Genomic DNA, 57,671 nt, shown 5'->3' on the forward strand with positions numbered 1-57,671 from the left:
GGTCCGGGACGGCCCGCCACGCCGGGTGGGTCAGGCGGGCAGGTCGCCCGTGCCGGACTGGTTGGACGCCCCGGCGGTGTCGCCCGGGCCCTGGTCGCCGCGGGCGGCCGCGAGCGACTCGTGCGCGGCGGCCACGACGGCCTCCGACGTCAGCCCGAACTCCCGGTAGAGCGTCTGGTAGTCCGCCGAGGCGCCGTAGTGCTCGAGCGAGACGCTGCGGCCGGCGTCGCCGACGATCTTGTGCCACGAGAGCGCGATGCCCGCCTCGACCGAGACGCGTGCGCGCACGCCGGACGGCAGCACCGACTCGCGGTACTCCTCGTCCTGCTCGGCGAACCACTCGAGGCAGGGCGCCGAGACGACGCGCGTGGCGACGCCGGCCTCCTCGAGGGTGGTGCGCGCCTCGACGGCGAGCTGCACCTCGGAGCCGGTCGCGATCAGCACCACGTCGGGCGTGCCGCTCGAGGCCTCGAGGAGCACGTACGCGCCGCGGGCCACGCCGTCGGCCGACGCGAAGCCCTCCTCGCCGCGCGGGAACGTCGGCACGTTCTGCCGCGTGAGCACGAGCGCGACGGGGCCGTCGGTGCGCTCGAGCGACGCCTTCCACGCCTGCGCGGTCTCGTTGGCGTCCGCGGGGCGGACGACGGCGAGGCCGGGGATGGCGCGGACGGCGGTGAGGTGCTCGACCGGCTGGTGCGTCGGGCCGTCCTCGCCGAGGCCGATGGAGTCGTGCGTCCACACGTAGGTGACGTTCACGCCCATGAGCGCCGCGAGGCGCACGGACCCGCGCATGTAGTCGGAGAACGTGAAGAACGTGCCGCCGTACGGACGCGTGAGGCCGTGCAGGCGGATGCCCGACAGGATGGCGCCCATCGCGTGCTCGCGGATGCCGAAGTGCAGCGTGCGGCCGTACTGGTCGCCGGCGAACTCGTGCGTCGAGCGCTTGGCCGGGATGAAGGACGGCTCGCCCTTCATCGTCGTGTTGTTCGAGCCGGCGAGGTCGGCGGAGCCGCCCCACAGCTCGGGCAGCACGGGGGCGAGGGCCGCGAGGACCTCGCCCGAGGCGGCACGCGTCGCGACGGCCTTGCCGGCCGGGAACGTCGGCAGGGCGTCGGCCCAGCCCTCGGGCAGCTCGTCGGCGCGGAGGCGGTCGAGGAGGGCCTTGCGCTCGGGGTTCGCCGCGGCCCACGCGTCGAACGTCTCCTGCCAGCCGGCGCGCTCCTGCTTCGCCCGGTCGGCGAGCGCGCGCGTGTGGGCGATGACCTCGGCGTCGACGTCGAACGACTTCTCGGGGTCGAAGCCGAGCAGCTCCTTGAGGCCGCGCACGGCGTCGCCGCCGAGCTTGGAGCCGTGCGAGGAGTGGTCGTCCGTCTTGCCCGGCGTCGGCCACGCGATGAGCGTGCGGACGCGGATGAACGACGGCTTGTCGGTGACGGCCTTCGCCGCCTCGATCGCCGCGTGCAGCGCGTCGACGTCCTCGCGGTACTCGCCGCCCGCGGTCCAGTCGACCGACTGCACGTGCCAGCCGTACGCCTCGTAGCGCGCGACGACGTCCTCGGTGAACGCGATCTCGGTGTCGCCCTCGATGGAGATGTGGTTGTCGTCCCACAGCACCACGAGGTTGCCGAGCTCCTGCGTGCCGGCGAGCGAGCTCGCCTCGCTCGTCACGCCCTCCTGCAGGTCGCCGTCGGAGGCGATGACGTACACGTGGTGGTCGAACGGGCTCTGGCCCGGCGCCGCGTCGGGGTCGAGCAGGCCGCGCTCGCGACGGGCCGCCATGGCGAGGCCGACGGCCGACGCCAGGCCCTGCCCGAGGGGCCCCGTGGTGATCTCGACGCCCGCCGTGTGGCGGTACTCGGGGTGGCCCGGTGTCTTCGAGCCCCACGTGCGCAGCGCCGCGAGGTCCTCGAGCTCGAGGCCGAAGCCGCCGAGGTAGAGCTGGATGTACTGCGTCAGGCTGGAGTGCCCGGCGGACAGGACGAACCTGTCCCGGCCCAGCCAGTGGGGGTCGGTCGGGTCGTGCCGCAGGACGTCGTGGTAGAGCAGGTACGCCACGGGGGCGAGGCTGATCGCCGTGCCCGGGTGGCCGTTGCCGACCTTCTCCACCGCGTCGGCGGCGAGGACACGCACGGTGTCCACCGCACGCAGGTCCAGATCCGACCAGCCCACGGTCGAGGCCAGGGGAGCCTTCGCGTTCACCACACCTCATTCCCGCCCCGCGCGAGCGGGACGTCGCTGTCGAGCGTCACCCGGGCGCCGGCCAGGGGGGCCGCGTCCCGGGGTGCGGCCCGTCACGTCGTCGGACGGGCTCGTGCTCGTCGAGCCTATAGCGGACCGCGCGGGCCGCGCGCTGAGGGTCCATCTCGTGGGAAAGCGCTTGCCCGCACGCCCGGGTCCCGTGTGCGACGCATCTCACGCCCGGCCCGGGGGACCCGTTCGTGGCCGGTCGCCCGTCGCGAGGCGGCGGGGCCGTAGCATGACGGTGACCGTGCCCGCCCGCTCATGAACGGACACCCCTGCGCGTGCGCCCCTCCAGCCCGTCCCTCGACGCGATCCCCGTCGTCGCCCCCGCCGGGCACGCCGGAGCCGCCGAGCGGGTGCCGGCCGGGGCCGAGCCGGGAGCGGTGTCCCTGCACGAGCGGGTGGCGCCGGACGCGGCGGGCCACGACGCACCGCGCACGGTCGGCGGGCCGCCGCCGCGCGGCGTGCTCGCCCGGCTCCGCTGGACGGTCGGGCCGTACGTCGCGCTGACGAAGCCGCGCGTCATCGAGCTGCTGCTCGTCACGACGATCCCCACGATGTTCCTCGCCGCGGGCGGCTTCCCGCCCCTGGGCCTCGTCGTGGCGACGCTCGTGGGCGGGGCCGGCGCGGCGGGCGCCGCCAACACCCTGAACCAGTACCTCGACCGCGACATCGACGCGGTGATGAACCGCACCCGCCGGCGCCCGATCGTCACGGGGCGCGTGACGCCCCGGGCCGCGCTCGTCTTCGGCGCCGTGCTCGGCGTCGTGTCGCTCGCGTGGCTGTGGCTCGCCGTCAACCCGGCGTCCGCCCTCTTCACGGGCGCGGCCATCGCGATCTACGTGGTCGGCTACACGATGATCCTCAAGCGCCGCACGCCGCAGAACATCGTGTGGGGCGGCGCCGCCGGTTGCATGCCCGTCGTCATCGGCTGGTCGGCCGTCACCGGCGGCGTCTCGTGGTCGGCGCTGCTGCTGTTCGGCGTCGTCTTCTTCTGGACGCCCCCGCACTACTGGCCGCTGTCGATGAAGTTCCGCCGCGACTACGCCGCCGCGGGCGTCCCGATGCTCCCCGTCGTCGCCGCCGACACCCGCGTGGCGTGGGAGATGATCGCGTACACCGTCGCGATGATCGCCTGCTCGCTGCTCCTCGTGCCGGTCGCCGGCATGACGTGGGTGTACGCCGTGGTCGCCGCCGCGCTGGGCGCGTGGTTCCTGTGGTCCTGCGTCTCGCTGCTGCGGCGCGCGCAGGACCCGCAGCGCGGTCCGCTCAAGGCGATGTCGGTGTTTCACGGCTCGATCACGTACCTGACGCTGCTGTCGGTCGCGATCGCCGTGGACGTCTTCCTCCCGCTGTGATCGACGGGCCGTGGCCGGCGACGACGCGCTGACCGCCGCCCTCGAGGGCTACCTGGCGCACCTGACCGTGGAGCGCGGGCTGGCGCCACACACCCTCGCGGCGTACCGGCGCGACCTCACGCGGTACGTCGAGCACCTGCGCGCGACCGGCCGCACGGCGCCCGGCGACGTCACCGAGCGGGACGTCGAGGACTACGTGCTCGTCCTGCGCTCGGGGTCCGACGGGCGTGCCGCGCTGTCGCCCGCGTCGGCGGCGCGCAGCGTCGTCGCGCTGCGTGGCTGGCACCGCTTCCTCGCGCTCGACGGTCTCGCCGCGACGGACGCCGCCGCCCAGGTGCGCCCGCCGGCGCAGCCGAAGCGGCTGCCCAAGGCCATCTCCGTCGAGGCCGTGGGGCGGCTCATCGACGCGGCCGGCCTGGGCGACGGGCCCGTCCCGCTGCGCGACCGCGCCCTGCTCGAGCTCGTGTACTCCACCGGTGCGCGCATCTCCGAGGCGGTCGGGCTCGACGTCGACGACCTCGACCTCACGCCCGACCGTGCGTCGGTGCGGCTGCTCGGCAAGGGGTCGAAGGAGCGCGTCGTCCCGGTCGGCTCGTTCGCCGCCGAGGCGGTCGAGGCGTACCTGGTGCGGGCGCGGCCGGCGCTCGCCGCGGGCGGGCACGGCACGGCCGCGGTCTTCCTCAACACGCGGGGCGCCCGGCTGAGCCGGCAGTCCGCGTGGGCGGTCCTGCGCACGGCGGCGGAGCGGGCCGGGCTGGAGGGCGCCGACCACGTGTCGCCGCACACCCTGCGGCACTCGTTCGCGACGCACCTGCTCGCGGGCGGCGCCGACGTCCGCGTGGTCCAGGAGCTGCTCGGGCACGCGTCGGTGACGACGACGCAGGTCTACACGCTCGTCACGCCCGACACGCTGCGGGAGGTCTACGCGGCCAGCCACCCGCGGGCGCGGTGACGTCCGCCACGCGCCCGCGCGTGCACGGAGGGTCGTCGCGGCGGGTGCACGCCGCTCCGGTAGGTTGTCCCGCGAGGTGAGCCCGGACCGGGCCCGGGGAGCGAGGTGCGCCGATGAGCCAGGAGACGACCGAGCAGCAGCTCGACGCCGTGGGGCGTCCGCTGCCCGACTTCCCCGTCCCGGCGCCGCTCGCGTCGCACGGGCCGGCGCGCGTCATCGCCATGTGCAACCAGAAGGGCGGCGTCGGCAAGACGACGACGACCATCAACCTGGCCGCGGCGCTCGCCGAGTACGGCCGCCGGGTCCTCATCGTCGACTTCGACCCGCAGGGCGCCGCGTCCGTCGGGCTCGGCATCAGCCCCCACGAGCTCGACCGGACCGTCTACAACCTGCTCATGGAGCGGGACGCCGACATCCACGCGATGATCCGGCCGACGTCCGTCGACGGGCTCGACCTGCTGCCGGCCAACATCGACCTGTCGGCGGCCGAGGTGCAGCTGGTGGGCGAGGTGGCGCGCGAGTCGGTCCTGAGCCGGGTCCTGCGGCCGGTGCTCGACGACTACGACGTCGTCCTCGTCGACTGCCAGCCGTCGCTGGGCCTGCTGACGGTCAACGCGCTCACCGCCGCGCACGGCGTCCTCATCCCGCTCGAGTGCGAGTTCTTCGCGCTCCGCGGCGTCGCGCTGCTCGTCGAGACGATCGAGAAGGTGCGCGACCGGCTGAACCCGCGGCTCGAGGTCGACGGCATCCTCGCGACGATGTACGACGCGCGGACGCTGCACGCGCGCGAGGTCGTCGCCCGCGTCCACGAGGCGTTCGGCGGCACGCTGCTGCACACGGTCATCGGCCGGACGGTGAAGTTCCCCGACGCGACGGTCGCCGCCGAGCCGATCACGGTCTACGCGCCGACGCACGCGGGTGCGACGGCGTACCGCCAGCTCGCGCGCGAGCTCGTGGCGCGTGGCGACGCCGCCTGACGGCGCGGCCGTCACGGACCAACGGGCGCCGGCCGGCGCGGTGACCGCCGACGCCCAGGTCGCCGCGTCGCCCGCGGGGACGCACGGCTTCGAGGTGCACCTCGACGTCTTCAGCGGCCCGTTCGACCTGCTGCTGGGGCTCATCGCCAAGCACAAGCTCGACATCACCGAGATCGCGCTCGCGCAGGTCACCGACGAGTTCATCGCGCACATCCGCACGGCGCAGCGGGCCGCCGACGCGGGCGGGCGCGGCTGGGACCTGTCGCAGGCCAGCGAGTTCCTCGTCGTCGCCGCGACGCTGCTCGACCTCAAGGCCGCGCGGCTGCTGCCGTCGGCCCAGGTCGAGGACGCGGAGGACCTCGAGCTGCTCGAGGCGCGGGACCTGCTGTTCGCGCGGTTGCTGCAGTACCGCGCCTACAAGGTCGTCGCCGCCGACCTGGGCACCCGGCTCGAGGCCGAGGCGCGCCGGTTCGGACGCTCCGTGCAGCTCGAGCCGCAGTTCGCGGCGCTCCTGCCCGAGCTCGTGTGGCAGATGGGCCCGGACCGGCTGGCCGAGCTGGCGGCGCGCGCGCTCGCGCCGAAGCCGCCCCCGCCCGCCGTCGACATCAGCCACCTGCACGCGCCGGCCGTGAGCGTGCGGGAGCAGGCCGCCGTGCTCGTCGACCGCCTGCGGCACCAGGGCGCGACGACGTTCCGCACGCTCACCGCGGACGCGGACGAGCCGGTCGTCGTGGTCGTGCGGTTCCTGGCGCTGCTCGAGCTGTTCCGCGAGGGCGCGGTGGCGTTCGACCAGGTCGCGCCGCTGGGCGAGCTGACGGTGCGCTGGACGGGCAGCGCCGAGGGTGACGTCGAGGTCTCCGACGACTTCGACCGGGCGGCGGGCGAGGTGCCCGACGAGGCACCCGCGGCCGCGGTGACCGAGCAGGACGTGGTGGCGCTGGGGGGCGCGGTGCCCGCCGACGGAGCGCCCGCCGACGGGGCGCCCGCCGACGGGGCGCCCGCCGACGAAGCGACCGCCGACGAGGAGGACGAGGGATGAGCGAGGACGACACGGCGCCCGTCGAGGGGCCCATCGGGACGCCCGTCGCGGCGCCCGGCGGCGTCGCCGACCCGCCGGTGGCGGGGGCCGACGACCCCGAGGCGCTGGCGTTCGACGTCGACGCGCTGCCCGGCGGCGCGCTCGCCGCGCTCGAGGCCGTGCTCATGGTCGCGGACGAGCCGATCCCCGCGGTGCGGCTCGCGACGGCGCTCGCGCTGCCGACGGACCGCGTCGAGGCGCTGCTCGCGGAGCTGGCGGCGGAGTACCGCGGCGAGCACGGCGGGCGGGTGCGCGGGTTCGAGCTGCGGCACGCCGGCGCGGGGTGGCGGATCTACTCGGCGGCGGCGTACGGCGACGTCGTCGGCCGCTTCGTCGTCGACGGCCAGACGGCGCGGCTGACGCAGGCGGCGCTCGAGACGCTCGCGGTCGTCGCGTACCGGCAGCCGGTGACGCGCGGCCAGGTCTCGGCGGTGCGCGGCGTCAACGTGGACGGCGTCATGCGGACCCTCACGGCCCGCGGGCTGGTCGCCGAGGTGGGCACCGAGCCGACGAGCGGTGCGGTGCTCTACGGGACCACGGGATACTTCTTGGAGCGGATGGGCCTGTCGGACCTCGACGAGCTGCCCCCGCTGGCGCCGTACCTGCCCGACATCGAGGGGCTGGACGGCGTCGACACGGCTGAGCTGAGGGAGAGCACACGATGAGTGGCGGAGGTCGCGGGCACCGCGGACGCGCAGGAGCGCCTGCGGGCGCGGGCGGAGGCGGCGCGCGGGGCGGCCGCGGCGGACAGGGCGGCGGGCGTCCCGGCGGCGGCCGCGGCGGTGCGGCCGGCGGCGGTCCGCGGCGCCCGCAGCGGCGCCCGGCACCGGACCCGGTCGACGTGCACGACCCGGAGGGCGTGCGCCTGCAGAAGGTGCTCGCGTCGGCCGGCCTGGGCTCGCGCCGCGCGTGCGAGGAGCTGATCGCCGCCGGGCGCGTGACCGTGGACGACCAGGTCGTCGTCGAGCTCGGGGTGCGCGTGGACCCGGAGAAGGCGGTGATCCACGTCGACGGCATGCGCGTCCAGCTGGACACGAGCCGGGTGACGCTCGCGCTGAACAAGCCGCAGGGCGTCGTCTCGACGATGCACGACCCGGAGGGGCGGCCGACCGTCGCGCAGTTCATCCAGAACCGCGAGGAGCGGCTGTTCCACGTCGGCCGGCTCGACGCGGACAGCGAGGGGCTGCTGCTGCTGACCAACGACGGCGAGCTGGCGAACCGGCTGTCGCACCCGTCGCACGGCGTGCTGAAGACGTACCTGGTCGACGTCGAGGGCCGCGTGCCGGCGTCCCTCGAGCGGAGGCTGCGGGCGGGCGTCGAGCTGGAGGACGGCACGGTGTCGGTCGACGGGTTCAAGATCGTCCAGACGACGCCGCAGGCCAGCCTCGTGGAGGTCGTCCTGCACGAGGGCCGCAACCGCGTCGTGCGACGGCTGTTCGACGAGGTGGGGCACCCGGTGACCCGGCTCGTGCGCACGCGCATCGGCCCCATCCGCCTCGGCGACCTGCGCCCGGGCCGCACCCGCGTGCTCTCGCGCACGGAGGTGGGGTCGCTCATGACGTCGGTGGGCATGTGAGCGTCGCCACGACCGGCCCGGTGCGCGTCGTCGGCACGGGCCTGCTCGGCACGTCGGTCGGGCTCGCGCTGACGCGGCACGGGGTGCCGGTGCAGCTCGCCGACCCGTCCCGCACCGCGCTCGCGCTCGCGCGGGACGTGGGCGCGGGGCAGCCGGCGGCCGCCGACGACCCCGAGCCTGCGCTCGTCGTCGTCGCGGCGCCGCCCGACGTGACGGCCGACGCCGTGCGGGACGCGCTGGCCGCGCACCCGGACGCCGTCGTGACGGACGTCGCGAGCGTCAAGGGCTACGTCCTGACGGAGCTGCGCGCCGCCGGTGCGGACCTCACGCGCTACGTCGGGTCGCACCCGATGGCGGGGCGCGAGCGGTCGGGGCCGTCGGCGGCGGTGCCGGACCTCTTCCTCGGGCGGCCGTGGGTGATCGCCGACTCGGGCGCGTCGTCGGACGCGGCCCTGCTCGCGGTGCGGCACCTCGCGGTCGACCTCGGCGCCGTGCCGGTGGGCATGGACGCGCACGCGCACGACGCGGCCGTGGCCGCCGTCTCGCACGTGCCGCAGATCGCCTCGAGCCTCGTCGCCGCGCGCCTGCGCGGGCTCGACGACGCGGCGCTCGGGCTCGCCGGGCAGGGCCTGCGGGACGTCACGCGCCTCGCCGCGTCCGACCCGGCGCTGTGGACGTCGATCCTCGCGGCCAACGCGGACGCGGTCCGCGACGTGCTCGTCGGGCTGCGCGAGGACCTCGACGTGCTGCTCGGGGCGCTCGAGCTCGCGGCCCGCGCGGACGGTCCGGAGCACGTCGAGCTCGGCGCGCTGGCGGCGATCGCCCGCGCCGTCGCCGACGGCAACGCGGGCGTGGCGCGCGTGCCGGGCAAGCACGGCGGCGCGACCAAGCAGTACGCCGAGGTCACCGTGCTGGTGCCGGACCGGCCCGGCGAGCTGGCCCGGCTCATGGGCGACGTCGGCGCGGCGGGCGTGAACATCGAGGACCTGCGCCTCGAGCACGCGGCCGGTCGGCCGGTGGGCATGACGGCGATCGCGGTGCTGCCCGCGCGCGCCGAGCACCTGGAGACCGAGCTGACCGCTCGGGGTTGGAGGCTGGTGAGGTGAGCACCGTCGTGGCGGTGGACGGGCCCTCGGGGTCCGGCAAGTCGAGCGTGTCCAAGGAGGTGGCGCGCCGCCTCGGCCTCGCGTACCTCGACACGGGCGCGATGTACCGCGCGGCGACGTGGTGGTGCCTCGACCGGGAGGTGCCGCTCACGGACGGCGCCGCGGTCGCGGACGCGGTGCGCGGGCTGCCGCTCGACATGGGCGTCGACCCGGACGACCCGACGGTGCGGGTGGGCGGGACCGACGTCACGTCGGCGATCCGCGAGACGCGCATCTCGGCGGCGGTGAGCGCGGTCGCGACGAACCTCGACGCGCGCGCCGAGCTCGGGCGGCGCCAGCGCGCAGCCATCGACGACGAGCGCACGGGCGGCTGGTCGGCGGGGCGCGGCGTCGTCGCCGAGGGGCGGGACATCACGACCGTCGTCGCCCCGGACGCGGACGTGCGCGTGCTGCTGACCGCCAGCGAGGAGGCCCGCCTGGCCCGGCGCGCCCGTGAGGTCCACGGCACGGACGACGCCGCAGCGGTCGCCGCGACGCGCGACCAGGTGGTGCGCCGCGACGCCGACGACTCGACCGTGGTGCAGTTCCAGGTCGCCGCCGACGGGGTCGTCACCGTGGACTCCTCGCACCTCGACCTGCCGGGAACCGTGCAGGCGGTGCTCGACGTCGTCGAGCGCACGCTCGCCGCGCGCCCGTGACGGGCGCGCGCGACGTCGCCGGGGCGCCGACCGGCGTGCCCGGGTGGGCGCTGGCCATCGGCCGGACGCTCGCCCACGGCGTGTGGGACACGGACGTCGTGGGCGCGGACCGCGTGCCCGCCGACGGCGCGGTGCTGATCGCCGCGAACCACGTCTCGGTCGTCGACGGGCCGCTGCTCGTCGGCGCCGCGCCCCGGCCGCTGCACGTCCTGGTGAAGCAGGAGATGTTCCGCGGGCCGGTGGGGCGCGTGCTGCGCGGCGCCGGGCAGATCCCGGTCGACCGCGAGATGGGCCGTCCGGCGCTGCAGAGCGGCCTGGCCGTGCTGCGCCGCGGCGGTGCCGTCGGGATCTTCCCCGAGGGCAACCGCGGGCGCGGGTCCGTCGAGGACGCCCGCGCGGGCATCGCGTGGCTCTCGGTGCACGCGGGTGCGCCGGTCGTGCCGGCGGCGATCCTCGGCACGCGCCGGACGGGGGAGTCGCTCGGGCACCTGCCCGGGCTGCGGCGCCGGTTCGTCGTCGAGTTCGGCGAGCCGCTCGACCTCACGGCCGACGGCGGCAGCCGCCGGGAGGCGATCGCGCTCGGCGCGCAGCGTGTGCGGACCGCGCTGGCGGCGCTCGTGGCGGGCGCGTCGGCACGCACGGGCGTCCCGCTGCCCGACGACGACCCGCGGCGGCCGACGGCCTGAGGCGCGTCGGACCCGCGGCGACGCGGCGCCCGGCCGTCGTGTCGGTGCGCACGGCCCGGACGGGGGAGAATGGGCGCATGACCCAGCCGGACCCTGCCCTGCCCGCGCCCGCCGCCGAGCCCGACGACGCCGCGACCGCGGACGAGCTCGCCGGTGCCGGCCTCGAGGAGACCGAGGACGAGGCGGCGCGCGAGCGCGCGCTGCGCGCCGGCCTCGAGGAGTACGACCTCGCCGACGAGGACCTCGCGCTCCTCGAGGGCGGCGACGAGGGCGACCTGGACGACGGCGCACCGGCGGCCCTGCCCGTGCTCGCCGTCGTCGGCCGCCCGAACGTCGGCAAGTCGACGCTCGTCAACCGCATCCTGGGCCGCCGCGAGGCCGTCGTCGAGGACAACCCCGGCGTGACGCGCGACCGCGTGAGCTACCCGGCCGAGTGGTCGGGCCGGCGGTTCACGCTCGTGGACACCGGTGGCTGGGAGGTCGACGTCGCGGGCATCGACGCGCGCGTCGCGCAGCAGGCCGAGGTCGCCATCGAGCTCGCCGACGCCGTCCTGTTCGTCGTCGACGCCACGGTCGGCTCCACGGACACCGACGAGCAGGTCGTCCGGCTGCTGCGCCGGTCCGGCAAGCCGGTGGTCCTCGTCGCGAACAAGGTCGACGGCCCGGCGGTCGAGGCGGACGCCGCGACCCTGTGGAGCCTGGGGCTCGGCGAGCCGCACCCGATCTCCGCGCTGCACGGCCGTGGCACGGGCGACCTGCTCGACGCCGCGATGGACGCACTGCCGACCGAGTCGGCGCACGGCGTCGCGCTGCCCGACGGCCCGCGCCGCGTGGCGCTCGTCGGCCGGCCCAACGTCGGCAAGTCGTCGCTGCTCAACAAGGTCGTCGGCTCGGAGCGTGTCGTCGTCGACGACACCGCCGGCACGACCCGCGACCCGGTCGACGAGCTCGTGGCGCTCGGCGGCAAGCCGTGGGTCTTCGTCGACACCGCCGGCATCCGGCGCCGCGTGCACCAGACGTCCGGCGCGGACTTCTACGCGTCGCTGCGCACCCAGGCCGCGATCGAGAAGGCCGAGGTCGCCGTCGTGCTCGTCGACGCGTCCGCGCCGATGACCGAGCAGGACATCCGCATCGTCCAGCAGGTCATCGACGCCGGCCGCGCGCTCGTCGTCGCGTACAACAAGTGGGACCTCATGGACGAGGACCGCCGCCCGTACCTCGAGCGCGAGATCGAGCAGCAGCTCGTGCAGGTGCAGTGGGCGCCGCGCGTCAACGTCTCGGCCCGCACCGGCTGGCACACCGACCGCCTCGTGCCGGCGCTCGAGCGGTCGCTCGACTCGTGGGACACCCGCATCCCGACCGGGCGGCTCAACGCGTTCCTCGGCGAGCTCGTCGCCGCGCACCCGCACCCGCTGCGCGGCGGCAAGCAGCCGCGCATCCTGTTCGCGACGCAGGCGTCCACGCGCCCGCCGCGGTTCGTCATCTTCGCCACCGGGTTCCTCGAGCCGCCCTACCGCCGGTTCATCGAGCGGCGCCTGCGCGAGACGTTCGGCTTCGAGGGCTCGCCGATCTCGATCTCGGTGCGCGTGCGGGAGAAGCGGCGGCGATGAGCGTGCGCGACGGCGGGTCGACCGCGCGGGAGGCGACGGTCCACCTCCTGCTGCGGCTCGGCCTGCCGCGCGACCCGCGCGCGACCCGGCACCTCGGCACGTTCCTCGCCGTCACGGCGACGACCGTGCTGGTCACCCGGGCGCTGCTCGCCGCGACGGGCTACCCGCAGCTGGGCGGCGACGGCCTGCACGTCGCGCACGTGCTCTGGGGCGGCCTGCTGATGGCGGTCGCGTTCCTCCTGCTCCTGTCGTTCCTCGGGCCCGTGCTGCGGCCGATCGGCGCGGTCGTCGGCGGCATCGGGTTCGGGTTGTTCGTGGACGAGGTCGGCAAGTTCGTCACCGACGACAACGACTACTTCTACGAGCCGACCGCGGCGATCATCTACGCCACCGTCGTCGCGCTGGGGCTCGTGGTCGAGGCGCTCCACGGACGTCGGCCGCGGGACCCGCGCGAGGCGCTCGCCGGGGCCCTCGACGACGCGGTCGCCGGCGTGGCCGGCGGGTTCACGCCCGACGCGCGCGGCCGCGCGTGGCGACGGCTCGAGGAGGCCGGGGACGTCCCGGGCGCCGCCGAGACGGCCGCCCTGCTCCGAGCGGTGCCGGAGGACCACGAGGAGCTGCCCGACCCCGTCGCCGCGGTCGCCCGGGGGGCGGTCCGAGCGCTGCACGTGCTCGTGCGCGCGCGGTTCGTGCCGTGGGTGGCCGTCGTGCTGCTCGTCGGCACGGCCGTCGTCACGGTCACGCGCGGGCTGCTCGGCTGGGGCGAGCTCGGCGGGCTGTGGTGGGTCGCGGCCGGTGCCGTGCTGAGCGGAGCCATCGGCGTCACGTTCGCCGTCGTGGGGCTGCTGCGGGTCGGGCGCGACGCGATCGACGGGTACCGCTGGTTCCGGCGCTCGGTGCTCGTCAGCCTGCTGGTGACGCAGTTCTTCCTCTTCCGGCTCTCGGAGTGGGACGCGAGCTGGGGTCTGCTCGTCGACCTGCTGGTGCTCGGCCTGGTCAGCGCGGAGCTCGCAGTGCTGCGGCGGGCGGCGGAGGAGCGCGGTGCGGCGACGGAGACGGGGGCGCCCGCGACCCCCGACGGGGCGCCGCAGGACGGACACGTGCGCGGCGCGCGCGGCGCCGACACGGCCACCCGGGCGCGTTCGGAGCAGCCCCGACGGGTGCGGTAGAGTTCTCGACGGCCCTCACGGGGGCCATCGGGCTGTGGCGCAGCTTGGTAGCGCACTTGACTGGGGGTCAAGGGGTCGCAGGTTCAAATCCTGTCAGCCCGACAGAGATGGCAGGTCAGAGGCCCGCACCGCTTCGGCGGGGCGGGCCTCTGAGCGTCCGGGGAGACACCGCGGCAGGCGGTCGCGCGCTCGCGCCGATCGCGGCGTCATCGGACAGCAGGTGATCCTGTCCGACGGTGTCACCGAGGGGACGCAGGCGGTCGGCCGGCGGCCTGGAGGCGTCGTCCCCCTGAACGACGACGGCGAGCCCTGCATCACTGCGACGTCCGGGGCGCCCGGTCAGCGACGAGGTCGTAGGACCCCTGCACGAGCTCCTCGACCAGCCTCCGGGTGACGCGCCCGCCGGCGCCGACCGAGATCCAGTGCTCCTTGTCCAGGTACCGCCCCCGGGTGATCGACCCGTGGTCGCGGCGCAGGGCGTCGCCGTGGTGCGGGTCGACCTTCACGGTGATGATCTGCGCCTCGGGGTCGTCGTCGGTCACGATGAGGAAGACCTTGTCGCCGGCCTTCCACACGTCCAGGTGCGGGGTGAACGGCCGTCCGTTGCTGACGTCGTCCAGCCCCTTCGCGGTGTCGCGGGCGACCCGCTGCAGCTCGGCTCCCGACAGGCTCACCGCTCGTCCTTGCCGAACAGCGCAGGGTCGACCGGTCGCTGCGCGCGGGGCAGGTTCTCCACCACCAGCAGGTAGGACTCGGTCACCAGGTCCTCGACCAGCGAGGGTGGCAGGGAACCGCCCGGGTGCAGCGTGATCCAGTGCCGCTTGTTCATGTGGTACCCCGGGGTGATGTCCTCGTGCTCGCTGCGCAGGGCCTTGGCGTCGTGCGGCTCGGACTTCAGGATCACGATCGGCTCACCGGTCACCTCGGTCATGAGCATGAAGACCTTACCCCGCACCTTGAACACGTCCCACTCCGGCCCGAACGGGTGCTCCAGGTCGGCTCCGGGCAGCTCCTCGGCGCGCTCGCGCGCCCGCTTCTGAACGGTCTCGCCCTGCATCAGATCTCCTTCGCTCGAATCGTCCTCCCAAGTACGTACTACGGTACGTACTACCACTGACGAGCCGCCGAAGGGGGACCGGTGCGCAAGGGCAGACCGAACGACCCGCAGCGTCGCGACCGCATCCTGCGGGCCACGCTCGCGGTCATCGGTGACGACGGCGTGCACGCGACGTCCTACCGCCGCGTCGCGGCACGCGCCGAGGTGCCGCTCGGGTCGATGACCTACTACTTCACCGACCTGGAGACGCTCATCGTCAGCGCCTTCGAGACCCTCGGGGAGGGCCTGCAGCCGCTCTACGCAGCTCCGTTGCGCGACGCGCGCGACGACGCCGAGGCGGTGGAGGCGCTCGTGGCGGCGACCTGCGGTGCCACGAGCCCAAGCCGGCACGAGATCCGCCAGTACACGGAGATGTACCAGTACGCGGCCCGCAGCGCCCGGGTTGCCGAGCTCGTCCGGACGTTCCAGGAGGAGTCGTTGCAGGTCCTGCGCCGGCGGTTCTCCGACGGGGCCGCGCGGGCCGTCGACGCGCTCGTCTGGGGATGGTGGACCTATCGCTCGTTCCACGACACGCCCCTGGACGAGGGGATGGTCCGTCGCGCGTTCGGTGCGCTCGTCGCCGAGCTCGCCGACGACACCGGCAGCGGCAGCATCCAGGACGAGCCGGCGCACGTGAGCTGACGCGGCACGCCCACCACGGCCGACGTAAGCACGCCGTCACGCACCGACCGACGACCACACCGAAGGGAGCGACATGAGCGACACGATCGCGACGGGGGACGAGGCCCCGGCGACCATGCGCGCCCTCGTCGTCGCGCGCACCGGCGAGCTCGCTCTGCCCGGGAGACGATCGGCGCGCTGCCCCCCGAGCTGATGTAGACGTATAGACCGCGTACGGCTCGCTCAGCAGGACCTGCATCGAGCGCGACCGCGTCGACGCCGAGCCGTCCGAGGCCATGACCGAGCTCGCGTACAGCGCCTGGCAGCGCGACACCCAGCGGGACGAGAGCGCGATCCTGCTCGCCGCCGACGTCGCACCGTCGCGATGCTCGACACCCGCGCGCACAACGACCCCGTCACCGACGGACTCGTCGCACCCAACGGCATCACAGCGGGCGAGCGCGTCACCAACGGCGCCGGCGACCGCGTCGTCACGCGCGCGAACCCCGCGGGCTGCGCGTCGGCGGCGGGTACGTGCGTCACGGTGCCCCGGTCCGCGCCTCTGAGCGTCGACGGGGTCTCGCGCGGCGCCTGGTGCGCCCTGGACGATGGACGACCATGGAGCGGTCGGCACGCGCGCGGACGGTCCGCACGTCGGCGCGTCCGGACGTCCGCAGGCGTGACGCCGGCGTTGATGGGAACCTGAGGCGTGGCCGACCTCTCGGTGTTCGGCGTGACCGCGACGGCCGGGTCCCTGCGCGGACCGGGTGTCACCCTCGCGCACGCCTGGACGCCCGAGGGCATCGCCGCGGACCCCGTCACGAACGGCGCCCAGGTGCTGCATTTGGCCGTCGCGGTGTGCGTGCTCAACGACGTGTACCGGGAGGCGCGAGCGCTGGGGATCGAGGTGCGCGGCGTGCGCGTCGAGGCCGACGGCGGGTTCGACGAGGCGTGGCGCTCCACCGGCGTCACGTACCGCGTGGAGGTGGACGGCCCGTCGGCGGAAGCCGCCGGGCGGCTGCTCGCGCGGGTCGACGAGGTCGCGGAGGTGCCCCGCGCGCTGCGCGCGGGCGTGCCCGTGGCCCGGGCCTGACGCGCCCCGGGGCACCGCGGGACGGGCCCGCGGTGCCCCGGCAGCGCGGCGCCGCCGGTGGCGTCGTCAACCGGCCGCGGGCTGCGACCCGTCGGTGTAGGGGAGACGGCCCAGCGTGCCAGACAGGACGTCCTCGGCCGACACCCGGTGGTTCACCACCGAGCTCGTCCACCGGCCCCACACCGTCGGGTCGACGGCGTCGCCGTTGTGCCCGAGGTTCTCGAGGCGCTTGCGCTCGTCGTCGGTGAGCCGCTGCGTCGGGAGGGGCTCGAGGTGGCGGACGTCGTCGGCGGTCAGGCCGATGCGCTCGCCCACGCGCGTGCCGTAGTCGTCGTGCACGAGGAACAGGTGCCAGAGCATCCGCTCCTGGACGTCGCGCTCGCAGTCGGCGAGCAGACCGCCGAGCGTCGCCACGAGCTCGTCGCGCTCCCAGTCGTTCATGGTGTCGTACCGGCCGCGGGCCTGGACGTAGTCGTTCGTGCGCTCGAGCGGCGCCTGCGTGAGCTGTCCGCGGATCTCCGGCGGCAGGTTCGGCTGCCGCTCGGCCTCGTGCAGCCCGCCGTGGATCGACGGCTCGTAGTTCACGTGCGGGTTCTGGCCCGGGGCGAGGTCGACGCCGTACGACATCTGACCGCCGCGCTGGTTCGTGTGCACCCGGCCGTCACGGCCCTGCGCCTGGTTGACCGGCAGCTGCAGGTAGTTCGGCCCGACGCGGTAGCGCTGGGTGTCCGAGTAGCTGAACGTGCGGCCGACCAGCATCTTGTCGTCCGAGAAGTCCAGGCCGTCGACGATCACGCCCGTGCCCATGGCGATCTGCTCGTTCTCGCCGTGGAAGTCCGCCACGTTGCGGTTCAGCGTCATCGTGCCGACGTGCCGCAGCGGGAAGTCGTCCTCCGGCCAGATCTTCGTGTCGTCCAGCGGGTCCCAGTCGAGCTCGGGATGGTCGTGGTCGGCCATGATCTGCACGTACATGTCCCACTGGGGGAAGTCGCCGCGCTCGATCGCCTCGTACAGGTCCTTCGACGCCGAGCCGAGGTCCTGGCCCTGCACCGTCGCGGCATCCGCGTCGGTCAGCGAGGCCACGCCCTGGCGCGGGTGCCAGTGGAACTTCACCAGCACCGTCTCGCCGGCGGCGTTCACCATCTTGTAGGTGTTGACGCCGAACCCCTCCATGTGGCGGTACGTGGCCGGGATGCCGCGCGGGCTGAACAGGTGCGTCAGCATGTGCATCGACTCGGGCGTCTGGCTCATGAAGTCGAAGATGCGGTTCGGCTCCTGCCGGAACGTCACCGGGTCCGGCTTGAGGGCGTGGATGACGTCGGGGAACTTGATCGCGTCGCGGATGAAGAAGACGGCCAGGTTGTTGCCGACGACGTCCCAGTTGCCGTCCTCGGTGTAGAACTTCACCGCGAACCCGCGGGGGTCGCGCGCGACCTCGGAGGAGTCCCGGCCGCCGATCACGGTCGAGAACCGGATCGCGAGCTGCGTCCTCTTGCCGGGCTTTCCGAACAGCTTGGCCCGCGTGTACGTCGAGGCGGGCTCGTCGCCGATCTTCCCGGTGGCCTCGAACTCGCCGTACGCCACGAACCCGCGGGCGTGGACGACACGCTCCGGGACCCGCTCGCGGTCGAAGTGGCTGATCTTCTCGAGGAAGTGGTAGTTCTCCAGCGTCGCGGGTCCGCGGCTGCCGACGGTGCGCTGGTTCTGGTTGTCCTGGACCGGGTGGCCCTGTCGCGTGGTGAGCGTGCGGTCGTCGTCTGCCATGTGGCTCCAAGCCCCGTGGGCAGCCGAACGACGTGCATCGTCTCGGCAACCGGGGGCGGGTCGCGTCGAACGTGGGGGCGTCTTCGAGGCTAGGCGCGATCCGGGGCGGTCGCCCGCTCGGCGACGCGGTCCGGGCTCCGGCGTCGACCGCCCCGCCGTCGTCGGGCAGGTGCTGGTCGCCGCTCCCGCGCGAGGCGTGGCGCTCTCGCGTTGCGCGGGGCACGTCGCGCGGGGGAGGGTGCGTCGATGGTCGACGTCGCGGTGGTGGGTCAGGTCGCGCGCCACGTCGCGCTCGCCGTCGACCGGTTCCCCGACGCGGGCGGTGCTGCGCGGGCCGGCCGGCGGCACGAGGGCCTGGGGGCGGCGGCCAACCAGGCGATCGGTGCCCGGCAGCTCGGCTGCTCCGCCGCGGTCGTGGGCGTCGTGGGGGACGACGCGGCCGGCACCGCGCTCCTCGCCGACGCGCGTCGCGACGGGATCGGCACGGCGGGTCTGGTGCGGCGGGTGGGCGCGACGACGGCGCTGTTCGTCGACGTGGTCGAGCCCGGTGGGCGACGCCGCGTCCTGGCGCACGTCCCGGACGACGTCGTCCTCACGGCGGACGACGTCCGGGCCGCTCGCCCGACGCTCGAGGAGGCGCGCGCCGTCCTGGTGCACCTCAAGCAGCCCGCCCCGGTCGTGCTCGACGCGGTGGGCGCGGCGGCCCGCGGCGGCGGGCTGGTCGTGCTCGACGGAGCACACCCGGACCCCGACGTCGTGCGGCGGGCGGTCGCGGCCGCCGACGTCGTGCGTGCGGACGCCGACCAGGCGGGCGTCCTGCTCGGGTGGGAGCTCGCCGACGTCGACGCCGCTGTCGCAGCGGCGGCGGAGCTGCTGGCGCAGGGCCCGTCGCTGGTCGCGCTCGCCGCCGCGGAGGAGGCGAACGTCGTCGCGTGGGACGGCGGGCACGTCGTGCTGCCCCTGCTCGACCAGGAGCCGGTCGACGTCACCGGTGCCGGCGACGCGTTCCTCGTCGGCCTGGTCGTGGCGCTGCTCGACGGCCGGGACCCCGAGACCGCCGGCTGGTGGGGCGCGGTCGCCGCGGCGTCGACCACGCAGCGGCTCGGCGGCCGGCCCGCCCTGGAGGTCGGCAGCGTCGCTCGGGGCGCGCAGACCGAGCGGCGGGCGCACGCCCGGTCGTGACGAGGGTGGACGGTCGCCGTCGCGGTGCTCGACAGGGCGCGCGTGGTGGCCGTGCGGGCCCGCGGGTCAGCCAGGGCCCGTCGACGGGAGGCGCACCGGGGACGCCGTGCACCGCGTCGCCGCCGGTAGGCCGGTCCGGTGGGGCCGGTGCGTGGGGCCGGCGCGTCGGGCCGGTGCGTGGGGCCGGCGCGTCGGGCCGGTGCGTCGCGGAAGTCGCGCTCTGCCGTGCGTGGTCGTCGGTACGGCGTTCCTATGGTGGGTGCCGCCGCGTGCGTTTCAGGAAGTGGCGCGCGCGCGGTCGGTCGGCATCCCCCTGCCGAAGTGCCCCGGCCGCGGCGACCCTCCGCTGACCGCGACGACGATGTCGCCGGCGATGTCGGCGACCTTGCGGTTACGGCCCTGGCTGGCGCGCCGCAGGACCGCGAACGCCTCGTCGGCGGTGCAGCGCTGCTGCGCCATGAGGATCCCGAGCGCCTGGTCGATCACGCTGCGCGACCTCATGGCGGCCTGCATGTCGTCGAGCAGCGCGTTCTGCTCACCGTGCCGGAGCGCGAGGGCCACTACCTTCTCGGCCTGGCGCGCGAAGTCGATGACGGTGTGACGCAGCTCGTCGACGAACAGGCCGGGGCTGCGCCCGTAGCTGTTGAGCGCGCCGACCAGGACCCCGCCTGCGCGCATCGGTACCGACAGGCTGCTCCGGACCCCGTGAGCGACGGCGTGGTGGGGCGCGTTCTCCCTCCGTCTGCTCGCCGGGTCCGCCGAGGCCCGCTGCAGCGTCGTGCACACCCCGGGCAGGGCGCGGCGGACGCCGGAGGTGGCCTCGCGGAGAGGCCACGGGACGTCCGGCGGATCGACGGGACGTCCCGCAGCCTCGCGCGGACCGGCGCACCTTCGTCACCTGCGGCCGCGTCAGCACGTCGGTCCGGTGGCGCACCACTGGTGGGCGACGTCGACGACGAGTCGCGACCCGGAGCCGGGGCCGGGCAGCACGAACGCCCGAACGGCAGGCGTGCGCGCACACCCGCCCCGATGGTCGACGTGCCGCCCCAGATGCCGCCGGCGACGACGGTGCGGAAGGTTCGGTACGACGGCACCCACGCGATCGAGTTGAGGTCGGGGTGGACGAGCCAGGTGTGCGACACGGCCCGTGGCGGCACGCCCACGACGACCTTCAGCTGTGCCCCGCCCGGCACGACGCCCGCGGGGTCGTCGACGTACTCGACGGACCAGGTGGAGAGGGGGACGTCGAGGTCGAGGACGAAGCGGTCGTAGCACTCGTGCTGCCCGGTGCGCGCGCCCAGGAACGCGCCCGGCTGCTGACTGGCTGTGTGGGCCTTCGGCAGCGAGCCCCACGTGATGCCGCAGTACGGCTGCGCCGTCGCCGACGGCGCGGTGAGCTGGTTCATGCCCGCCAGGACGACCAGGGCCACGAGCGCCCGCAGGACACGGGAACGCACTGCTGATCCTCCCCGAGGACTGGCGTGGTGCGCGCAGGTGCTCGTGCTCGTCGAGATGACGGACATCGTCTTCGCCGTCGACCCGATCCCGGCGATCTCCGCGGTGACGGACGAGGCGTTCCTGGTCTTCCCGGCCAACGCGTTCGCGAGGAGCGACGCCGATGACCCCTCTACCCGAGGCGCGCGCCATCAGCGCCAGCCGCCCGCCGGCTCGGCGGTGACGGGCGTGCACCCGGAGGTCGGCGCGACCTCGCCGCACGGTGGGCGCGCCCGCCGCGCGGCTCACCGCTCCAGCGCGACGAGACCGGAGATCACGGGTCCGACGACGACGACGTACATGAGCGCGAAGAAGACGGTGTGCGTGAGGCAGAACCCGACGAGCGCGCCGGCGTGCCGCTCCGTCACCACGTGGGCGTGCAGCTTGCCGACCAGCGCCCGCGGGTGCGTCACGTCCCAGCTGTTGAGGCGCAGGTACCGGCCCAGGTACATCCCGAGTGACACCAGCAGGAGCAGGACACCGACCAGCACGCGCCCGTCGGTGGTCTGCAGCCCGGCCGCGTGGTCACCGTGCCGAAGGATCGCGTAGCCGGTGTGCAGGGTGAACACGTTGAGCACGGTGGTGAGCACACCGGCCATGGCGAGGCTGATGACCAGGGCGATGTCGAACCACATCGGCACCCCGTCGCCCTCGCGGCGGTGGCTGAGGTTGAGCTCGGTGACGAGGTAGCCGGCGTTCGGCAGCAGCAGCACCCAGACCAGCGTCGTGACACCGGCGACCGCCCACATGGCCCAGTCCGGTGCCCCCGCGACCCGCACGACGACCGCCGCGCCCCACCCGACGAGCAGGACGAGCAGCGGCGCCACGCACAGGGCGACGTTCAGGAGCATCGGGCGGTACAGACGGGTCCGGAAGGCCCACGACCGGGCAAGGACGAGCACGACGGCGAACGCGACCATGCCGAGGACCCCGAGGATCAGGCTGTCCAGCACGCGCGCTCACCGCCTCGGCCCGACCCGCGGCGGCGGCTCATGCGGCGTCGCCCGGCGCGGCGGGCTCTCGGCGTGCCGGCGCCACGACCTCGAGCCGGTGCCAGCTCCACCACAGCAGCAGGACGGTCGTCGCCGAGCCGAAGGCGGCGAGGGACTGCAGCGCGAGGTACACGTTGTACTCGACGACCGGGTCGCGCCCGAGCACGTCGCTCGACGCGAGGAGCAGGAACAGCCCGAGCGCGAGCGACGCGGCGGCCCCGAGAGCGAGGGGGGCGACGACGAGCACGACGCGCGCGCGGCGGACGGGCGCCTGCACCGCACGCACGAGCCCACGCCGGTGCAGCCACAGCGCGGCGAGCGACGCGACCGCGAGCGTGACCCCGGCCGAGCCGAGCGTGTCGCTGAGGCGGTGCCACTTCGACTCCAGCGTGTACCCGGCGATCGCGACCGCCCAGGGCGCCACGAAGAACATCACGACCCCGCGTGCCCGCCAGGTCGCGAGCAGCAGGGCGGCGGCGAGCACCGTGAGCGCGATCGTCGTGTGCCCGCTCGGGAAGCTGTTGCCGGTGTAGCCCGCCGACGCCTCGACGAGGGCCGGGCGGGGGAGCACGACGCGCTTGAGGCCCTGGGTGACGACCTGGCCGACGACGATCGTCCCGACCGCGGCGACCGCCAGCTGCGGGGACCGGCGGGCGAGCCCCACGACCGCGATGAACGCGCACGCGAGTCCGAGCGAGAGCACCGTGATCCCGGCGAGCACCTCGTCGGACTCGGCGAGGCGCTGCTCGGCGACCTGGTCGGCTCCGCGCAACGCGGCGTTCTCCAGCGCCTGTCCCGGCGCGGTGAGCACGAAGCCGACGTACGAGGCGACCAGCACCACCGCTCCGACGCCCACGAGGGCCCACCACCGCCGCCGCGGGTCGCGCCCGGACGACAGGTGCTCGCCCCGCTCCTCCTCGACGGCCCCGAGTTCGCTCGTCACGGCGCCAGTGTGTCGACGGCCGGCACCGCACGCCATCGGAGGCACGTCTCGACGCGTCGGGAGACGAACCACGTGCGGCATGTCCCACGTAACTCCTCGGAACGGCCGCAGCGCAACGGGCTCGCGCCGGCGGGTCCCGTCATTGACAGCCGTCCAGACGTCCAGCACTATTGCGACCGCTTCTGAGTAACGTTCGCAGCAAACGCCGCGTCGGATCGACGCGCCATCGGATGCGCGCGCCCTCGGAGCGCCGCCCTCCGGCCCCGACTCGGAAAAGTGCTCATGCCCGTCGGCCGTACCGTCCTCACCCGTCAACGCCTGGCGTCCGCGCCCCTGCTCGCCGCGGTCGTCGTCGCATCCCTCGCTCTGCCCGCCGTCGCGGCCGCGTCGTCCCGTCCGGCTGGTCCGGCGCCCGCCGAGGGGTGGGACGTCCCGCACGGTCACGTGAACGACGCGGGGGCGCTCGTGCTCAACGACGGTCACGTCGACGTCGCGTCGGTCGTCGAGGACGGCCGCCTGACGACGCGGCTCAAGGACACGAGCAGGGGGAGCGAGACGCAGTGGCTCGCGACGGACGAGGCCGTGCTGCAGGTGCTGCCGGCGGCGGAGCAGGCGGTCCCGGACGGGTCCGCGCTGGACTTCCTCGGCGCGCCCGGGACGCCGTTCTGGGGGCTGCCCGAGACGCAGCAGGACGGCCTGCTCTGGCCGGGCTGGTCGACGGAGTCGATCCCGGCGGGCGGCACGCCCGGCGGCGTCGCGTGGACGCTGACCGGCGTCGACGGGCCGGGGGACCTGGTCCTCTTCGCGTCCGACCCGCAGCAGATCGGCGCGCACCACGTGCTCCTGAGCAGCCGTGACGGCGGGCCGGACACGTTCACCATCCCGGAGCGGACGCACGCGCACGGCTCCTGGGCGTTCTCCGCGGAGGGGGCGTACTGCCTCAGCTTCCGACGGTCGGCGCAGCTGGCGTCGGGGGAGCGGTCGACGCACGACTTCACGCTCACGGTCGCGGTGGGGCGCACCGCCGTGGGCGGGCTCGACCCCGCGGCGTGCGCCCGGGCCGATGACGGCCGGCCCGCCGACGACGACACCACGCCGCCCGTGGCGGCCGACCTCACCGAGCAGAACCAGGGCGGCGTGGTCGGGCCCGAGGGCTCGGCGGCGCCCGGCGGCAGCGTGACCGCCGGGGTCGGCGCGGACCACGCGGGCACGTGGGTCTCGGTCTGGGTGGACGACACCCACTGGCTCGGCTGGGTCCGCGTCGGCGCCGACGGCTCAGTCGTGGTCACGCTCCCCGACGCGACGTCGCCCGGCAGGCACGTCCTCGTGGTCGAGGACCGTGCCGACGTGCTCGTCGGCTGGACGGACGTGCGGGTCGTCCAGGCGCCCGGCGGCGACCCCGGCCCGGACCCCGGACCGGACCCCGGACCGACGCCTCCGCCGGCACCCGGCGCGGTCTGGGACGTGGTCAACGGCACGGTCAACGCCGCGGGCGCCACCGTGCTCAACGACGGCCACGTCGACGTGTCCTCGCTGCTCGAGGGCGACGCGCTGCGGACGCGGATCAAGGACACGACGTCGCCAGGCGACGCCGTGTGGCGCGACCCCGCGCGCACCGTCCTGCAGGTGCTGCCCGGCGCGCGGACGGCCGTGCCGGACCTGCCGGCGTACGGGTTCCTCGGCGCGCCGGGGGCGCCGCTGTGGCAGCTGTCGCACCAGCAGCAGGCCGGTCTGCTGTGGCCGGGCTGGTCGACCGAGGCGATCCCGCTCACGGCGACGCGGACGGGCGTGACCTGGGCGCTGACCGACGCGTCCGGTCCGGGCGACGTGGTCGTGCACCGGCCCACCGCCCAGCTCGGCGGCGTCGAGGTGCTCTTCAGCACGCGCGACGGCGTGACCGAGGCCGACCGCGTCCTCATCCCGCGGAACACCCACGCGCACGGCGCCTGGGCGTTCACCGCCGAGGGGCGGTACTGCCTCGCCTTCGAGCGGGCGACGGAGCTGGCCGACGGCAGGGTCGTGCGGGACGCGTCGGTCCTGGCCGTCGCGGTCGGCACCGCGGACGTGCAGCTGTTCGACCCGGCGTCCTGCGCTGCGGAGCTCTCCCCGCCGACCGGTGCCACGCCCGTCCTGGCGGAGCCGGTCACCGCGGTCGTCGGCACCGGGGCGGTGCCCGCGGCGCGCGCTGTGGCGGCCACGCGCTGCACGGCCGCGGCCACCGTCATCTCGGCCGGGCACGTCGACTGGGCCTCGCGCATCGTCGGCGGGCGCCTGCGGCAGCTCGTCGGGGACGACGCCACGGGCACCAAGATCTACCGGGAGCCGTCCGGCGTGGTGCTGTGGCTCAAGCCCTCCTCGCGCGTCACGCTGCCCGCCGGCTTCGGTGCGGTCGGTGCCGCGGGCACGCCCGTGTGGCAGGTGCCGCAGTCGCAGGACCCGTCGCTGGTGTGGCTGGGCTGGAACACCGAGCTGCTCAACGCCGGCAACGCCGGGTCGCCGGTCACCTGGACGCTGGACTCCGTCGACGGCCCCGGCGACGTCACCGTGTTCCTGTCCGGCGCGTTCGGCGGCGTGCAGACCGTCGTCTTCGACGACGGCGGCCGGTTCGAGATCCCGCTCGGTGTGCACGCGCACGCGAACTGGGCGTTCTCCGCGCAGGGCGTCTACCGGCTGCGCATGACCCAGTCCGTCGCGCTCGCCGGCGGGGGGCGGTCGAGCGACACCGCCACCCTGACGATCGCGGTCGGCGACGTCGACCCGGCGACCGCGGTCCGCGGCGACGGGGACTGCGCGGGCACGGCGGCAGCCGGTGGCGTCGTTCCCGTCTCGGCCGAGGAGCAGCCGCTGCGGGCCGCGACGCAGGTGGCGCCCCTCGCGGCGGCCGCCGTGGTGGACCTGCGGCCGGAGGGGAACGCGCCGGCGCTGACGGGCGGTGCCGTCGCCGCAGCTGCCGCGGGCGGCGAGGACGACCCCGTCCCGCTGCTGCTGGCCGTGCTCGGCGGGTTGCTGCTCGTCGGCGGTGCCGGCACCGGCGTCCTCTGGTGGCGCGGGCGCGGCGACGCGCCCGGCGTGCCGGGGAGCGGGGCATGAGCCGCGCCGGGCGCCGAACGGCGGCGTGCGTCGTCGCCGGGTCGCTCCTGCTGACCGGCTGCGCCGGGGAGCCGGCCCTCGTCGCCGGCACCGACCGGCTCCAGGTGGTCACCACGACGGTGCTGCTGCGCGACCTCGTCCGGCAGGTCGGCGGCGACCGCGTCGACGTCGTCTCGCTCGTCCCGGACGGGGCGGACCCGCACGCGCACGAGCCGACGCTGCGCGACGCCCGCGACGTGGTCTACGCCGACGTCGCGTTCAGCAACTACGCGTTGCTCGAGGAGCACGCGATCATCCGCACCCTCGACGCGAACCTGCCGCCCGAGGCCGTGAGCGTCTCGCTCGCCGAGGAGTCGGTGAAGTACGCGGCGGAGATCATCCCCCTCGTCGAGGACGCCGGCCTGGACACGATCTGGCTGGGGCTGCGCGCGCACGGCGACGGCGCGCAGCACGGCGCCACCCGGACGTCCCAGGTGCTGCTGTCCGCCACCGACGCCACCGGGCCCGGGGACGTCTACGGCTACCTCACCGGCGCGTTCGGCGACACCGACGTCTACCTCGACTCGTCCGACGGCTTCGACGCCGCCACCGGCTACCGCGACGACACCATGACGCTGCCGGCCGACGCGCACACGCACCTGTCGTGGGCGTTCACCGAGCCGGGCGTGCACACCCTCACGCTGCGCGCGCGCCTGCAGGTGGACGACACCTCGCGGCCGGTCGACCTCGACGAGGCGACGTTCACGTTCGCCGTGGGCGTCGACCCCTCCCGCGCCGGCCGGCCCGACGCGGTGGTGCTCGACCGGGGGCACGCCGACCTGACGGTCGACCTGGGCACCGGCCGCCTCGGCGTCCGGCACGACCCCGAGGGGGCGGGGCACGACCGCCATGCGTACGCACCCGACGAGGTGGTCGTGCACGTGCCGGCCAAGGCGCTCGAGGAGGTGCCCGCCGGCCCCCAGTTCGCCTTCCTCGGCCGCCCCGGCACACCCGTGCACCAGCTGCCCCAGGCGGTGCTCGGCAAGCACGTGCACGGCGAGATCGACCCGCACCTGTGGCAGGACGTGCGCAACGGCATGGCGTACGTGCAGCTCATCCGGGACACGCTCACCGCCGCGGACCCGGCCGGCGCCCGCGACTACCGGGGGCGCGCGTCGGCGTACCTGCGCGAGCTCGAGCAGGTCGACACGTACGTGCGGGACACGCTCGCGCAGGTGCCGCCCGAGCGGCGGCACCTCATCACGACGCACGACGCGTTCGGGTACCTCGCGCACGCCTACGGCCTGTCCGTCGCGGGGTTCGTGACGCCCAACCCGTCGACCGAGTCGTCGATGGCCGACCGCCGCCGCCTCGCGCAGACCATCCGCACCCTCGAGGTGCCGGCCGTCTTCCTCGAGCCCAACCTGGCCGCCCGCTCCTCGACCCTCACCGAGGTCGCCGCCGAGCTCGGCGTCGACGTGTGCCGCCTCTACGGCGACACGTTCGACGACGACGCCCCCGACTACGCCGCCATGATGCGCGCCAACGCCGACGAGATCCGGCGGTGCCTGGGCGCATGACCACCCTCCCCACCTCCTGCGAGGACCGCACCATGCCCCGCCCGTCCCTGCCCACCCCCGCCCGCGGCCGCACCGCGCGGCACCGCACCGCCCGGCTCGCCGCGCTGCTCACGGCGGCGGCCGCCGTGGTCGCGGCGCTCGCCGGCCCGGCCGTGGCCGCCGTCGAGGACCCGGACCTCGACCAGACCATCGACGCCGGCGCCGCCGTCGTCACCGGCACGCGCGTCCTCGAGGCCGGGCACGTCGACATGGGTCCGCGGGTCGTCGACGGCCGGTGGCAGTTCCTCGTGCACGACGACGTCGCCAAGGCCGACGCGAACGCCACCAGCGTGTGGCGGTACCCCGATCAGACGGTGCTGCGCGTGACCGACGCCGCGCAGCTGACGGTCCCCGACGACCCGGCGTACGCCTTCCTCGGCGCGGCCCCGGGCGCGCCCGTGTGGGTCGTGCCGCAGACGCAGGACCCCGAGGTGGTCTGGCTCGGCTGGAACACCCAGGACCCCGACGTCATGGCCACCATCGACCGCGGCGTGACGCTCTCGCTCAGCGGCGTGCAGGGCCCCGGCACCGTGTCCGTGTACCTGCAGTCCGGGTCGTTCGGCGAGCCGCAGGTGCTCTGGGACTCGCGCGTCGCCGAGCCGCAGCCCGTGTGGGTCGACGTCAACACGCACACGCACGCCAACTGGGTGTTCACGCAGCCGGGCGTCTACCTGCTGCGGCTGACTGCGGAGGCGGACCTCGTCGACGGCACCACCGCGTCGGACACGCAGGTGCTGCGGTTCGCGGTCGGCTCGGCGACCTCGACGGACGAGGCCCTGGCCGCGACGTGGGCGGGCACGGAGCCCTCCGCCGAGGCGGCCGACACGGACGCACCCGCGGACGAGCCGGTCGACGGCGGCGCGGCGGACGCGTCGACCGACGGCACCGGAGCCGCGGACGTCGCCGGGGGCGACGGCGGGCGCGGTGCCCTCGTGCCGGTCCTCGTCGGTGCGGTCGTGCTCGTCGCCGTCGCGCTGGTCGCGGGGTTCGTCGTCGCGGGGGTGCGCGGTGCGCGCGCCCGGCGGCGGGTGCTGGCGGCGCACGCCGGCGGTCCGACCGCGGGCGTGACGTCGGGGGCTGCGGACGGCGGTGCGGCGTGACCGCGGCCGACGTGGCGACCTCCGCGGCGACGGCGGCGACGCCACCGCCCGCGGGGCACACCGACGCCCTCGTGGTCGCCGGCGTGCACGTCGAGCTCGGCGGCCGGCCGGTCCTGCGCGACGTCGACCTGACGGTCGACCGCGGCGAGCTCGTCGGTCTGCTCGGCCCCAACGGCGCCGGCAAGACGACCCTGCTGCGCACCGTGCTCGGCCTGCTGCGCCCCGCGCGCGGCACGGTCACGGTCGACGGCCGCCGCGCCGCACCCGGTCGCGTGCCGGTCGGCTACGTCCCGCAGCGGCACGAGTTCGCGTGGGAGTTCCCGCTGTCCGTCGCGGACGTCGTCATGACGGGCCTCACCGGACGCCTCGGCCTGCTGCGCCGCCCGCGGACCGCCGACTGGGAGGCCGTCGTCGAGGCGCTCGCCCTCGTGCGGATGGCCGACCTCGCCGAGCGGCCGGTCGGGCAGCTGTCCGGCGGGCAGCGCCAGCGCGTCCTCGTCGCCCGTGCCCTGGTGCTGCGGCCGGCGCTGCTGCTGCTCGACGAGCCGTTCACCGGCCTCGACATGCCGACCCAGGAGCTGCTCCAGGCGCTCTTCGTCGACCTCGCCCGGGACGGCCGGGCCGTCCTCATGACGACCCACGACATCCCGTCCGCGCTCGACGCGTGCGACCGCGTCGCGCTGCTCGACCGCACCGTCGTCGCGTGCGGCCCGCCGCGCGCGCTCGCCGCCGACACGGACGCCTGGTCCGCCGCGTTCGGCGTCGGCCCCGACTCCACCCTGCTCCGCGTGCTGAAGGCGGTCACCCCGTGAACCCGGTCGACTTCGTCACCGACCTCCTCAACCCCGACCTGGCGTTCCTGCCCAAGGCGCTCGCCGTGGCGGTCATGTCGTCGGTCGTCTGCGGCGTCGTCGGCACGCACGTCGTCCTGCGCGGCATGGCCTTCATCGGCGACGCGGTCGCGCACGCCGTCTTCCCGGGCCTGGCCGTCGCGTTCGTGCTGTCCGGCAACCTCGTGCTCGGCGGGACCGTCGCGGGGGTGCTCACCGCGGTGCTCGTGGCCGTGTTCGCGCAGAACCGGCGCCTCAAGGAGGACTCGGTCATCGGCGTCTTCTTCGTCGCGGCCTTCGCGCTCGGCATCGTGATCATCTCCCGCGCGCCCGGCTACGCCGGCTCGCTGCAGCAGTTCCTGTTCGGGTCCATCGCCGGCATCCCCGACCGCGACGTGTGGGTCGTCGGGATCACCGGCGCCGCCGTCGTCGCGGCCGTGCTGCTGCTGAACAAGGAGCTCGTCACGGTCTCGCTCGACCGGGAGTCGGCGCGGGCGATGGGGCTGGCGGTGTTCCGGCTCGACCTCGTGCTGTACGTGCTGGTGACGCTCGCGGTGGTCATCAGCGTCCAGACGATCGGCAACATCCTCGTGCTCGCGCTGCTGGTCACGCCCGCCGCCACTGCGCGCCTGCTCACCGACCGCCTCGGCGTCATGATGGCGCTCGCCCCGACGATCGGGGCGCTGTCCGCCCTCGTCGGGCTGTACCTGTCGTGGTCGTGGGACCTGCCGACCGGCGGCACGATCGTGCTCGTCCTCACGGCGGCCTTCCTGCTCGCGTGGGTCTTCTCGCCGCGTCGCGGGATGCTCGCGCAGGCGGTGGCGGGGCGCCGCCGCGGCGGAGCGGCGGACGTGTCGCCGCCGGCGCACCGACCCGTCGCCGCGGGGGCTGCCCGGTGAGCGGGCGCGCCCTGCTGCCCGTGGCGGCGGGCGGGCTGGCCGTGCTCGGTGCCGCCGCGCTGGTCGCGGCCGTGACGATCCCGCCGTCGAACGGTGCCGCTCCGAGCCCGTCCACCTCCTCGGGGCCACGCAGCACACCCTCCGCGCCCGCGCGCACGCCGGCGCCCGTGCCGACCGCGACCGTCCACGCCGCCCACCTGCCCCTTCCGGAGCGCGCCGACGCCGACTGGGTCGCCCGCACGGCGCGGGCCGCCGGCGTGCCGCCCCGTGCGCTGGCGGCATACGCCGGCGCAGCGCTCGCCGTCGCCGACACCCACCCGACGTGCGGCCTCGGGTGGAACACGCTCGCGGCGATCGGCGAGGTCGAGTCGGCCCACGGGACGCTCCAGGGCGGCGCCGTCGGCGCCGACGGGCGCGTGCAGCCGCGCGTGGTCGGCGTGCCGCTCGACGGCAGCCCGGGTGTCGCGGCGATCCGGGACACCGACGGCGGCGTGCTCGACGGCGACACCGCGTGGGACCGGGCCGTCGGCCCGATGCAGTTCCTGCCGGGCACGTGGGCCGAGCACGCGCAGGACGGCGACCGGGACGGCGCGTCGGACGTCGACGACCTCGACGACGCCGCCCTCGCCGCCGCGGTGTACCTGTGCGACGCCGGTGGCGACCTCACCGATCCCGCCGGCTGGATCGCGGCCGTGCACGCCTACAACCCGTCCGCCGAGTACAACGCCCGCGTCGCCGGCGCCGCCGAGCGCCTCGCGGCGCTGCCCTGACGACGCGCCACCGCGCGCGCACCCACAGCCCCCACGAGGAAAGGCACACCGTGACCACGCAGTCCCCACCGAGGCGCCGCCTGACGGCCCTCCTCACCGCGGCCGCCGTGGCCGCCGTCGGCCTCGCGCTGCCGGCGTCCCCGGCCGTCGCGGCCGACGGACCCGCCCCGGCCCCCGCCGAGCACCGGCTGATCGCCGGCGTGCACACCGACGCCGTCTCGACGTTCCTCGACGACGGCGCGCTCGTGCTCGCGTCCAAGGCCGACGTGCCCGAGGGCAACGGCACGCGGTTCGACCCCGACACGATCCGTTTCCACCTCGAGCAGGACGCGGCGATGGACGTGCCGCCGTCCGGGTTCGAGTTCCTGGGGGCTGCGGGCTCGCGCGTGTGGATCGCGCCGCAGTCCAACCCGGGGGCGGGGCGCCTGTGGCCCGGCTTCTCCACGGAGTCGATCGCCTCCGGTGCGGTCGCGGGCGACCGCACGGCCTTCACGCTGACGGGCGTCGAGGGTCCGGGCGACCTCGAGCTGTTCACCACCGGCGGGTTCGGGCAGGTGCAGCGGCTGTGGTCCTCGGACGAGGTCGGCCTGACGACGTTCGATGTCGGGCGCACGCACATGCACGCCAACTGGGCGTTCACCGCCGCGGGCACGTACCGCGTCGGCGTGCGGGCGGCCGTGACCGTCGGTGGGGCGCAGCAGACCGCGGACGCCACGTACACGTTCGTCGTCGGCGACGTCCCGGAGCCGACCGCGACGACGACGACGGTGACGCCGTCCGCGACGTCGCTCGTGCTCGGTGAGCCGGTGACCCTGGCCGCCACGGTCGCCCCCGCGGACGTCGAGGGGTACCTCGAGCTCCGTGCCGGCGAGCGGGTGCTCGGGCACGAGCCCGTCACCGACGGTGCCGCGTCGCTGACCGTGCCCGACCTGGGCGTCGGGCGGCACGCCGTCACGGCGACCTTCGTGCCCGCGCTCGCGCACGCGGCCGCGGCGTCGACGTCGGCCCCGGTCGACGTCGTCGTCACCGAGGAGGCCGGCGGTGCCGAGTTCGGCATCACCGGGGTGGCCGCGTCCTACGCGCCCGGGGACGTCCTGCGTGCCCGCGTCGTCGGCGTGACCCTCGCCGAGGGGCAGACCATCCAGTGGCGCATCCGTCCCGTCGGCAGCGCCAGCGCCGCCGGCAGCAGCCTGTACATCAGCGACGAGGAGGCCCGCGCGGCCGCGGCGGCGGGGCGGCTCGAGGTCCCGGTCGACGTGTCCGTCGACGGGTACGAGATCAGCGCACGCCTGCGCAGCGGCACGACGGTGCTCCAGCAGACGTCGTGGACCGCGATCTCCGTCCCGGCCGCGGTGGAGGCGCCGACCGCGCGCCTCGAGAGCCCCATCCCGTCGTACCAGCCGGCGGGCCTCGTCATCGCGCTCGGCGGCCGTGCGCCCGCCGAGGGTGAGGAGCTCCGCGTGGTGTACCGGTCGAACGAGGGCTGGTACGAGTTCGTCGAGCCCTCGTTCGTCGACGCGACCCGCATCGAGGTCGCCGACTCGTGGACCTACACCGGTGACCTGGCCGTCCAGGTGCTCCGCGACGGCGTGGCGGTCACGCAGTCCGCACCGTTCGCCGTGGACGTCCGCGATCGGGAGGTGCAGATCGCCGGCGTCCAGGGCGTGTACCGCGTCGGTGACGTCCTCCGGGCGACCGGGACCATCTACCCCGAGAGCGACCAGTACGCGTACGTGTGGGTGTTCCAGAAGCAGGTCGGCGACGAGTGGGTGTGGGAGGAGGTGGAGGCCGGCACGGGCGCCGACGCGCGCTCGATCGAGTTCCCGGTCGAGGAGCGCCACGACGGCGGCACCCTGTTCCTCTCCGCCTCCGTCGGGTACGGCACGGACGAGGAGCGCTACATCGGCCAGACGGGCGTGCCGATCAACGTGACGGCCGCCGCCCCCGGTGAGCAGCTCTTCTTCTTCCAGTCCCTCGGCGGCCACTACCACCAGGGCTACGACGTCGACCTCCAGCTCGTCGCCGACCCCGGCCTCGCGGACGGCGACACGATCGACTGGCAGTGGCGCTGGCTCGGGCAGGACTGGACGACGCTGCCCGGGGCGTCGGGGCTGCGGCACCGACTGGTCGCCGAGCAAGCGCTGGACGGCGTCGAGGTCCGCGCGACCCTGACGATCCCCGGCGCGGAGCCGCTGACGGCCGAGCCGGTCACCATCCACGTCGACGACCACGGCTCGCCGGCGTCCCAGGTCGTGTCCGTCGCGGGTGCGGCGGAGGCGTACCGCCCGGGTCAGGCCGTCGAGCTGGCGGCTCAGGTCGCACCGGCGACGGTGCTCGACACGTACCAGTGGTTCACGCGGGCGCCGGGCGCCGCCGAGGCGCAGCCGGTCGCGGGTGCGACCGGTGCGACGTACGCGTTCACCGCGGACGCGGCGCTGGACGGCACGCAGGTGAGCGTCGCCGTCGTGAAGCCGGGCGGCGCGCTCGCGTACGGCCCGTCGCGGCCGGTGACGCTCGCCGTGTCCGGCGAGGCGCTGCCCACGGTCGCCGTGACCGGCCTGGCCGGGCACTACCACTCGGGCGACGCGATCACGCTGACCGCGGCCGCGACGCCGTCCGGTGCGGACGACGTGTTCCGCTGGTCGGTGCAGCGCGTCGACCAGGACGCGCCGGTCGTGCTCGAGGTTGCGCAGCTGGCGCTGACGGCCGAGCAGGCGCTGCACGGCGCCCGGGTCTCGGTCGAGCGGCTCGTCGACGGCGAGGTCGTCGCGACGTCGCCCGTCCGCACGATCGACGTGGACGACCACGGTGCCGCGCCGCTGCAGCAGGTCACCGTGTCGGGTCTCGCCGAGCGGTACGCGGTCGGTGCGGAGGTCGCGCTGGACGCGTCCGTCGCTCCGGCCTCCGTGCTGGACCGGTGGGAGTGGTACGTGCAGCGTCCGGGGCAGGACACGCCGGCGCTGGTCGAGGACGCGGACGGGGCGCGCCTGCGCTTCCCGGCTACCGCGGACCTGGACGGTGCGTCGCTGTTCGCGCGGCTGACGTTCGACGACGGCACGCCGTACGTCGAGTCGGCGCCGGTCCTGCTCGTCGTCGGTGACGAGGTCACGCCGACCCCGACCCCGACCCCGACGCCCACGCCGACGGACCCGGGCACGACCCCGACGCCCACGCCGTCGCCGACGGACCCGGGCACGACGCCGGAGCCGACCCCGACGCCCACGCCGACGGACCCGGGTACGACGCCGGTCCCGACGCCGTCCCCGACGCAGCCGGGCACCCCGGCCCCCGTCGCGCCGGCCAAGCCGGGCACCGCCCCGACGCCGCGCTCGGGTGTCGAGCTGACCGGCCCGGCCGGTGGCCTCGACCTCGGGTCGACGACGCTGCGGCAGGGCGAGGTCGTCACGATCGGCCTCGGCGCCGACCGTGCCCGCACATGGGTGGCCGCGTGGCTGTTCTCGACGCCGACGCTGCTCGGCGGGGACTGGCTGCAGGCGAACGCCGCCGGCCAGGTCGCCGCGCGCGTCCCGTCCGACGCGACGCCGGGTGCGCACCGCCTCGCGGTGTTCGCCGCCGACGGCAGCCTGGTCGGCTGGGCGTCGGTGACGGTCGTCGCGGCCGACGGCAGCACGCCGTCGACGACGCTCGCGGCGACCGGCGGCGTGCCGGCGGGCGCGTGGGCGCTGGTCGGCCTGCTGCTCGTCGGCACCGGCGGGGTGCTGCTGCACCGTCGCCGCACGGCGCTGCGCACGGCCGGCGCCTGACGCACGCGGCCGCGGCCCGGGGCGCACCCGGGCCGCGGCACCGCGTCGCACCGACGCACCGGGCCGGTACGGGGCACGCCCCGTGCCGGCCCGGTCGTCGCTCACCACCACGGAGGACCGCATGGACGACCGCTAGTCGCCGACATCGCACGCCTACGACCTGGTCAGCCTCGCCGCGCGGCCCGCGCAGCGCGCCGCGCTCGCCGAGGTGCTGCCCCTGCTGCGCCCGGACCACGGGCCGGTGCTCGACGTGGGCGCCGGCTCGGGCGCCGTCCTGGCCGACGTGCTGGACGCGCTGCCGACGGCGCACGTGCTCGCACTCGAGCCGAGCCCGTCGATGCGCGCGCTCGCGCTCGCCCGCGTCGCGCAGCGCCCCGACTGGTTCGCGCGTGTGACCGTCCGCCCGGAGGACGTCCTGTCGGCGCCGCTGCCGCCGCGGATCGGCGGGGCCCTGGCGCTCGGCGTGCTGGGGCACCTCGACCCCGGGGAGCGAGCCGCGCTGCTCGCCGAGTTGGCCGGGCGCCTACCGGTGGGCGGGGTCGCGCTGCTCGACCTGCAACCGCCCGCGACGCCGGAGCGGGTGGAGGCGTACGAGTTCACGGCGGCGACCGTCGGCGACCTCACCTACCGCGGCATCGCGGAGGCGTGGCCGCTGGACGGCGAGCGCCTGCGGTGGCGCATGACCTACCTGACCCTCGAGGGCGAGCGTGTGCTCGTCGAGGAGTCGACCGAGCACGAGTACCACCACCCGGCGCCGGACGTCGTGGCCGCGGAGGCCCGCGCGGTGGGCCTGACCATGACGCCGGCGACGACGTCGACGTTCTGGGTGCTGACGCGCACCTGACCGCGCGTGTCGTCGTCCTGCCACGGACGTCGGGACGACGTCGAGCTCGTCACACGGACGTCGGGACGACGTCGAGCTCGTCACTCGCGCGGCGACCTCGCCACCGGCAGGTGACGAGGTCGCGTGCGGGGTGACGAGCTCGACGTGGTGACGTGCCCGGCGGCTCAGTGCTCGTCGTAGTGGTCCTCGTGCGCCGCGTGCTTGTGGCCGTCGTGGACGTAGTCCGTGTGGTCGCCGTGCTCGACGGCCTCGTGCCCGCAGTCGGCGCCGTGCGCGTGCTGCTCGCTGCTGTGCTCGGCGACCGACTCGTGCTCGTCGTAGTGGTCGCCGTGCTCGGCGTGCTTGTGGGCGCCGTGGACGTAGTCGACGTGGTCGCCGTGCGGCACGGCCTCGTGGCCGCAGTCCTGGCCGTGGCGGTGCTCGGTGAGCGTGTGCTCGGCGTGGGTGTCGGTGACGGTCATGCGGGTTCCTCCTCGGGGGCGGGGAGCGGGTCCTCGGCGCGGACCGGCTCCCGGACGTGGGCGAGCGCGTCCGCGACGACGTGCGCGACGTGCACGTCGGCCACCGCGTAGGTGACCTCGCGGCCCGTGCGGGTGGCGGTCACGAGACCGCCCTGCCGCAGGGTGCGCAGGTGCTGGGAGACCAGCGGCTGGGGCGTGCCCGTCGCGTCGACGAGCGCCCCGACCGTGCGCGGCTGCTCGGCCAGCAGCCGCAGCAGCAGCAGCCTCGACTCGTGGCCGAGCACCTTGAACAGCTGCGCCGCGGCGGCGAGACCGGGTTCCCCGTGCACGGCCTCCATCCGACCAGATGTATGCAGATATTGCAATACTGCTATGTATTCGCGACAGCGACGCAGTCGCAGCAGGGCCGCCTCTGCGGCTGGTGCCCCCGGGACGCGGCGCCCGCGCGGTCACCACCCGGGCCAGGGCGCCTGCTCGACCGGCCCGGGCTCCCGACCCAGCCGTCGTGCCGCCCCCCGCGCCACGACCGGGTCGGGCGGGAAGGCGCCGACCGGCAGCCGCGACGCCCCGGCCACCAGCACCCGCACGCAGCACCACCCGTGCGCCGCGACGTCGGGCGTCGTCAGGTCGACCACCCACAGGTCCGAGCCGGCCGCCCGCACGGCCGCCGCGGACGCGACGCCGGGGCCGGCGCCCCGCGCGGACGCGGTGACCGTCGGCCGGCGGCCCAGGCGGTCCCGCAGCCGGTCCCGCACCACCGGGTCGAGGGTCAGCTGCACGTGCCCCAGCGGGTCGACGAGGCGGCGGTGGCCCGGCCCTGCCGCGGCGAGGTAGTCGCGACCCTGCCGGTGCGGCGCCAGGCCGGGCGCGCCGGAGCGCAGCAGGGACCCACCCGCGTCCGCGAGGTCCCGCGCGACCACGAGCTGCCACAGCGCACGTGCCGCCGCGGTCGCCTGCGCCCGCTCGTCCGGGCCGGCCGCGACGGCGACGGTGGTGACGTCACCGTCGTCGACCGCCGCGAGCGCCACCGACGCGCCGAGGTGCGACGGGAGGCGGCGCACGTCGAGGGTGAGCGGGCTCGCGCCCCACGCCCGGGCCACGCCCGCGGCGAGCGGGACGGGCGGCGGCGCGGGGGCGTCCGCGTCGGCCCACCACGTCCACGCGGCGTCCTGGGCGGCGAGGTCCCGGCACGCGGCCTCGACGGCCGCGGCGCGGTCACGCCCCGCGCCGAGCCCGGCCATGTTGAGCGGGTGCGCCACCGGCACGTCGGGGCGTGCGTCGAGCCAGCGGACCACCGCCTGGGCGTACGGCACGCGGCCCGTCGCCACCGTGCCGTCGGGGGCGTGCCACGTCGCCGCCGCCCACGCCGTGCGCGTCCGGTCCTCGACCCGGACGAGCGGGCACCCGGGCTGCGCCAGCACCTCGGGGTCGACGAGCCGGAGGTCGTCGAGCGTGAGCACCGGCACGCCCGCGGCGCGCAGGTCGGCCGCCGTCGTGTCCAGCACGTCGAGCTGTCCGTGGTCCTCACCGGCCCAGTGCCGCACGGCCGCGTCGACGAGCACGTCGGGGTCCGCCGGGCCGTCCGTGAGCTGGACCGCCACCGCGTGGGCGTCGACGCCCCGCGCGACGGGCATGCGCACCTGGTGGTGGTGGAACCCGGCCGGCAGGTCGGGGCCGTGCGTGAGGCGGACGGCGTGCAGGGCGTCGAGCGCGGCCTCAGGCATGGGGCAGCGGGAAGGTGAGCAGCTCGTGCTCGGCGAGCGGGGTCTCCCGCCAGCCGAGCTCCACCGCGAGGTCCTGGACGCGCCGCCGCCCGAGGAAGGGGAACGCGGCGGGCGCGTTGCCCACCGTCCCGGGCACGAGCACGCGGACCACGCGCATGCCGGTCGACGCGACGTCGGGCGTCGTGAGGTCGACGACGACGACCTCGAGCCCCGCGGCCTCGACGGCCGCCCGGTACGTCGCAGCCGACCGGTCGGGCAGGCGCGGCAGGTCCTCGAGCCGGCGCGTCGCCGCGGGGGCGAGCAGGTGCTCCACGCGTCGGCCCGCGCGCGGGTCGAGGTACACCTGCTGCTGCACCATGAGGTCGTCGCAGTCACGCATGTCCGGGCGGAAGTCGTCGAGGTAGCGCCGGTCGGCGCGCCACGGCTTGAACGCACGCCCGTTGAGCTCGCCGTCGGCCATGACCTGCCAGTGCAGGCCGTCGCGCCGCAGCAGGTCGCGCGACCCCTCCTGCAGCGTGAAGGCCTCCGTCCACGCCTTGAGCGCCGCGTCGCGGAAGTCCGGTCGCGCGGAGAAGCCGATGTTCACCAGGGCGTCGGCGTCGTCGTGCACCACCGCCGCCGCCACGGGCACGCCGAGCTCGTTGTCGAGGTGCAGCAGCGCGGTACGACCCGTCACGGCCGCCGCGAGCGCTGCGTCCGGCAGGACATCCGGCAGCGGGTGGCCGTTGAGCCACCACACCATCGTGGCGTGCCGTTCGACGACCTCCTCGAGCGCGCTCGCGACCGCGAAGTCCGCGTCGGGCCCCGCGGCGATGCCCGCGAAGGCGCAGAAGTTGGTCGGCGGTGCGGCGGCGTAGCCGGCGGAGTACCAGTTGACGTAGACGAGCGAGGCCGGGACCAGCACCTCGCGGTCGTGCGTGAGCGAGCGTCCCGGCACCCAGTGCACGGGCAGGTCCCGCGTGAGCGGCACGAACGGGAAGCCGGGTGCCGCGTACTGCGCGTCGGAGTAGAGGACGAGCTCGGCCGGGTCGAGCGCCGGCACGCCGCGCCGGCGCAGCTCGGCCCACGACGCGTGCGTCACGGGCAGGGTGTCGAGGACGTTCCCGCAGTAGCGCTCGACCGACTCCCCGACGGCGGCGGCCGAGGCCCCGTCGGGGTCGCCGAACGCGCTGCCCTGGCACAGCACGTTGTTGGCCCACGGCGAGACGGCGCGCACGTCACCGACGTCGCACTGGCGCGTGACCAGGGCCGCCGGCACCGACGCGTGGTGCCGCACGTCGCGCACCCGCAGCACCAGCCCGGTCCGCGCGTCGACGAGGTCCGCCGGCGTGTGCGGGCGGTGCACCGTGCTGCGGTGCGGCAGCGGCAGGACGACGTGGGCCTCGTGCGTGGTGCCGGCCGGGCCGCGGGCGATCTCGTGCAGCACGTCGCCCGGGGCGGTCAGCCCGTCGTGCGCGTGGGCGGCGGCGTCGGCCACCACGTCGAGGACCGCGTCGAGCACGTCCGGCAGGGCGTCGGGCGCCGGGCCGCAGTCGCCGCCGGGCGCGGGCGCGCGCACCGCGCGGTGCACCCGGTGGTCACGGGTGGCGGCGGTGCGACGCGCCACGGCGTCCTCGAAGGACGCCCCCGTGCCCGGCGTCACGAGCGGGCCGACCCACGCGGTGCCGCGCGTCAGCTCGACCGCGAGCCAGGGCACGCGCATGTCGTGGCACATGCGGTCGACGTCCGCGAGGTCCCCGTCCCGCGGGCCGCGCACCGCGACGACGAGCAGCCGCCGCGTGACGTACGCGCGGTTGACGACGGCGCGGGCGTCCCACGGGAGCACGTCCACGGCGGCGTCCGTGCCGGCGCGCGCGTGCAGCGCGGCGACCAGGTCGTCGTCGCCGGTCAGCAGCGCGTCGAGCCCGGGGCGCGCGCGCGGGGGTGCAGCCGGCCGCGGGGTGTCGGGCGCGTCCCACGCGGCGCGGGCGGCGAGCAGGTCGTGCAGCGGGCGGGCAGCCGTGGCGAGCGTGCCGTCCACGAGGTCCGGGGCGCCGAGCGACCACGCGGTGACGAGCAGCTGGACGGTCGCCGCGGGCAGGCCGACGACGTGGTGGACGTCGTCGGGGGTGGTCACCACCGCGGTCGCGGGGTCGAGGGGGCGGATCTCGACGCGCGCCGGGCCGGGGGGAGCCACCCGCGGCGCGGGGGCAGTTGCCGCGCTGCCCGGTGCCGCGCTGCCCGGTGCCGCGCTGCTCGGTGTCGAGGTGCTCGCGGCTGCGGTGCGCGCGGCGGTGCCGCCGGCGACGGGCGTGGTGGTCATGAGGTCCCCCGTGGGCGTCGGGCTGCGGGTCGGTCGTGCGTCCCCGGGAGTCGGCACCGGGGGAGGGGCGGGCGCGCCACGCGTACCGTGGGTCGTGCGCACCGCGCGACGCGGGTCCGGCCCTGTGCGAGAGGGCCGGACCCGCGCCCGGGCGTCACGCCCAGGAGAACGCCGTGGCCACGTGGCCGTGGTGGTTCGAGTTGGGCGCGAGGACGGTCTCCGCCGCGCGCTGCTCCTCGACCGTCGTGATCGTGATCTCAGCCATGGTTGGTCACCTCCTCCCTGTGCTCGTCGGTGCTGGGGTGCTCCGGTGCGGCGAGGACCTCGCGGTACCGCGCGCAGCCGGGGACCAGGGAGTCGTGCGTGCCGTCGGCGACCACGCGGCCGCCGTCGAGCAGCACGACGCGGTCGCACGCCCGGACCACGGCGGGCCGGTGCGTGACGACGACGGTGGTGCGCCCCGCGCGCGCCTGGCGCAGCGTCGCGAGGAACGCGGCCTCGGTGCGGGCGTCGAGCCCGGCGGTCGGCTCGTCGAGGAGCAGGACGGACGGGTCGCGCAGCAGGCCGCGCGCCAGCCCGAGCCGCTGGCGCTCGCCACCCGACCACGCGCCGCCGAGCTCGGCGAGCACCGTGTCGAGGCCGTCGGGCAGCGCCCGCACGTGGTCGGCCAGCCGGGCCTGCTCGAGCGCCCGCCACAGCGCGGCGTCGTCGGCGTCGGGTGCGAGCAGGTTCTCCCGCACCCCGGCGCGGAACACGTGGGCGTGCTGGCCCACGAGGACGACCCGCTCACGCGTGCGTGCCCCGGGCTCCGCGGCGACCGGCACGCCGTCGACCTCCACCTCGCCGGCGTCTGCGCCGACCAGGCGCGCGAGCACGAGGGCCAGCGTCGTCTTGCCGGCACCGCTGGCGCCGACCACCGCGACGTGCTCACCGGGGCGCACGTCGAGGTCCACGCCGTCGAGGACGGTCCGGTCCGACCCGGGGTAGCGCACCCGCAGCCCGCGGACCCGCAGCGCGCCGCGCTCCGCGGGCGGACCCTGGAGGTCGTCGCGGGGGCCGTCGGCGGGACGGGTGCCCGGCGCGGTGAGCAGCGCGTCGACCCGTGCGCCCGCGGCCGACGTCTCGCCGAGGCGCTGCAGGCCGGCGACCACAGCGAGCGCCGGGGCCAGGCCCGCACCGGCCAGCGCCACGGCCGCCGGCACGGCGTCGGGTGCCAGCCCGCCCGCGGCGGCGCGGTCGACCACGAGCAGCAGGGTGGCGAGCACGACCGCGGCGCCGACGGACTCGACGGCCGCCTGCTCCAGCCCGGTCCGCACGGCCAGCCCGCGGCGCACGCGCTGCACCCGCGCGGTCCCGCCGCGGACCTCGGTCAGCACCGCGGGCAGGCGGCCGAGCAGCACGGTCTCTCGGGCGGCCGCGCGTGCCTCCATGACGGTGGACGCGAGGTCCGCGACCGCGGCGCGCAGCGCGGTGCCCTGCCTGCTGGCCACGGGCAGTGCCAGCACGGGCACCGCGAGGACGAGCAGCTGCCCGGCCGGCACGACGAGCCCGACGGGTCCGAGCCAGGCGACCGCGCCGGCGGACACCGTGAGCGCGGCGAGGCCACCGGCGACCACCTGCGCGGCGGTGTGCGCGTAGAACCACTCCAGCTGTTCCGCGTCGGTCATGGCCGCCGCGACCGTCTCGCCGGAGCGCCGCCGCCCCAGGCCGAGCGGCGCGAGCCGGCCGATCGCCGCGTGCACCCGGCGACGGACCGTGTCGATCACGCGGTAGGCCAGCACGTGCGCGAGCCACTGCTCGGTCCACGCGAGGGAACCCACGGCGACGACGGCGACGCCGAGCGCGAGCAACGGAGCGCCGGCCGGGTTGCCGACCGCGACCGTGGTCGCGGCCCGCACCGACAGGACGCTCACGCCGACGCCCGCGACGAGCGCGCCCCCCACCACGAGCACGACCTCGAGGAACAGCCGGCGCTGCTCGCGCAGGTGGGCGCTGACGGCGAGCACGGGCGTGAGCACGGCACGCCACCGACCGGGCAGCCGGTCGGCCGGTGCCGCGGCGCTCACGGGGCGACCGCCGCGGCGAGGGCGGCGAAGGAGCCGCCGCGGGTGAGCAGCACGTCGGGTGGTCCCTGCTCGACCACGCGGCCGGCGTCGACCACGACGACGTGCCGGGCGAGGCGGGCGACGTCGAGCCGGTGCGTGACGGCGACGACGGGCCGGTCCGGGGCGAGGCCGAGCACACCGCGGACGAGGGCCGCCTCGGAGGCGCCGTCGAGCGCGGACGTGGCCTCGTCGAGGACGAGGACGTCGCGGCCCTGGACCAGGGCGCGGGCGACGGCGACGCGCTGGCGCTGGCCGCCGGAGACGAGGGCGCCGCGCTCGCCGACCGGGGTCGTGAGCTGGAGCGTCGGGTCCTGCGTGCCGATGCCGACGGCCGCGGCAGCCGCGGCGACGTCGGGCGCCGCCGCCCGCCGCGCGCGGTCGGGGGGCACTCCCAGTCCGACCTCGTCGGCGACGGTGCCCGCGAACAGGACCGGGTCCTGCGGCACGAGGCTCACGTGCGCGAGCAGGTCGTCGGGGGTCGCGGGCGCCCCGTGCAGCAGGACGCGTCCCTCGGTGCCGGGCAGCAGCCCGGCGAGCACGGCCGCGAGCGTGGACTTGCCGCTGCCGGTGGCGCCGACGACCGCGGTGAGGCCCGGGCGCAGCACGAGGTCGACGCCGGCGAGCGCGTCCCGGTCGGCGCGGGGGTGCCGCGCGTGCACGCCCTCGAGCGCGACCACGGGCGCGCCGGCCACGGGCGCCCGGTCGGCGGGACCGTCTGGCGCGGGCGGCACGGCGGCGAGCACGTCGGCGACCTGGGCGCCGGAGTAGGTCCCGAGGTAGCCCGCGTGCCACGCGGCGGCGAGGTCGCGCAGCGGCCGGACCAGCTCCACCGAGAGCAGCACGAGGGCGAAGGCCTCGACCGGGGTGAGGGCGTCCCGCCGGGCGGCGACGGTGGCGAGCACGACCGCCGGGACGGCCACGAGCGCGAGGCTCGACAGGCCGGACTCGACCAGCGAGACGCGCAGCTGGTGCAGCGTCCGGGACAGCAGGTGCTCGGACGCGCGGGCCAGCTCGGCGGCCCGCCGGCGATCGGCGTTGAGGGTCACGAGCGTCGTCATGCCCTGCATCGAGTCGACGAACTCGGCGTGGAGCTGCTGGTAGGCGTCCCAGTGGTCGGCGCCGCGGCGGGTCAGCACGCGGTCCCAGGCGCGGGGGAGCAGCGGGAGCAGGGCCGTGGCGGCGACGGCGACGACGCCGACGACGGGGTCGACGACCACGGCCGCCGTGCCCACCGTGACGACCACGACCCCGGTGACGAGCAGCTGGGGCAGGTACCCCGACAGGTACGCGTCCAGGTTCTCGACGCCGTCGACCACGACGGCGTGGTCGCGCCCGGTCCGGCCGGCGGCCGGGTCGGTCGCGCTGCGCCGGACGAACGCGCGGGTGACGCGCTCGCGCAGGTCCTGCTTGGTGCGCGTCATGAGCGCCTGGGCGATCAGCTGACGGCCGAGCACGAGCAGGGGCCGGGCGACGAGGACGCCGGCGAGGCCGACGAGGAGCGGGGCGAGGTCCGCGAGCCGCTCGGGCGTCGCCGCGTCGCTGCGCCCCGGCACGAGTGCACCGAAGACGCGGGCGAGCAGCAGCGCCTGGACGACCCACGTCGCCGAGACGGCGACGCCGACGGCGGCCACGGCGACCAGCACCCAGCGCCGGCGGCCCAGCAGCCGAGACAGCCTGACGTGAACCACACCCGCCCCCTGTTGCGAATGGTTATCATGTGCGTTGTGACCCTAAACGCCCGGATCGGGCACGTCAACGGGCCGGCCGTGACTCGGTCAGCCCGCGATGTCACCTTCGAGCCCCCCGGTGCCCGCCCGCCTGACGGCCCTCTCTCGCCCGTGCGCGCCCGGCGGAGCCCGGCCCTGTGGCTGCCGCTGCTCGCGGTGCTGCTCCTCGGGTCGCTCGTCGTCGCGGTCGGGCTCGGCCCGCTCACGGTGCCGCCGGGCGAGGTCGCCGAGGTCGTGCACGCCCGCCTCACCGGCACCGCCCCGCCCGACGGCAGCACGCAGGACACGGTCGTGTGGCTGCTGCGTGTCCCGCGCGTGCTCGTCGGCGCGCTGGTCGGTGCCGTGCTCGCGGCGGCGGGTGCCGCGCTGCAGGCGGTCGTGCGCAACCAGCTCGCCGACCCCTACCTGCTCGGCATCTCCGCCGGCGCGTCCCTCGGTGCGGCGCTCGTGCTCACCGCCGGCCTCGGGGCGCTCGTCGGCGCGGTGACCCTGGCCGCGGGCGCGTTCGCCGGGGCGCTGCTCGCCCTCGCCCTCGTGCTCCTGCTGGTCGGCCGGGGGCGGGGCCTGTCGTCGCACCGCCTCGTGCTCGCCGGTCTCACGGTCGGCTACTTCCTCGGGGCCGCGACGAACCTCGTCGTCGTCCTCGCCGACAGCCGTGACGCCGTGCGCGCCGTCACGTTCTGGACCCTCGGCTCGCTGGGCCAGGCCGACTGGGGCGACCTGCCCGTGCTCGCGGTGCTGACCGCCGCCACGCTCGGCCTGCTCGTGCTGCGCGCGCGCCGGCTCGACGCCATCGGTCTCGGCGACGACGTCGCGCGCAGCCTCGGCGTCGACCCCGACGGGCTGCGGCGCCAGGTCGCCGCCGTGAGCGCGCTCGGCGTGGCCGGCGCCGTCGCGGTCAGCGGGTCCATCGGCTTCGTCGGGCTGGTCGTGCCGCACCTGGCCCGCCGGCTCGTCGGTGCGACGCACCGGCTCGTGGTGCCCGCGAGCGCGCTGCTCGGGGCCCTCGTCCTCGTGTGGGCGGACACCCTCGCCCGCACGGTCCTCGCCCCGCGCGAGATCCCGCTCGGCATCCTCACCGCGCTGCTCGGCACGCCGCTGCTCATGGCGCTCGTCCGGCGCCGCCTGCGCCGCCCGTCCGTCGAGGCCTGACCCCGCCGCACCCGCACCTGCCGGACCCGTCCGGCTCGCCCTGCCCGCCCGCACGTCCGCCCACGCCCGCCCACCCTCTCGGAGGTCGTCGATGTCCCGCTCCCTACGCGCTCCGCGCCCCGCCCGCCCTCGCCTCGCCGCCGGCGGCGCCGTCCTGCTGCTCGCCCTCGCCGGCTGCTCCACCCCGGCCGCCGGCGACCCCGACGCCGACGGCGCCGTCACCGTCGAGGACTGCGGCACCGAGGTCGTCCTCGACGCGCGACCCGAGAGGGTCCTCACCGTCGGCACCGCGGCGGTCGCGCTGCTCGACGCCGCCGGTGCGGCCGACCGCATCACCGCGCGCTCCGGCGAGTTCGGCGCGCCCCTGCCGCCCGGACTGACCGACCCGCCGTCCGACGACCTCGTCGTCGACCCCTCCGACCCCACGACCGAGGCCGTGCTCACGGCCGACCCCGACGTCGTGCTCGGCTACGGCCTCTTCGCCGCGGACCCGGACCAGGTCCGCGCCGCGGGCATCGAGCTGCTCACCGTGCAGGGCGAGTGCGGGCACGACGCGTCGACCGACGCACCGGCCGAGGTCACGCTCGCGACCGTGGGGGAGGACGTGCGCCGGCTCGGCGAGGTCTTCGGCACCTCCGACGTCGCGGAGGAGGCCGCCGACGCCCTCGACGCGCGCGTGGCGGGCGCGACGCGCGAGGCCACCGGCGACTCCGTGGCCTGGCTGTACTTCTTCTCCTCGACGGACTCCCTGTCCGCCTACGGCGGCACCGGGACCCCGCACGCCGTGCTCGAGGCCGCGGGCCTGCGCAACGTGCTCGCGGACCAGCAGGAGGCGTACCTCACCGTCGCGGTCGAGAGCCTGCTCGCCGAGCAGCCGGACTGGGTCGTGCTCTCGTACGGCCTCTACGGGGAGACCGAGGAGGAGGCGCGCGCCACGCTGCTCGCGCAGCCCGGCGTCGACCGGCTCGACGCCGTGCGCGAGGGCCGCGTGGTCCTGCTGCCCGGCGACGCGTCGGCGCCCTCCCCGGCCGCGGTCGACGGCCTCGAGCGCCTCGTCGCGGCGACGGACTGACGTGGCCGCCACGGCGGTGCTGCACGCGCAGGACGTCGGCGTGCGGCACGGACCGGTCACCGCGCTCACCGGGGTGGACGTGCGCGTCCACCCCGGTGAGGTCGTCGCCCTGGTCGGACCCAACGGGTCGGGCAAGACGACGCTCCTGCGGGTGCTCGGCGGCCTGCGGCGCCCCACGACCGGCCGCGCGCTGCTCGCGGGCACCGACCTGCGGAGCGTGCCGGACCGCACCCGGGCCCGGCGGGTCGCGTACGTCGGCCAGGACGAGGAGGGCGACCTGCCCTTCACCCCGCGCGAGGTGCTGCTGCTCGGTCGTGCCGTCCGGCACCCGGACTGGCGGCCGTACGACGCGGACGACCGCGCCGCCGTCGAGGCGCTGCTCGCCCGGTGGGAGCTCGGACCGCTGGCGGACCGCGGCCTCGACGAGATGTCCGGCGGCGAACGCCGGCGCGTCCTGCTCGCGCGCGCCTTCGCGCAGGGCGGCGACGTCCTCCTGCTGGACGAGCCGACCAACCACCTGGACCTGCGCCATCAGCACGCGCTGCTCGCCCACGTCGCCGACGCGGGCACCACAGCCGTCGTCGCGCTGCACGACCTCGACCTCGCGGCCGCGTACTGCACGCGCGTCGTCATGCTCGCGCGCGGCCGGGTCGTCGCCGACGGACCGCCCGCCGACGTCCTCACCGCGGACCGGGTCGGCGCCGTCTACGGGGTCGACGCCCGCACGGTCGACGACGGCCGTCGCCGGCACGTCGTCGTCGGCCGCTGAGTCGGCACCGCGGCACGCACCACAGCCCTGCACCTGCACGCCCACCCACCCGGAGGACACCGATGCACACCACCCCCACCCGACACCGCGGCCCCGCGCTCCGGCGCGCCGCCGCCCTGCTGGGGACCGTGACGGTCCTCGCCCTCACCGCCTGCGGCGGAGCGGCCGACGGGCCGACGGCCGGCGAGCCGTCCGCGACGGACACGTCCGCGACGCCCTTCACCGCCTCCTCCGACACCGAGCGCCTGGTCGTGGCGGACCCGAAGGCCGCGGCGCTGCACACGTACTCGGTGCCGGAGCACGAACTCCTCGGCACGCTCGAGGACGTCGCCGTGGCGGACCACGCCGGCTTCGTCGCGCTCGAGGACGGCCGGCTGCTCGCGGCGAGCACCCAGCCGCCCGAGCTGCTCGCGCTCGACGTGACCGGCGACGAGCCGCGGGTCGTCGGCCGCGTCGACCTGCCCGGGTCCGCGGTGCACATCGCGGTCGACACCGACACGGGCCTGGCGGCGGTCAGCACGGCGTCCGCGACGGAGGGTGGCCCGGGCGGGATCACCGTCGTCGACCTCGACGACCTGGCGGTGCGCAGCACGCTCGAGGTCGCGACGGAGGAGCCGGGCATCGCGTTCGTCAGCGACGCGCTGCTGCACCGCGACGGCGCCGAGGACGGCCGCGTGGAGCTGCTGCCGCTCGACGACGTCCTCGACGGCACGGCCGATGCGGCGTCGACGGTCACCGTGGGCGCGTACGGGCACGGGGAGGCGGTCGTCGACGGGCACCTCCTGCTCGCGACCGACGCCGGGCTGGAGCGGGTCCACGTCGGTGCCGACGGGCTGGAGGTCGACGGCGTCGTGCCGTGGGCCGCCGACGGCAGCGACTGGGGGCGCGGCTACTACGCGCGCCTCGTCGGGCAGGACGAGCCGCACCTGTGGAGCTACGTCCGCGACCAGGGCAGCCCGAGCTGGGCCGACTGGCGCAACGACGTCCTCGTGCTCGGCCCGGGCGAGGACGCGGCGCGGCGCGCGCCGCTCGGCAACGGCCTGGCCTTCCGCTTCGCGGTCGCGGAGGACCGCCTGCTGTTCGCCCGCATGCACCCGGACGGCTACGCGGCGCACGTGGTCGACGCGGACCCCGCGTCGCCGACGTTCCTCACCACGCTGCGCACCGTGCCGCTCCCGGTGCCGACCGGCGCGCCGGCCCGGGACGCCGACATGGAGGCCGTGTGGGCGTCGCCGGGGCGGCCCATCGCGGCGCTCACGGCGGCGGGCGACGTGGGCTACGTGTCCCGCGGCGGGGACGGCGTGATCGACGTGCTCGACACCGAGGCGGGGACGGTCGTCGGCGAGATCGACGTCCCCACGCCTCTCGACGGCGGCGGGTACCTGGTCGTGGCGCGGCCGGGTGCCCGGCTCGTGGACCCTCTCGGTCGGTGAGTGCCGGGCGCCCTCGGTCGTCCGACCGGGGGCGCCCTCCCGCACGGGCCGTGACCGACCGGAGCCGAGGCGGCTGGTAGCGCCCGTCAGGCGCGGATCGCCAGCACGCCGGTGACGACGAGGCTGACCGCGACGGTCCACAGCACGATCGCGACCGCCTGCCACGCGAGGATGCGTACCCGGTGGACGCCGGAGGCGGCGAGCGCCGCCGCCGTGAAGTGCGTCGGGATGAGCAGGGGACCGAGCAGGCAGACGCCGGCGACGCCGTAGCGGGCGAACGCGCGGTCGAACTTCTGCCGGCGGGGGCTCGGTGCGTCGTCGAGGGCGACGCCCCGGCCGCGGGCGTGCGTGACCACCGCCTCGCGGGTGCGGACCGAGACCAGCACCACCACGAGCACGGCGAGGACGTTGCCCACGATGCCCGCGGCCGCGGCCACCACCGGGTGCAGGCCGCCGACGATGCCGATCGCCGCAGCCCCCTCGCCCTCGACGAACGGGACCGCGCCGGCGAGCGCCACCCCGCCCGGCTGGAGCCACTCGGGCAGCTGGGCGACCAGCTCCTGGAACCGCAGGACGACGTCGGACGATGCGCTTGCCATGGTGACCTCACGGGTGTCGGGGAAGCAGTGCCTCCATGCAACGGCCGGGGGACGGGTCCGCGGCAGTACCGACGTGTCACCGGCGGGCGTGCGGCGGCGCGCGCGCGGCCATGACGGATGTCATGGCCGTACGGTCGGGCGCATGGGTGGTTCGGGACGCACGTCGGCGGGCGGTCGCGCGCAGGACGGCGGCGACGGGCCGAGCCCGTACGCGGGCGGGGTCCGTGCGACGTGGTGGTACACCGTCGCGGGGCTCGCGTTCCTCCACCTCGTGGTGCTGCTCAACTGGGCGGCGTGGCTGGGGGAGCTGCCCGTCTCCGCGGTGCTGCCCGCGGCACCGGCGCTCGCCGCCGCGGGCGGGGTGCTCCAGCTCGTCGCCGGCACGCTCCTCGTGCGCGACTACCCGGCACGCGCACCGCAGGACGAGGAGGACGACGGGCGGACCCGCGGCCGACGTCGACGGTCCGTGGTCGCCCTGGCGACCGGCGGCGTGGGGGCGGCGCTGCTCGGCGTGGCGACCGGGTCGTGGATGCTGCCCGTCGGCTGCGTGGCGTTCCTGCTGAGCCTGCTGCCGTGGCCCCGCGGCGTGCGGTTCCGGCTCATCGTCCTGCTCACGGCGGTGCTGGCGGCGCTGTGGGTGGTCGACGCCCCGAGGCTGGCGACCGGCGACCCCGACATCAGGCGCATCCCGGCGACGATCCTGCTGATGCTGCCGACCCTGACGGCGCTCTCGCTGTGGTGGTGGGACCTGGTCCGCGAGCTGGACCGGGCGCGAGAGACCGCGGGCGCGGTCTCGGCGATGCGCGAGCGGCTGCGGCTCGCGGCCGAGGTGCACGACCTGCAGGGCCACCACCTGCAGGTGCTGGCCCTGCAGCTCGAGCTCGCCGAGCGGCTGATCGAGCGGGACCCGCACGCCGCGGCGGAGCAGATCCGCACCGCCCGGGCGTCCGTCGACGAGGCGCGGGCCGGGACCCGTGCCCTCGCCACCCGGTTCCGCGGCGTGCCGCTGCCCGACGAGCTGGCCAACGCCGCGGACCTGCTGCGTGCCGCGGGCCACGACGTCCGGGTGAGCCTGGGCCCCGACGCGGCCGACGCGCCGGCGGACGTGCTCGGCCCGCTGGTGCGGGAGAGCGTCACCAACGTCCTCAAGCACGGCGCGGGCGGCCGTGCGCGGATCAGCCTGCGGCGCGACGAGGACCGGTGGCTGTACGTCATCGTGAACGACCGCGCCGTCGGCGGCGACCTCGTCCGCGATCCCGTCGACGCGGACCACGCGTCCCCGGGACCGGGGGACGGGCACGCCCGTGGCGCCGGCCTCGCGGCGATCCGCGACCGCATCGCCGCCCTCGGCGGCACCGTCGAGGTCCGCAGCGACGACGAGTTGGCCCTGACCGTCGCCGTCCCCGTGCGCGACACGACCGGGGCACGGCCGTGATCCGCGTGCTCGTCGCGGACGACGAGGACATGATCCGCACCGCGCTCGCGATGCTGCTGCGGCTCGAGCCCGACCTCGACGTCGTCGCCGAGTGCGCGTCCGGGACCGAGGCGCTGGCCGAGGCCGAGCGCACCCGACCGGACGTCTGCCTGCTCGACCTGGAGATGCCCGGCATCGACGGCATCGAGACCGCGGCCCGCCTGCTCCGCACCATCCCGACGCGCTGCCTCGTCGTCACCCGGCACGCACGGCCCGGCGTGCTGCGGCGGGCCCTGCAGGCGGGCGTGGACGGCTTCCTGCCGAAGTCGCGGCACGCCCAGGACGTCGCCGCGGTCATCCGGCTCGTCGCGGCCGGGCGTCGCTACGTCGACCCCGAGGTGGCGGCGGACGCGCTCGCGGACGAGCGCAGCCCGCTGACCGACCGCGAGCTGGACGTCCTGCGGGCCGGGCGCCGCGGCGAGACGATCGCCCAGATCGCCGCGACCGTGCACCTGTCCCCGGGGACCGTGCGCAACCACGTCTCGTCGGTGCTCGGCAAGCTCGGGGTGGCGACGCGGCAGCAGGCGGTCCTGCTGGCGGAGGAACGCGGCTGGGTCTAGCCCACCGCGCCGTCCGCCGGCCCCCCGGGTCCACCGCGGTGCTGCGCCTCCGGCCCGCAGCGGACGCGGTCGTCACCCCGCGTGCGCGCCGACCACGGCGAGGAGCTGCAGCTTCTCGTAGCTCTCCGTGCCCGGGACGGCGGTGTACACCAGCAGCAGGTGCGACTGCTCCGGGTCGACCATCGTCTGGCAGTGCAGCTCGAGCAGCCCGACCTGCGGGTGCACGAAGCGCTTGACCTCCTCGGGACGCAGCCCCACCTCGTGCGTCTCCCAGAGCCGCCGCAGCTCGGGGCTGGCGGCCAGGGCCAGGTCGGCGAGCCGGGCGGCGCGTGAGCCCGGCCCCCGCAGCGTCACCAGCCGGCGCAGGTGCGAGGCGTACAGCCGGGACAGGGCGGCGTGGTCCTCCGGCGGGTACAGGGCCCGGCCGTCCGGGTCGGCGAACCAGCGGTAGCCGATGCTGCGCGACGGGCCGGTGTACGCGGTCGCGTCCCCGGTGAGCGCCACGCCCAGCGGGGTCTGCCGCAGGGTCTCGCCGAGCTCGGTGACGATCTCCGCGGGCGTGTCCGCGAGGCGGTCGAGGATGCGCAGCAGCCCAGGGCTGATGTGCTCGCTGAGCGCGCCGCGCAGGGGCGGCTGGTGCCCCGCGAGCCGGAACAGGTGGTCGCGCTCGTCGAGGGTGAGGTGCAGGCCCTGCGCGATCGCGGCGACCATCTGCTCGGAGGGCCGCGGCCCGCGCTCGCGCTCGAGGCGCGCGTAGTAGTCGGTCGACATGTGGCACAGCGCGGCGACCTCCTCGCGGCGCAGGCCGGCGGTGCGTCGGCGCGCCCCGCGCGGGAGCCCGACGTCCTGCGGCTGCATCGCGTGCCGTCTGCTGCGGAGGAACTCCGCCAGTCCTGGTCGGTCGATCACCGGTGCACGTCCTCTCGTCGCGTCCCCCGTTCCTACCGTGCCGGCGCACCGCCCAGCCACGGCCTGCCGATCCCCCCGTCGGCCCGCAGTAGGGGGAACGCCCCGCCGGGACACGCCCAGGCACGGATCGGCAGGCCCTGGATGGGGCACCGCGGCCGTCGGAGGGTGGCAGCACACCCGGAGCCACCGAGGAGGACCACATGACCCAGCACCAGGCCGTCGCCGCCCACCCCACCCGGCACGTCGACCCCGTCGACCCCGTCCACCCCGTCGACCCCGCCCGGCGCGTCGCCCCGGACGGGGGACCGCCCGGCGCCAGCGCGACCGCGCGCCGGGTGCTGGGCCTGCCCGACCCGGTCGAGGAGTCGGTGGCGCGGGCCGCCGCGCGGCGCACGGTGGAGCGGGTCGGCGGCCCCGTGGGGCTCGCCGTGGCGAGCGCTCCGACCGTCACGTTCGTCGCCACCGACGCCGCCGCAGGCCTCGGACCGGCCCTGCTGGCGCTCGGCGTCACGGCGGCGGCCGCGTCCGGCGTGCGGCTCGCGCGCCGCGAGCCCCCCGGCGCCGCGGTCGCCGGGCTCGTGGTGGCCGCGGTGTGCGCGGGCGTCGCCGCGCTCGCCGGCGAGGCCCGCGCGTTCTTCCTGCCGAGCATGGCGCTGCCCGTCGTCTTCGTCCTCGCCTACGTGGTGTCGCTGGCCGCGGGCCGGCCGCTGACGGGGTTCATGGTGAACCGCCTGGTGGGCGGCCCGCGCGACTGGGCCCGGCACCGCGCCCTGCGCCGCGTCTACACCCTCACCTCGGTGGTCGGGCTCGCGATGGCCGCGGCGAACCTGGCCGTCCGCGTCGCGTTCTACCGCGCCGACGAGCCGGCCGCGCTCGCGGTCGTGCAGGTGGTCGCCACCTCGCTGTTCGCCGTGCACTTCGCGGTCACCCTCGTCGCCGCCCGCCGCGCAGCCGGCCGGCCCGTCGACGCACCCGTCCCGCCGGCCCGCGCGCCGCGCGGCTGACCCACCCAGAACCCAGGAGCGACACCATGCCTCGTACGCCGTCCTACTCCCTGCCCGACCTGACCGGCCGGCGCGCCCTCGTCACCGGCGCCAGCGACGGGATCGGGCTGGGCATCGCCCGCCGGCTCGCCCTCGCCGGGGCCGAGGTCCTCCTCCCCGTGCGCAACCGGTCCAAGGGGGAGGCAGCCGTCGCCCGGATCCGGCACGAGCACCCGGCCGCGCTCGTCTCGCTGCACGACCTCGACCTGGCCTCGCTGGCCTCCGTGGCCGCCCTGGGCCTCGAGCTGCGGGCCGACGGCCGGCCGATCCACCTGCTGGTGAACAACGCGGGCGTGATGACGCCGCCCGAGCGGCAGACCACCGTCGACGGCCTCGAGCTGCAGCTGGGCACCAACCACCTCGGGCACGTCGCCCTGGTCGCGCACCTGATGCCGCTGCTCACGGCGGGCGAGGCGCGGGTCACCTCCCAGATCAGCGTGGCGGCCCGCAGCGGGTCGGTGCACTGGGACGACCTCAACTCGGAGCGCGACTACGACGGCCGGCGCGCGTACGGCCAGTCGAAGATCGCCTTCGGGCTGTTCGCGCTCGAGCTCGAGCGGCGCAGCCGTGCGGCAGGCTGGGGGATCACCAGCAACCTCGCGCACCCCGGGGTCGCGCCCACCAGCCTGCTCACCGCACGCCCCGAGCTGGGCCGCGACCGCGACACCCCGCAGATCGCGGTCATCCGCCGGCTCTCGCGCGCGGGGATCCTGCTCGGGACCCTCGAGAGCGCGCAGCTGCCCGCGCTGTACGCCGCCACCTCGCCGCAGGCGCGCGGCGGGCGGCTCTACGGCCCGGACGGCCCCGGCAACCTCGGCGGCGGCCCGGCGGAGCACCGCCTCTTCCAGCCCCTGCGGGACGCGACGGAGGCGGACCGGGTGTGGCGGGTGTCGGAGGAGCTGGCCGGGGTGTCGTTCGGGTCGGCGGTCGCGCTCTGACGGCCCGCTGGGCACCGTGACGGGGGAGGTGGGTGCGGTGCGGCCGGCGTCGTGCACGGCGGCCCGGTCGCGCCGCGCCCTGGGCACGGCGCACGCGTGTGTGCCATGGTGCGGCGTCCGGTTCGTCCCCCCGCATCCCACGCCCCCTCGGAGTGCGCCTTGCCGATGACGCCCATGGCCCCCCGTCCCCGACGCGCCCGTCGCGTCCCCCTCGTCCTCGCCGCAGCCGCGGCGCTCGTCGCCCCGCTCGCCGCGCCGGCGGCCGCCGGCCCGACCGCCCCCGCGACGGTCCCGGCGGCCGCCTCGGCGAGCTGCGGCCAGCTGTTCGACGACTTCGCCTACACCTCGTCGAGCGACCCGTCCCTGCGCGCCCGGGGCTGGTCCGTGCGCACCGGCGGCGGCGGCCCCGGCGTCAGCGGGAACACGTGGTCCGCCACCAACGTCGACTTCCCCGGCACGGGCGCCGCGAAGGCGATGCGCCTGCGCGCCTCGACGGACGGCACGCCCGCCGGCACGGTCAACGCCGAGGTCAGCCAGGGGCGTCGCTTCCTCGAGGGCACGTACGCCGCGCGCGTGCGGTTCACGGACGCCCCGGTCACGGGCGACGACGGCGACCGCGTCAACCAGACCTTCTTCACCATCACGCCGCTCGCCCGCCCGAACGACCCCGACTACGGGGAGATGGACTTCGAGTACCTGCCGAACGGCGGCTGGGGAGAGTCCGGGCCGACGCTCTTCCTCACGACCTACGAGACGTACCAGCCGGACCCGTGGGTGGCCGACAACCTCAGCACCCCGGTGCGCGGCAGCCTCGCGGGGTGGCGCGACCTCGTCATGCAGGTCTCCGACGGCACCGTCCGCTACTACGTCGACGGCCGTCGGGTCGCCGAGCACGGGGGGCACGTCTACCCCGAGACGCCGCTGCTGCTCGACTTCAACATCTGGTTCCTCGACCTCGACGCGCACACGGGTGGCGTGAGCCGCTACGAGCAGGAGGTCGACTACGTCTACTACACCGACCGGGAGGTGCTCACGCCCGCCGCCGTGTCGTCGCGCGTCGCGGCGTACCGCTCGTCCGGCGTCACGCACCGCGACGACGTCCGGACCGGCCCGTGCACGCCGTCGCCCGTGCCGGACCCCGGGACGAGCCCCACGCCGACCCCGACGACCCCGCCGACCACCCCGCCCACCGCGGGAGCCACGGGAGCGGTGCGCTCCGGCATCGCCGGCAAGTGCCTCGACGTCTCGGGCGGGAGCACCGCCAACGGCACCCGCGTGCAGCTGTGGGACTGCAACGGCACGGCGGCGCAGCGCTGGACCGCGTGGTCCGACGGCACGCTGCGCGCGTTCGGCAAGTGCCTCGACGCGCGCGAGTACGGCACCGCGGACGGCACCCGGCTGCACCTGTGGGACTGCGGCGCCGGCCAGGTCAACCAGCGGTTCGTCGAGCACGACGGCGGGTACCGCAACCCGGTCTCGGGTCGGTGCGTCGACGACCCGGGGGCGTCCACGGCCAACGGCACGCAGCTGCAGCTGTGGACGTGCAACGGCACGCCCGCGCAGAAGTGGTCGCGCCCGGGAGCCGCGCTGCGCTGAGCGACGACCGGCCCGGCCTCGTGCCCGAGGCCGGGCCGGTCGCCGGTGCTCACGACACCGGGTGCAGGGTGCAGCCGGTGAAACGGTCCGGACGGCACCGGCTCGTCCCGCACCGTTGCCGGGGAGGTCGGGCGCGCGCATGCTCGACCCACGGGATGCGTCGACGGGGACGGGGGACCTCGATGAACCGCATGCGGCGCGTCGTGGCGGTCGTGGTGGGTGCGCTGGTCGCCACGGGGGTGACCGCCGTCGCGGGACCGCCCGCGAGCGCGGCGACGGTGCCGGCGGGGTTCTCCGACGCGCTGGTCGCCGAGGTGGACAACCCGACCGCGATCGCGTTCACCGGGGACGGGCGGATGCTCGTCACGCAGCAGGCCGGGCGCCTGCGGGTGCGGACGGCCGCGGGTGCGCTGCTCGCGACCCCCGCGCTCGACCTCGCCGGCCGGCTGTGCACGAACAGCGAGCGTGGCCTGCTGGGCGTCGCGACGGACCCGGACCCGGCCACGCGCGCCGTCTACCTCTTCTACACCGCGCGCGGCACGAGCGGCGCCTGCCCCACGAGCCAGGGCGCGAACCCCGCCGGCGCACCGGCCAACCGCGTCTCGCGGTTCGTGCTGCGCGACGACAACACCGTCGACCCGGCCAGCGAGCGGGTCCTGCTGGACGGCATCTCCTCGTCGGCGGGCAACCACAACGCGGGCGACCTGCACGTCGGCAAGGACGGCTACCTGTACGTGACGACGGGCGACGGCGGCTGCGACCACGCGGGGGACAGCGGCTGCGGCGGCAGCAACGACGCGGCGCGCGACCGCCACGTCCTCAACGGCAAGGTCCTGCGCGTCGACCGGACGACGGGCGCCCCTGCGCCGGGCAACCCGTTCCTCGGCGCGGGGACCGCGAGCTGCCGGCTCGGCCCGGCGCCGGCGGGCACCGTCTGCCAGGAGACGTTCGCGTGGGGGCTGCGCAACCCGTTCCGGTTCGCCTTCGACCCGGACGCCGCCGGCACGGTCTTCCACGTCAACGACGTCGGCCAGAACGCCTGGGAGGAGATCGATCTCGGCGCGCCGGGCGCGGACTACGGCTGGCCGGTCCGCGAGGGGCACTGCGCGAACACGGGCTCCGCGGCGAGCTGCGGGGGAGCGCTGCCCGCGGGGATGACGAACCCGGTGCACGACTACGGCCGCGCGGCGGGCTGCGGCTCGATCACCGGGGGCGCGTTCGTCCCGGACGGCGTCTGGCCGGCCGCGTACGACGCGGGGTACCTGTTCGCCGACTACGTGTGCGGGAAGATCATGATGCTGTCCGGCGGGACGCGCACCGACCTCGCCACGGGGCTGGGCGGCGCCGTGCACCTCGAGTTCGGCCCGCACGCCGGCAGCCAGGCGCTGTACTACACGACCTACGCGAACGGCGGCGAGATCCGGCGCATCGCCTGGTCGGGCACCGCGAACCGACCGCCGACCGCCGTGGTCACCGCGGCGCCGACGTCCGGCCCGGCGCCGCTCGCCGCGACGCTCGACGGGTCGGGCAGCAGCGACCCGGACGGCGGCGCGCTGACGTACCTGTGGAGCTTCGGCGACGGCCGTCCGGACGCGACGACGACGAGCCCGACCGTCCGGCACACCTACCCGGCCGGCACGTGGACCACGACGCTGCGGGTGCGGGACGCCGCCGGGGCGACGTCCGCGCCCGTCACCGTCCGGATCAGCTCGGGCAACACCGCACCCGTCGCGACGATCACCTCGCCGGCCGCGGGCACGACGTTCACGGTCGGGACCACGTACCGGCTCAGCGGCTCGGCGACCGACGCGCGGGACGGCACGCTGCCGGGCGCGCGGCTGAGCTGGACCGTCGTGCGGGTGCACGACCAGCACACGCACCCGTTCCTGGGACCGGTGACGGGCGGCGACGTCACGTTCGTCGCGCCCGGCCCCGAGGACCTCGCCGCCGCCGCGAACAGCTACCTGCGCGTGAGCCTCACCGCCACGGACGCGCAGGGCGTGACGACCACCGTCACGCGGGACCTGAAGCCGCGCACGGTCGCGGTCACGCTCGCGACGTCGCCCGCCGGCCGGACCCTGACCGTCAACGGCCGGAGCGTGACCGGACCGACGACCGTCACGTCGTGGGCCGGGTTCGACCTGCGCCTCGGCGTCCCGGCGCAGACGAGCAGCCGCGGCGCCCCGTACGCGCTCGACCGCTGGTCGGACGGCTCCACCGCGACGAGCCGGGTGTGGACGACGCCGGCCACGGCGACGACCCTCACCGCGACGCTG

47 protein-coding genes, 1 tRNA gene and 1 pseudogene (1 of these 49 running past the window's edge) are annotated in these 57,671 nt (G+C 76.2%); 34 read left to right on the plus strand and 15 right to left on the minus strand.

What is annotated here, in order from left to right:
* Window positions 1–30: 30 nt before the first annotated feature.
* Window positions 31–2,199 carry a transketolase gene (tkt, locus tag ACFUMH_RS01180; RefSeq protein WP_378199086.1) on the minus strand — a complete coding sequence of 723 codons (2,169 nt, stop codon included), beginning with the start codon at window positions 2,197–2,199 and terminating at the stop codon, window positions 31–33.
* A gap of 506 nt (window positions 2,200–2,705) precedes the next feature.
* Between tkt and ACFUMH_RS01185 the strand changes: the two genes are divergently transcribed.
* The 12 genes from ACFUMH_RS01185 to ACFUMH_RS01240 all read left to right on the plus strand — a co-directional run bounded on the left by ACFUMH_RS01185 (window position 2,706) and on the right by ACFUMH_RS01240 (window position 13,553).
* Entirely contained in the window at window positions 2,706–3,599 is an 894-nt protein-coding gene (locus ACFUMH_RS01185; protein WP_378199270.1) for a heme o synthase, read from the plus strand.
* Window positions 3,600–3,609: 10 nt separating this feature from the next.
* Window positions 3,610–4,551 (plus strand): site-specific tyrosine recombinase XerD, encoded by a 942-nt coding sequence (locus ACFUMH_RS01190; RefSeq protein ID WP_378199089.1) that lies wholly within the window; start codon window positions 3,610–3,612, stop codon window positions 4,549–4,551.
* A gap of 113 nt (window positions 4,552–4,664) precedes the next feature.
* Window positions 4,665–5,528, plus strand: coding sequence for a ParA family protein (locus tag ACFUMH_RS01195; protein ID WP_378199092.1), 864 nt, complete (start codon window positions 4,665–4,667; stop codon window positions 5,526–5,528).
* A complete protein-coding gene (locus ACFUMH_RS01200; protein WP_378199095.1) occupies window positions 5,512–6,567 on the plus strand; it encodes a segregation and condensation protein A in 1,056 nt (351 codons plus the stop codon). The genes ACFUMH_RS01195 and ACFUMH_RS01200 overlap by 17 nt, the downstream gene beginning before the upstream one ends.
* Window positions 6,564–7,271: an SMC-Scp complex subunit ScpB gene (locus ACFUMH_RS01205; RefSeq protein ID WP_378199098.1), complete on the plus strand. Its 708-nt coding sequence runs from the start codon at window positions 6,564–6,566 to the stop codon at window positions 7,269–7,271. Before ACFUMH_RS01200 ends, ACFUMH_RS01205 begins: the two co-directional genes overlap by 4 nt.
* Window positions 7,268–8,182 (plus strand): pseudouridine synthase, encoded by a 915-nt coding sequence (locus tag ACFUMH_RS01210; RefSeq protein ID WP_378199101.1) that lies wholly within the window; start codon window positions 7,268–7,270, stop codon window positions 8,180–8,182. Before ACFUMH_RS01205 ends, ACFUMH_RS01210 begins: the two co-directional genes overlap by 4 nt.
* Window positions 8,179–9,288 carry a prephenate dehydrogenase gene (locus tag ACFUMH_RS01215; RefSeq protein ID WP_378199105.1) on the plus strand — a complete coding sequence of 370 codons (1,110 nt, stop codon included), beginning with the start codon at window positions 8,179–8,181 and terminating at the stop codon, window positions 9,286–9,288. Before ACFUMH_RS01210 ends, ACFUMH_RS01215 begins: the two co-directional genes overlap by 4 nt.
* The gene (gene cmk / locus ACFUMH_RS01220; protein WP_378199108.1) at window positions 9,285–9,986 is read left to right on the plus strand and encodes a (d)CMP kinase; all 702 of its coding nucleotides are present in this window, start codon (window positions 9,285–9,287) and stop codon (window positions 9,984–9,986) included. Before ACFUMH_RS01215 ends, cmk begins: the two co-directional genes overlap by 4 nt.
* Complete coding sequence (locus ACFUMH_RS01225) at window positions 9,983–10,672, plus strand: lysophospholipid acyltransferase family protein (protein ID WP_378199111.1); 690 nt, start codon at window positions 9,983–9,985, stop codon at window positions 10,670–10,672. The genes cmk and ACFUMH_RS01225 overlap by 4 nt, the downstream gene beginning before the upstream one ends.
* Window positions 10,673–10,749: 77 nt before the next feature.
* Window positions 10,750–12,282 (plus strand): ribosome biogenesis GTPase Der, encoded by a 1,533-nt coding sequence (gene der, locus ACFUMH_RS01230; RefSeq protein ID WP_378199114.1) that lies wholly within the window; start codon window positions 10,750–10,752, stop codon window positions 12,280–12,282.
* Window positions 12,279–13,451, plus strand: a complete 1,173-nt coding sequence (locus ACFUMH_RS01235; protein WP_378199117.1) for a hypothetical protein — start codon at window positions 12,279–12,281, stop codon at window positions 13,449–13,451. The genes der and ACFUMH_RS01235 overlap by 4 nt, the downstream gene beginning before the upstream one ends.
* Before the next feature lie 28 nt (window positions 13,452–13,479).
* Window positions 13,480–13,553, plus strand: a tRNA-Pro gene (locus ACFUMH_RS01240).
* A 212-nt stretch (window positions 13,554–13,765) separates the two neighbouring features.
* On the opposite strand, the gene ACFUMH_RS01245 is transcribed toward ACFUMH_RS01240, so the two are convergent.
* Entirely contained in the window at window positions 13,766–14,125 is a 360-nt protein-coding gene (locus tag ACFUMH_RS01245) for an MmcQ/YjbR family DNA-binding protein (protein ID WP_378199120.1), read from the minus strand.
* The gene (locus ACFUMH_RS01250) at window positions 14,122–14,508 is read right to left on the minus strand and encodes an MmcQ/YjbR family DNA-binding protein (protein ID WP_378199123.1); all 387 of its coding nucleotides are present in this window, start codon (window positions 14,506–14,508) and stop codon (window positions 14,122–14,124) included. Before ACFUMH_RS01250 ends, ACFUMH_RS01245 begins: the two co-directional genes overlap by 4 nt.
* 81 nt (window positions 14,509–14,589) lie before the next feature.
* Between ACFUMH_RS01250 and ACFUMH_RS01255 the strand changes: the two genes are divergently transcribed.
* Both ACFUMH_RS01255 and ACFUMH_RS01260 read left to right on the plus strand, forming a co-directional pair.
* Window positions 14,590–15,189 (plus strand): TetR/AcrR family transcriptional regulator, encoded by a 600-nt coding sequence (locus ACFUMH_RS01255; RefSeq protein ID WP_378199126.1) that lies wholly within the window; start codon window positions 14,590–14,592, stop codon window positions 15,187–15,189.
* 688 nt (window positions 15,190–15,877) lie between these two features.
* Entirely contained in the window at window positions 15,878–16,261 is a 384-nt protein-coding gene (locus ACFUMH_RS01260; RefSeq protein ID WP_378199129.1) for an OsmC family protein, read from the plus strand.
* A 66-nt stretch (window positions 16,262–16,327) separates the two neighbouring features.
* Here ACFUMH_RS01260 and ACFUMH_RS01265 read toward each other — a convergent pair whose 3' ends face one another.
* Window positions 16,328–18,025 (minus strand): catalase, encoded by a 1,698-nt coding sequence (locus ACFUMH_RS01265; protein WP_378199132.1) that lies wholly within the window; start codon window positions 18,023–18,025, stop codon window positions 16,328–16,330.
* Window positions 18,026–18,271: 246 nt separating this feature from the next.
* Here ACFUMH_RS01265 and ACFUMH_RS01270 point away from each other — a divergent pair, with 246 nt between their 5' ends.
* A complete protein-coding gene (locus ACFUMH_RS01270; RefSeq protein ID WP_378199135.1) occupies window positions 18,272–19,207 on the plus strand; it encodes a PfkB family carbohydrate kinase in 936 nt (311 codons plus the stop codon).
* A 276-nt stretch (window positions 19,208–19,483) separates the two neighbouring features.
* On the opposite strand, the gene ACFUMH_RS01275 is transcribed toward ACFUMH_RS01270, so the two are convergent.
* The gene (locus tag ACFUMH_RS01275) at window positions 19,484–19,993 is read right to left on the minus strand and encodes a GAF and ANTAR domain-containing protein (RefSeq protein WP_378199138.1); all 510 of its coding nucleotides are present in this window, start codon (window positions 19,991–19,993) and stop codon (window positions 19,484–19,486) included.
* 708 nt (window positions 19,994–20,701) lie between these two features.
* Between ACFUMH_RS01275 and ACFUMH_RS01280 the strand changes: the two are divergent.
* Window positions 20,702–20,812, plus strand: a pseudogene (locus ACFUMH_RS01280) (tellurium resistance protein TerC); the annotation flags it as partial.
* Between the two features lie 134 nt (window positions 20,813–20,946).
* Here the strand turns inward: ACFUMH_RS01280 and ACFUMH_RS01285 are convergent.
* Complete coding sequence (locus ACFUMH_RS01285) at window positions 20,947–21,654, minus strand: DUF1361 domain-containing protein (protein ID WP_378199141.1); 708 nt, start codon at window positions 21,652–21,654, stop codon at window positions 20,947–20,949.
* Between the two features lie 37 nt (window positions 21,655–21,691).
* Window positions 21,692–22,636 (minus strand): phosphatase PAP2 family protein, encoded by a 945-nt coding sequence (locus ACFUMH_RS01290; protein ID WP_378199144.1) that lies wholly within the window; start codon window positions 22,634–22,636, stop codon window positions 21,692–21,694.
* Between the two features lie 282 nt (window positions 22,637–22,918).
* Here ACFUMH_RS01290 and ACFUMH_RS01295 point away from each other — a divergent pair, with 282 nt between their 5' ends.
* The 8 genes from ACFUMH_RS01295 to ACFUMH_RS01330 all read left to right on the plus strand — a co-directional run bounded on the left by ACFUMH_RS01295 (window position 22,919) and on the right by ACFUMH_RS01330 (window position 35,531).
* Window positions 22,919–25,726 (plus strand): TIGR03773 family transporter-associated surface protein, encoded by a 2,808-nt coding sequence (locus ACFUMH_RS01295; RefSeq protein ID WP_378199147.1) that lies wholly within the window; start codon window positions 22,919–22,921, stop codon window positions 25,724–25,726.
* Window positions 25,723–27,285 carry an anchored repeat ABC transporter, substrate-binding protein gene (locus ACFUMH_RS01300; RefSeq protein WP_378199150.1) on the plus strand — a complete coding sequence of 521 codons (1,563 nt, stop codon included), beginning with the start codon at window positions 25,723–25,725 and terminating at the stop codon, window positions 27,283–27,285. Before ACFUMH_RS01295 ends, ACFUMH_RS01300 begins: the two co-directional genes overlap by 4 nt.
* Window positions 27,282–28,424 carry a TIGR03773 family transporter-associated surface protein gene (locus tag ACFUMH_RS01305; RefSeq protein WP_378199153.1) on the plus strand — a complete coding sequence of 381 codons (1,143 nt, stop codon included), beginning with the start codon at window positions 27,282–27,284 and terminating at the stop codon, window positions 28,422–28,424. The genes ACFUMH_RS01300 and ACFUMH_RS01305 overlap by 4 nt, the downstream gene beginning before the upstream one ends.
* Window positions 28,421–29,236, plus strand: a complete 816-nt coding sequence (locus ACFUMH_RS01310; protein WP_378199156.1) for an anchored repeat-type ABC transporter ATP-binding subunit — start codon at window positions 28,421–28,423, stop codon at window positions 29,234–29,236. Before ACFUMH_RS01305 ends, ACFUMH_RS01310 begins: the two co-directional genes overlap by 4 nt.
* Window positions 29,233–30,153 carry an anchored repeat-type ABC transporter permease subunit gene (locus ACFUMH_RS01315; RefSeq protein ID WP_378199159.1) on the plus strand — a complete coding sequence of 307 codons (921 nt, stop codon included), beginning with the start codon at window positions 29,233–29,235 and terminating at the stop codon, window positions 30,151–30,153. The genes ACFUMH_RS01310 and ACFUMH_RS01315 overlap by 4 nt, the downstream gene beginning before the upstream one ends.
* Window positions 30,150–30,923 (plus strand): lytic murein transglycosylase, encoded by a 774-nt coding sequence (locus ACFUMH_RS01320; protein ID WP_378199163.1) that lies wholly within the window; start codon window positions 30,150–30,152, stop codon window positions 30,921–30,923. Before ACFUMH_RS01315 ends, ACFUMH_RS01320 begins: the two co-directional genes overlap by 4 nt.
* Window positions 30,924–30,973: 50 nt before the next feature.
* Complete coding sequence (locus ACFUMH_RS01325) at window positions 30,974–34,687, plus strand: choice-of-anchor M domain-containing protein (protein ID WP_378199165.1); 3,714 nt, start codon at window positions 30,974–30,976, stop codon at window positions 34,685–34,687.
* Between the two features lie 160 nt (window positions 34,688–34,847).
* Window positions 34,848–35,531, plus strand: a complete 684-nt coding sequence (locus tag ACFUMH_RS01330) for an SAM-dependent methyltransferase (protein ID WP_378199273.1) — start codon at window positions 34,848–34,850, stop codon at window positions 35,529–35,531.
* A gap of 164 nt (window positions 35,532–35,695) precedes the next feature.
* Here ACFUMH_RS01330 and ACFUMH_RS01335 read toward each other — a convergent pair whose 3' ends face one another.
* The 6 genes from ACFUMH_RS01335 to ACFUMH_RS01360 form a co-directional block, all read right to left on the minus strand.
* Window positions 35,696–35,992: a hypothetical protein gene (locus tag ACFUMH_RS01335; RefSeq protein ID WP_378199168.1), complete on the minus strand. Its 297-nt coding sequence runs from the start codon at window positions 35,990–35,992 to the stop codon at window positions 35,696–35,698.
* Window positions 35,989–36,330, minus strand: a complete 342-nt coding sequence (locus ACFUMH_RS01340; protein ID WP_378199171.1) for an ArsR/SmtB family transcription factor — start codon at window positions 36,328–36,330, stop codon at window positions 35,989–35,991. Before ACFUMH_RS01340 ends, ACFUMH_RS01335 begins: the two co-directional genes overlap by 4 nt.
* Window positions 36,331–36,441: 111 nt before the next feature.
* Window positions 36,442–37,716 carry a hypothetical protein gene (locus tag ACFUMH_RS01345; RefSeq protein WP_378199174.1) on the minus strand — a complete coding sequence of 425 codons (1,275 nt, stop codon included), beginning with the start codon at window positions 37,714–37,716 and terminating at the stop codon, window positions 36,442–36,444.
* The gene (locus ACFUMH_RS01350) at window positions 37,709–40,018 is read right to left on the minus strand and encodes a YcaO-like family protein (RefSeq protein ID WP_378199177.1); all 2,310 of its coding nucleotides are present in this window, start codon (window positions 40,016–40,018) and stop codon (window positions 37,709–37,711) included. Before ACFUMH_RS01350 ends, ACFUMH_RS01345 begins: the two co-directional genes overlap by 8 nt.
* 257 nt (window positions 40,019–40,275) lie before the next feature.
* Window positions 40,276–42,084: an amino acid ABC transporter ATP-binding/permease protein gene (locus ACFUMH_RS01355; RefSeq protein WP_378199180.1), complete on the minus strand. Its 1,809-nt coding sequence runs from the start codon at window positions 42,082–42,084 to the stop codon at window positions 40,276–40,278.
* Window positions 42,081–43,811, minus strand: a complete 1,731-nt coding sequence (locus ACFUMH_RS01360) for an ATP-binding cassette domain-containing protein (RefSeq protein WP_378199183.1) — start codon at window positions 43,809–43,811, stop codon at window positions 42,081–42,083. The genes ACFUMH_RS01355 and ACFUMH_RS01360 overlap by 4 nt, the downstream gene beginning before the upstream one ends.
* A gap of 150 nt (window positions 43,812–43,961) precedes the next feature.
* On the opposite strand from ACFUMH_RS01360, the gene ACFUMH_RS01365 reads away from it, so the two are divergent.
* The 4 genes from ACFUMH_RS01365 (at window position 43,962) to ACFUMH_RS01380 (ending at window position 48,276) form a co-directional block, all read left to right on the plus strand.
* Window positions 43,962–45,002 (plus strand): FecCD family ABC transporter permease, encoded by a 1,041-nt coding sequence (locus tag ACFUMH_RS01365; RefSeq protein ID WP_378199187.1) that lies wholly within the window; start codon window positions 43,962–43,964, stop codon window positions 45,000–45,002.
* Between the two features lie 91 nt (window positions 45,003–45,093).
* Entirely contained in the window at window positions 45,094–46,074 is a 981-nt protein-coding gene (locus tag ACFUMH_RS01370; RefSeq protein ID WP_378199190.1) for an ABC transporter substrate-binding protein, read from the plus strand.
* A 1-nt stretch (window position 46,075) separates the two neighbouring features.
* Window positions 46,076–46,843 (plus strand): ABC transporter ATP-binding protein, encoded by a 768-nt coding sequence (locus ACFUMH_RS01375; protein ID WP_378199194.1) that lies wholly within the window; start codon window positions 46,076–46,078, stop codon window positions 46,841–46,843.
* A gap of 62 nt (window positions 46,844–46,905) precedes the next feature.
* Complete coding sequence (locus tag ACFUMH_RS01380; protein ID WP_378199197.1) at window positions 46,906–48,276, plus strand: hypothetical protein; 1,371 nt, start codon at window positions 46,906–46,908, stop codon at window positions 48,274–48,276.
* 86 nt (window positions 48,277–48,362) lie between these two features.
* Here the strand turns inward: ACFUMH_RS01380 and ACFUMH_RS01385 are convergent, their stop codons facing one another.
* Window positions 48,363–48,875, minus strand: a complete 513-nt coding sequence (locus ACFUMH_RS01385; RefSeq protein WP_378199200.1) for a small multidrug efflux protein — start codon at window positions 48,873–48,875, stop codon at window positions 48,363–48,365.
* A 142-nt stretch (window positions 48,876–49,017) separates the two neighbouring features.
* On the opposite strand from ACFUMH_RS01385, the gene ACFUMH_RS01390 reads away from it, so the two are divergent.
* Both ACFUMH_RS01390 and ACFUMH_RS01395 read left to right on the plus strand, forming a co-directional pair.
* Complete coding sequence (locus ACFUMH_RS01390) at window positions 49,018–50,310, plus strand: sensor histidine kinase (RefSeq protein ID WP_378199203.1); 1,293 nt, start codon at window positions 49,018–49,020, stop codon at window positions 50,308–50,310.
* Window positions 50,307–50,909 (plus strand): response regulator, encoded by a 603-nt coding sequence (locus ACFUMH_RS01395; protein WP_378199206.1) that lies wholly within the window; start codon window positions 50,307–50,309, stop codon window positions 50,907–50,909. Before ACFUMH_RS01390 ends, ACFUMH_RS01395 begins: the two co-directional genes overlap by 4 nt.
* Window positions 50,910–50,981: 72 nt before the next feature.
* On the opposite strand, the gene ACFUMH_RS01400 is transcribed toward ACFUMH_RS01395, so the two are convergent.
* Window positions 50,982–51,818, minus strand: coding sequence for a helix-turn-helix transcriptional regulator (locus tag ACFUMH_RS01400; protein WP_378199209.1), 837 nt, complete (start codon window positions 51,816–51,818; stop codon window positions 50,982–50,984).
* 200 nt (window positions 51,819–52,018) lie between these two features.
* Between ACFUMH_RS01400 and ACFUMH_RS01405 the strand changes: the two genes are divergently transcribed.
* From ACFUMH_RS01405 to ACFUMH_RS01420, 4 genes are all read left to right on the plus strand, one after another.
* Window positions 52,019–52,822, plus strand: a complete 804-nt coding sequence (locus tag ACFUMH_RS01405) for a DUF3159 domain-containing protein (protein WP_378199212.1) — start codon at window positions 52,019–52,021, stop codon at window positions 52,820–52,822.
* Window positions 52,823–52,848: 26 nt separating this feature from the next.
* Entirely contained in the window at window positions 52,849–53,799 is a 951-nt protein-coding gene (locus ACFUMH_RS01410) for an SDR family oxidoreductase (RefSeq protein ID WP_378199215.1), read from the plus strand.
* 174 nt (window positions 53,800–53,973) lie between these two features.
* Window positions 53,974–55,395: a ricin-type beta-trefoil lectin domain protein gene (locus ACFUMH_RS01415; protein ID WP_378199218.1), complete on the plus strand. Its 1,422-nt coding sequence runs from the start codon at window positions 53,974–53,976 to the stop codon at window positions 55,393–55,395.
* 182 nt (window positions 55,396–55,577) lie between these two features.
* Window positions 55,578–57,671 carry the 5' portion of a PQQ-dependent sugar dehydrogenase gene (locus tag ACFUMH_RS01420; RefSeq protein ID WP_378199221.1) on the plus strand. The gene runs 426 nt beyond the window's last position, so the window shows 2,094 of its 2,520 coding nt (coding positions 1–2,094); it begins with the start codon at window positions 55,578–55,580; its stop codon lies off the right edge, out of view.

Source organism: Cellulomonas sp. NPDC057328 (genome assembly GCF_042667215.1).
Classification (GTDB): Bacteria; Actinomycetota; Actinomycetes; order Actinomycetales; family Cellulomonadaceae; genus Cellulomonas.

Bases quoted from the DNA above. Each gene is read 5' to 3' on its own strand.
- ACFUMH_RS01195 (WP_378199092.1), top strand. From the start codon at position 4,665: ATGAGCCAGGAGACGACCGAGCAGCAGCTCGACGCCGTGGGGCGTCCG.
- ACFUMH_RS01205 (WP_378199098.1), top strand. From the start codon at position 6,564: ATGAGCGAGGACGACACGGCGCCCGTCGAGGGGCCCATCGGGACGCCC.
- ACFUMH_RS01210 (WP_378199101.1), top strand. From the start codon at position 7,268: ATGAGTGGCGGAGGTCGCGGGCACCGCGGACGCGCAGGAGCGCCTGCG.
- der (WP_378199114.1), top strand. From the start codon at position 10,750: ATGACCCAGCCGGACCCTGCCCTGCCCGCGCCCGCCGCCGAGCCCGAC.
- ACFUMH_RS01235 (WP_378199117.1), top strand. From the start codon at position 12,279: ATGAGCGTGCGCGACGGCGGGTCGACCGCGCGGGAGGCGACGGTCCAC.
- ACFUMH_RS01250 (WP_378199123.1), bottom strand. From the start codon at position 14,508: ATGCAGGGCGAGACCGTTCAGAAGCGGGCGCGCGAGCGCGCCGAGGAG.
- ACFUMH_RS01265 (WP_378199132.1), bottom strand. From the start codon at position 18,025: ATGGCAGACGACGACCGCACGCTCACCACGCGACAGGGCCACCCGGTC.
- ACFUMH_RS01270 (WP_378199135.1), top strand. From the start codon at position 18,272: ATGGTCGACGTCGCGGTGGTGGGTCAGGTCGCGCGCCACGTCGCGCTC.
- ACFUMH_RS01295 (WP_378199147.1), top strand. From the start codon at position 22,919: ATGCCCGTCGGCCGTACCGTCCTCACCCGTCAACGCCTGGCGTCCGCG.
- ACFUMH_RS01300 (WP_378199150.1), top strand. From the start codon at position 25,723: ATGAGCCGCGCCGGGCGCCGAACGGCGGCGTGCGTCGTCGCCGGGTCG.
- ACFUMH_RS01305 (WP_378199153.1), top strand. From the start codon at position 27,282: ATGACCACCCTCCCCACCTCCTGCGAGGACCGCACCATGCCCCGCCCG.
- ACFUMH_RS01335 (WP_378199168.1), bottom strand. From the start codon at position 35,992: ATGACCGTCACCGACACCCACGCCGAGCACACGCTCACCGAGCACCGC.
- ACFUMH_RS01340 (WP_378199171.1), bottom strand. From the start codon at position 36,330: ATGGAGGCCGTGCACGGGGAACCCGGTCTCGCCGCCGCGGCGCAGCTG.
- ACFUMH_RS01345 (WP_378199174.1), bottom strand. From the start codon at position 37,716: ATGCCTGAGGCCGCGCTCGACGCCCTGCACGCCGTCCGCCTCACGCAC.
- ACFUMH_RS01350 (WP_378199177.1), bottom strand. From the start codon at position 40,018: ATGACCACCACGCCCGTCGCCGGCGGCACCGCCGCGCGCACCGCAGCC.
- ACFUMH_RS01370 (WP_378199190.1), top strand. From the start codon at position 45,094: ATGTCCCGCTCCCTACGCGCTCCGCGCCCCGCCCGCCCTCGCCTCGCC.
- ACFUMH_RS01380 (WP_378199197.1), top strand. From the start codon at position 46,906: ATGCACACCACCCCCACCCGACACCGCGGCCCCGCGCTCCGGCGCGCC.
- ACFUMH_RS01385 (WP_378199200.1), bottom strand. From the start codon at position 48,875: ATGGCAAGCGCATCGTCCGACGTCGTCCTGCGGTTCCAGGAGCTGGTC.
- ACFUMH_RS01390 (WP_378199203.1), top strand. From the start codon at position 49,018: ATGGGTGGTTCGGGACGCACGTCGGCGGGCGGTCGCGCGCAGGACGGC.
- ACFUMH_RS01405 (WP_378199212.1), top strand. From the start codon at position 52,019: ATGACCCAGCACCAGGCCGTCGCCGCCCACCCCACCCGGCACGTCGAC.
- ACFUMH_RS01410 (WP_378199215.1), top strand. From the start codon at position 52,849: ATGCCTCGTACGCCGTCCTACTCCCTGCCCGACCTGACCGGCCGGCGC.
- ACFUMH_RS01415 (WP_378199218.1), top strand. From the start codon at position 53,974: ATGGCCCCCCGTCCCCGACGCGCCCGTCGCGTCCCCCTCGTCCTCGCC.